Below are 57671 nucleotides of genomic sequence, written 5' to 3'. Positions count from 1 at the left end.
TTTATGAAATTTTAAAAGATGAATATAAAAGCATTTTACCTTATCTTTCACCTATGCCCACTTATCCTGGAGGACTCTGGCTTTATCTTTTTGTTTTTAATAAAAAAATAAAAATGTTGAAACCAGTTAGAATTCCAAAGAATACAAGATACTATAACAAGGAAATACATTTTTCAGGATTTAAAATTCCTGAGTTTTTAAAAAGAATTTTTGGTATATAATTTTAAATATAAAAGGAGAAAAACTATGAATTTTATTTTTACTTTTTTTATTTTAACAAAATTGATTGAGGTTGAGGTTTTTGATTTAATACCTCAAAGGGAAGGTGGTTATACCCTTGTTCTTAAAGAAATTAACTCTAATTCCTTACTCTTGATTTCCATAGGAGAAAGTGAAGGAATATCAATTCTAAGAGAACTCAATAAAATGGAATCAAGAAGACCCCTAACCTATGAACTTGTTAATAACATAATAGAAAAACTTGGAGCTAAAATTGAAAAGGTCACCATAGATAAATTTGAAAATGAAACATATTTTGCAACCATACATTTAAAACAGGGAAAAAGAAAGATTCTAATTGACGCAAGACCTTCTGACGCAATTAACCTTGCTATAAGAAAAAAAGCTAAAATATACGTTGAGGAAAAAGTTTTTGAAAAAATGAAAATTGAACTTAAAGAGGAAAAAAAAGAAAAAAGGATTTAAAATTTAAATTTATTAAAATAAAAACCCCTGCAAAGGAGAAACTCCTTCACAGGGGGGGACTTAATTCAATTAATTTAATTACTTTTTATGTTCCCTTTTAAGTCTTTCTGCTTCGTCCTTAATTTTCTGTAAGGATTCCTTCATCTTTGCCCATCCGTACCAGTGCATATAGTCAGGATTAGCATGGAAGGCACCCTGAAATGTTCTCATTCTGTATTCAAGAAACATAACATAGAGTTCCTGTTCAATTGATGATTTTGCTTCATAAAACTGAAGCAAATCAGGTGCAAATTTCCAATTTTCAGGTTTCTTTAAAATTCCCTTATCATAGAGTTCCTTTACAGTTTTTATTGCTTCAGCCATAAGTTTATCTGCTTCTTTTAAAACCGCATCAGAAGCTTCAAGTTGCTCCCTTGCATATTTTTGTGAATGACAGTTAGAACAAACCTTTAACATTTTTTCTCTTTCCTTTTCCCAATCTTCCTTTGTCAATCTTGCAACTTTTGCTAATTTAACAGCTTCAAATCTTTCAGTAGGATTACCCTTATCATCAAGAACCCCAAGAGCCTTTAGTATATTTACTCTATTATCCCACCATTCCTTATCATCTTCAGGAACCCTTAAAGCGAGAAATCCCCAGGCAGTCATAACAGCATGGTTCCCATCAGGCATATGACAGGTTTGGCAAGTGGGCGCTCTTCCAGAATTCCCCTCAATTTCCCATATTGTCCCATGCTTTGAAGTTGACCACATCTCCCACTGAGGATGGTCAAATCCCATATGACATGTTCTACAGGCTCTTGGATCTTTCGCCTCTTCAACACTGAATTTGTGCCTTGTATGACAGGCATCACAGGAACCTGTTCCATAATAGAACTTTGCTTCCTTAAGTTCCTCTTCTGATTTTAATCCTATCTTGTGACACCCTGAACAACCTTTAAATCCCTTTTCTCCTGTAACCTGTATTGGTTGGTGCATTACCATTGGCATAGCCTTCATTGCTATCCACCCTAAGGCGTGCTTTCCTTCCTTAAATTCCTTAACCCTTTGCTCATGACAGTTAGCACAGGTTTCAGGGGTAGGCATTTTAAGTTTATCTATATCCTTTGCTCCTGTATGCTCACCATGACAGACTGAGCAATCCACATCATTTTTAGAGTGCTTACTTTCTTTCCACTGTTTTACAAGAAGAGGAGTAACTTTTTCATGACAGGTTACACATTTACTTGCTTTGAGACCAAGCGGGAACAAAATTCCCGCTATTATTACAGAAAAGATTGTTTTTTTAACCATATTACCCTCCTTTTTAATTTGGACTTCTAATTATATAATAGAATTAAAAAAAAAATCAAATAGAAAAAGTTTAATTATTCCTTTATTTTGTTATGTAGATAAAGGAGGTAAAATATTAACCCTATCCATACCACTAAATAGGAAAAATATAAATATTTCATAAAGTTTCCTCCAATTTTTTTAATTCTCTTTTAGCAATCTTGTATCTAAGCAAAAATATTAATACAAAGAGAAAAACATAGGGAATAACATTCAAAAATAAAGCATATCTCATTGATGATGTTATCAATACATCACCAGGTGTAAAAGCAGAAGGATGAACTGATCTCCATAGTTTCACAGAAAAATAAACAAGAGGAACATCAATATAAATTATTATTCCAAGAACTGAAGCAAATCTTGCCCTTTTGTCAGGTGTTTCAATAAATCCCCTGAAAATCATATAAGCAGTGTAAAGAAAAAATAAAATCAAGGTTGTAGTTAATCTTGGATCCCACACCCAGAAATGACCCCAAACAGATTTTGCCCATAACATTCCTGTAATGAGTGTCAGGATTATAAACAAAACACCAATTTCACCTGATGTTTCAGCAAGTATATCCCACTTTAATTCTCTTTTTAGAAGATATAAAATACTGAAAATGAATACCAAAGTGAAGCAAAGAAAAGAAATCCATGCTTGTGGAACATGAATATACATTATTCTTACAAGATCTCCCATTTTTCTTTCAGCAGGTGTTGCTAAGAGTGAAAGGTAAAAAGTAAAAAAACCTGTTAAAAGGGCTAAAAATGCTAAAATGTATTCCTTTTTTATTTTCATAATTTACCAAGAAATTCCTTTATTAAATCTTCAAGGGTTGGTTCGCCTATTTCCTGTAGCTCATACCTAACCCTTGCCCATGGTTTTCCTATATCAAAAAGACTCGCTAAATTAATCGGAGTTCCAATAACAACAGCTTCACAGGGGGTTCTATAAATAGTCTCTTTAAGTTCTTCTATCTGCTTTTCACCATAACCCATTGCAGGAAGAACTTTTTGAGTCTGTGGATACTTTTCAAAGGTTTCCTTTATTGAACCAACAGCATAGGGCAAAGGAGATATAATCTCTTTTGCACCAAATTTTTTCGCTGCAATATAGGCAGCACCTATATCCATTTCACCATGGGTAAGAGTTGGACCATCCTCAATACATAAAACTCTTTTACCTTTTATAACTTCTTTATTTTCAACAAAAATAGGAGAGGCTGCCTCAATAATTATTGCTTTTCTGTTAAGTTTTTCTATATTCATCCTGAGTTTATAAATATTTTCAAAAGGAGCTGAATCAACTTTATTTATTACTATAACATCTGCCATTCTTAAATTTGTTTCTCCAGGATGGTATGTTTCCTCATGACCTAACCTAAGAGGATCCGCAACAACTATATGTAAATCAGGTTTATAAAAAGGAAAATCATTATTACCACCATCCCATAAAATAATATCGGCTTCCTTTTCCGCCTCCTTTAAAATTTCGACATAATCAACACCTGCATAAACAATAGAACCTCTTGTAATATGGGGTTCATACTCTTCCCTTTCTTCAATAGTAACCTTATACTTATCTAAATCCTCTAATGAAGCAAACCTCTGAACCTTCATTTTTTCAAGATCACCATAGGGCATAGGGTGTCTTATAACTGCTACTTTTTTTCCTAAATTTCTCAAAATTTGAGCAACTTTTCTTGAAGTCTGACTTTTTCCGCTTCCTGTTCTCACGGCACATACTGAAATAATAGGTTTATTTGATTTTATCATTGTGCTTTCAGGACCTAAAAGCCAGAAATCCGCACCCGCTGAAAGTGCCCTTGAAGCCCTATTCATAACATAAATATGGGAAACATCAGAGTAAGCAAATACAACAATATCAACTTTCTTTTCCTTTATAATTTTTTCCATATCATCCTCTAAATAAATGGGGATACCATCAGGGTAAAGTTTACCAGCAAGAGAAGGAGGATACTTTCTTCCCTCTATACCAGGTATCTGTGTTGCTGTAAATCCAACAACCTCGTAATCGGGATTATCTCTAAAAAAAACATTGAAATTATGAAAATCTCTCCCAGCAGCACCAAGGATTAAAACTCTTTTTGACATATTTAAGACCTCCTTAAATTTATCATATAATTTTAAAAGTGTTAAATTTTATTAAAAAAACAATTTTAAATGCTCAAGATAAGGATTTTCAAAAAGAACATTTCTTTTTTCTTATAAGCATATTTTTTTTAAGGGATTTGCTTGAAAGTGCCTTAGAAGGAGATTTTAAAATATTTAGAACACCTTCTCTTTATGATTCCCTTCTTTTTACAATTCATCACCTCTTTTTTTACTCCTCAATTTTTTTAATTCTTGTTATTTTTGTTTCATTAATTTTAAAAGAAAAAAAATTAAAAGTATTAACTCTTTTTACTCATTTTTCCTTTTTAATCCTTCTTGCACCTTTAATTGATTTTATTTTTGGTGGAGGAAAAATGCTTGCTTATCCCACTTCAATTAAAAATCTTTTAATAAGTCTTTTTAAGGGAGAATTTGAAAGAGAAAACATATCAAAAGGACAAGTCCTTGAGGTTTTTATAATTTGTTTTTTAATCTCTATTTATGTTTTCTTTAAAAGTGAAAATATTTTAAAATCTATCTTTTCTTTTGTTTTTTCTTTCTTTATTGTAATAACAGTTGGTGGTATTCCAGGTTACTTTTTAAATTATTTCAAGGAAGGTGGTTATATCTTTGATTACAATTCAAAACAAGGATTATTTTATGCTTTATTAACAATTTTTCTTATTCCTTTCTTTTTTAAAATAAAAATCAAATATAGCAAAATCTTAAGTTTTTCAATATGGGGCTATCTTTCAGCCTTTATAAAAATTTTCTTTTTAAAAAGCAAATATGATATCCCGTCCCCTAACTTTCCCTTTGATTACATATCAATAATAATACTTCCAATTTTTGTTTTAATTGAGAATAAGAAAAATATTTATTACATAACAATTTCACTTATGACAGTTTTTCTTCTTGGTGAACTTCCATTTATTTTTTTCACAATTTTTATTTTTTTTGACAATACCTTTTTAGATAAAAAAATTAAAAATTTTATAAAGGCAAATTTAATTTTTTTAGCAGGTTCTTCCATATTTTTTGGTAATTTTTCTCATCTTATTTATCCTTATCTATATCCCTTTTTGTTAACCTTTCTCCTATTTATCAAAAATAATAAGATAAGAGAAATTCTTTTAAATTCTACTTTTTTAATTTTAACATTTTTATTTTCAAATAGAAGCTTCTGGGTATCGAAAGAAAATTTAAAGGAAATTTTTGTCTTAAAAAGTTCTGAAAGGGATATATATCTTTTTGAAAAATACAAGGATATATCGAAAGGTGTAAAAATTTTAAATTTTTTAATTAAAACAAAAAACTATGAAAAAATTCCAGAACTTCTTACAAAATTTAAAAAAGAAAAATCTCCCGGAAACTATTATTTTTACAGAGCTCTTGCTGGTGCTATTTTTAATGAAGATATTTTAGAAGTGGAAAATCTTTCAAATATTTCTCTTATAACTGGAAATCCTCTTGCTTTACCTTTAATTGTTAAAATTTATGAACTAAAAGGAGATTATAAAAAAGCAGAAATTTTTCTAAAAAGAACTTTGAAACACAATATAAAGTATGAATATAATAGTTTTTAAGGTTCTAATCCTTAAAATTTTTTAAAAAATACATGTTTCTCTTATTGATATTATCCTATATAGCTTTAGGTGGATACAGATGGGATCCACCTTCAAATTTACCCAGGATACCAGAAGAGTTAACAAAAACATCATCAAATGTGTACATTATTCTGTTAAAATCACCGATATATGATTTTTACAAAAATGAAATTGAAAATAAAGGTGGAAAAATTCTCCATTATGTTCCTCAAAATGCCTTTGCTGTTAGAATAAAGGAACAATCAGTTATTGAAAATATTAAAAAACTTGAATTTGTTGAGGGAATTTATATATATCAACCTGCCTTTAAAATATCACCCAATATAGGGAAAAAGATAAAAGTGAAAGGGAAAAAATACGAAAACATATATAAAAACATATTTTATGTTCACTTTTTTGAAGATGTTGATTTTAGTAAAGCAGAAAATTCTCTAAAAAATTACGGGGCTCAGATTATTGAAGAAATTAAATCCTTAAAACATCCTGTTTTTGTAATAAAATATGAAGGTGATATTAAAAATTTAGCCTTTGATGATGATATATTCTGGATTGAGGAAAAAAGACCTTTCTTTAAAATGAATGATAGAACTTACTGGGTAATCCAGAATAATGTTCAAAATACATCACCTATCTGGAACAAAGGCATTCATGGAGAAAATCAGGTGATAAATATAATGGATACAGGTGTTGACACTGCCTCCTGCTTTTTTGGACCTGATAAAATAGTATGGAAGGAAAGTTATACTGGATTTTACACTGATGCCTGTGCTTTAGGACATGGAACACATGTAGCAGGTACTGCTGCAGGTTATGATCAGACAAATAATCTAAATCAATTTAAGGGAATGGCTTACAATGCTAAATTAACTGTCCAATATACAGGAGACAATTTCTTTACCTGCTGGTTAGGAGCTCTTCAGATTCCTGATGACTTATTTACAGCCTTTTCTAATGCTTATAATCACGGAGCAAGAATTTTCTCCAATTCCTGGGGAGGTGCCGATACAACAGTTTATACAACTTTTGATGAGCAGGTTGATAACTTTATGTATACTTATCAGGATGCAGTTTGTGTCTTTGCTGCAGGTAATTCAGGAGGAAGTATTAACCAAACCACAGGGCAGGTTCTTGATTCTGTTCATTACAGAACAGTTGGACCGCCTGGTGCTGCTAAAAATGTAATAACAGTAGGAGCAACACCTCCTCCTCCAAAACATGATATTTCTGCCTTTTATTCAAGTAAGGGACCTGCTTTTGATAACAGAATAAAACCTGATGTAATGGCACCAGGTGGAGATTGTGGGAATAATGCTTATAATACTGATCCTAACTTATATATAAGATCAGCAGACAATGATACTGTTTCAAATCCAACCTGTGATACAATAGCTTACCCCTTTATGGGAACAAGTATGGCAACTCCTGCTGTAGCAGGTGCAGTTGCCCTTGTAAGGCAATATTTTACTGAGGGATGGTATCCTTCAGGGATTAAAAATCCTTCTGATGCTTTTATTCCATCAGGTGCACTTTTAAAGGCAATGATAATAGCTTCTGCTGAACAGATGAATGGAACCGATCCAGACCAGATAGATTCAAGAGAAGTTCATCCTATACCAGATTCTTCACAGGGTTGGGGAAGAATAAAACTTGAAAACTCTTTATATTTCCAAGGTGACCAGGATAAACTTTATGTAGATGATAATTCTGAGCTTTCTACAGGAATTTCAAAATTTTACTATGTGAATGCAAGTGGAGGTAAATTAAAAATTGTTCTAGTATGGACAGATTATCCTGCAACTGCTGGATCCAATTTTGCACTTATAAATAATTTAAATTTAATTGTTCAGGGACCAGGCGGAACCTATTATGGAAACAGATTTTCAAATGGTGAATCTCAAACTGGTGGAACAAAGGATAATATAAATCCAGTTGAAGTATTTTATCTTTCAAATGCACCAGCAGGAACTTATATAGTTCAGGTGGAAGGTGAAAATATCCCACACGGACCGCAAAAGTTTGCACTTGTTATTACAGGAAGATTTTCAGCTGTTGGTGTTGAAGAAAAAATTAAGGATAAGGAAGGTTTAATTAAAAATTATTATCTAATGAAACCTGTATTTTCTCCAGCTTCAAATTCCTATATAATAAGATTTGGAATTCCCGAAAAAGAAAAATTAAAACTTTCTCTAATTGACATTTCAGGAAGAGAAATTGCTATCATTAAGGAAGGAATAATGGAAAAGGGTTCTTATAAGATACTATGGAATTCAAAAGAAATTAAAAAGGGAACTTACTTTATTTGTTTACAAACTGAAAGGAGAAAAATAAAGGAGAAATTGTTGAAACTTGATTAACTTTACTATTAAAATTATTTTTAAGGGAGGAATATATGGCTGGACACTCTAAATGGGCACAGATAAAACATAAAAAGGCAAAAGTTGATGCCCTAAGAGGAAAAATTTTTAATAAATTAATAAGAGAAATACAGGTTGCTGCAAAACTTGGAGGAGGAGATCCTGAAAATAATCCAAGGCTTAGACTTGCAATTGAAAAAGCAAGAGACCATAATATGCCCTGGGATAATATAGAAAAGGCAATAAAAAGAGGAACAGGTGAAATAGAAGGCGTAAAATATGAGGAAGTTTATTATGAAGGTTACGGTCCAGGTGGTGTTGCTATATTCATAAAAGCAACCACTGATAATAAAAATAGAACAACCTCAGAAATAAGGCACCTTTTTACAAAATACGGAGGAAACCTTGGAATAACAGGAAGTGTAAAGTGGCAATTTGAAGAAAAAGGAATTATACGCATCAAAAAGGAAAATATAGATGAGGAAAAACTTATTGAAATTGCCCTTGAAGCAGGAGCAGAGGATGTGAAAACAGAAGAAGAATATTTTGAAGTATACACATCACCTTCAGAATTTTTGAATGTAAAAAAAATTCTTAATGAAAAGGGAATAGAAACCGAAGGAGAAGTAAGGCTGATACCTAAAAACCAGGTAAAAGTTCAAGGAAAAGATGCAGAGAAACTTATGGGTCTTTTAAACTCCCTTGAAGAACACGATGATATTCAGGAGGTGGTTGCCAATTTTGAAATGTCTGAAGAAGAATTTTCAAAACTTGTAGGAACAGTATAAAGGGAAAAAGGAAAAAATATTTTTTAGGTATAGACCCGGGTCTTAAATATACTGGAATTGCTATAATTGATGAATATAAAAATATTATAGCTTCAAGCAAGATAAATTCTGAAGGAATTGTAAAACTGGGAAATAAAATTGAGAAAATTTTAAAAAAATATAAACCTGAATTAACTGCTATTGAAAAGGTATTTACAAAAAATAATCCAAGAGATGCAATAAAACTGGGAGAATATAAAGGTGTGATAATTTATTTACTCGAAAAAAATAAATTAAAATATATTGAAACCTTATCTTCAAACTGGAAAAAAGCAATAACAGGTTCTGGAAAAGCAAAAAATTATCAGGTTGAATTTATGCTAAAAAACCTTCTAAAGGGGAATTTTAAAGAAAAAATTTCAGAACATGAAATTGATGCCCTTTCCCTTGCTTATTTTGCTCTATCAAGATGTATTACAGAATAAAAGGTAAACTTACCCTTAAAAGAAGTTTTTTCTGTGCAATTGAAACAGGTGGTATTGAATATGGAATAACTATTCCCCTTAAAGTAATGGAAAAATTGCCTCAGGAAGGAAGTGAAGTTTCTCTTTATATTTTACCAATAATTTCAGAAGAAAAAATTGAACTCTTTGGATTTTTAGATGAAAAACAAAAAAATCTTTTTGAAAAACTTATATCAATAACAGGGATAGGTTCAAAAGTTGCTCTTCAAATTCTTTCCCATTATGATGTGGATGAATTTCTTGAAATAATAAAGAGGAATGAGGAAAAAATGATTTCTAAAATAAAGGGGGTTGGGAAAAAAAGGGCAAGTTTAATCTTACTTGAATTTAAAGACTATATCTTTGAAGGGATTAAAGAAGGAATTAATATAGAAGAGGCAATCTCTGCACTAACAAAACTCGGGCTAAAAAGAAGTGAAGCAAAGGAACTCGTATTGAAAAAATTAAAGGAGAAAAAATTTGAAAAAACAGAAGACTTAATCCAAGAAATTTTAAAGGGGGAATGATAAAGGAAAAATTCGAAAAACTTCTTCAAGAAGAAATAAAAAATAAAGAAAATTTAGAAAGCCTTTTGAAGGAATTCTACAAAATTACTGATGAAATATACTCCATAAGAAATAGAACTTATGTAAACTGGACAGGGAATACTAAAAATAAGGAATATGAAGAAAAATATAAAAATTTTATTGAAAAAATTGATCCTGAATTAAAAAAATACACATTTAATTTTTATAAAAAAATTTTTGATTCAGGTTTTATTGATGAAATCGAAAATCAGGTTTTTAAGAAAATTATTGAAGTTGAAATAAGACTCCATCGAGAAGAAAACATTGAATTAGAAAAAAAAGAAGAAGAACTAAAAATGGAATATGAAAAAATTATTTCTGAATTTTCTTTTGAACTTGAAGGAAAAAAATTAACCTTATCAGAAATAGAATCAAAACTTGAAAATAAAGAAAGAGAAATAAGGGAAAAAGCCTTCTTTGAAATGCACTTTAATATCTATAAAAAAAGAGAAAAATTTAATAAATTAATGGATGAACTTGTAAAATTAAGAAATAAAAAGGCAATAAATGCAGATTTTAAAAATTATAGAGATATGTGCTGGATTCAGCTTTTGAGATTTGATTACAGACCAGAAGATACAGATGAATATAGAGAAGGTGTAAGAAAATATATAAAACCTATTTATGAAAACTACCTTGAAATTTTAAAAGAAAAACTAAAGTTAAAGGAAATAAAACCCTGGGATATTTTTGCTTCAATTTTTCAAAGGGATGAGATAAAATTATTTAAGGATGAAGAAGAACTTATTAAATTGGCTCTTAATGTCGCAGAGAGAATAGATCCTTTTTTTAAGGAAGTTATTGAAATTCTATATAAAAATAAAAGACTTGATTTAATGGCAAGGGAAAATAAAAGTCAAGGTGGTTATATGGTTTATATTCATGAGGATAAATTACCCTATATTTTTATGAATGCCTCAGGTAAAATTGATGATTTTATGACTTTTATGCATGAACTTGGACACTGTGTTAATTATATGCTATCAAGGGATATAGAAAATCCTTACATAAGAATGCCAGTATCGGAATTTGCAGAACTTATTTCAATAGCAATGGAATTCTTTACTCTTGAGGAACTCAAAAATATTATAGATGAAAACTTGTATAAAGATATTTTTACAAAATATTATTCATTAATTTTAAAAAGATTAACCCATATTGGTAAAATTGATGGTTTCCAGCATTTCTTATATTTAAATCCAGACCACTCTTGGGAAAAAAGAGAATCTTACTTTATTGAACTTGATAAAAAACTTTCTCCCTCAAATGTAAACTGGGATTCCATTGAATATTTAAAAAATGTAACATGGTATAAACAACTTCACATATTTTTATACCCTTTTTATTATATAGATTATGGAATTGCTTTGCTAAGTGCAATCAGGTTATGGAAAATTTACAGAGAAAACAAGAAAGATGCAATTACAAGATATAAAAGGGGAATGTCTCTTGGTGGAACAAAAACTTTAAAAGAACTTTTTGAAAGCACAGGAATTGAATTCTCTTTAAATGAAAGAAATATTCTTGAAGTATCTGAATATTTAAAAGAATTAATAGAGGAAATATTATAATTTATCTTATTTCTCTTTTAAGGAGTTCCTCTAAACTTATACCCCCTTTTGAACCTTCTCCTCCAAATAATGTTCCTTTTACTCTGTTTTTAAATCTTTTTAAAACAAGTTCGTAAGCTTCGTCAGAAAGAGGAATATAGCCAACTTCAGATACAAGTTTCTTTGCATTTTTAATATAAAACTCAACAAACTTTTTAACCTCTTCCCTTTCAAGGGATTTTACATTTACATATATAAAAATTGGTCTTGAAAGGGGAAAGTATTTACCTCTTCTTATATTTTCAATTGTGGGATAAACAGGTCCTCTACCATCTTCAGGATCAATAGCCACAGCCTTTAGTTTATCTTTATTCTGCTCGTAATAAGCATAACCGAAGAACCCAAGAGCAAGTGGATCACTTGCAACACCCTGAACTAAAACATTATCATCCTCAGAAGCAACATAATCACCCCTTGAAGCACCTTCTTTTCCAACAACAGCCTCTGTAAAATAATCGTATGTTCCTGAATCCACACCCGGACCATAAAGGTGAATTTCCTTTTCAGGAAAACTCTCTCTTATTTGTGACCACATTTTTATTTTGTCCTGAGCAGCAGGTTCCCAGAGTTTCTTAAGTTCACTTACTTTAAGTTCATTGCAGAAATTGTTTGAAGGATTAACAACAACTGTAAGTCCATCGTAGGCAATTGGTAATTCAATAAACTCTATACCGTTTTTTTTTGCAATTTCATATTCAATTTCCTTTATTGGTCTTGAGGCATCATTTATATCTGTTTCATTCCTTAAAAATTTTTTAAAACCACCACCTGTTCCTGAAATTCCCACAACCACCTTTATATCCTTATAAACTTTCTGAAATTCCTCTGCTACAGCTTCTGTTATAGGGAATACTGTTGATGAACCATCTACACGAACTATCTTTTGAGAGAATAGAACTCCTGCACATAAAGCTATTATTACTGAGTTTTTTATATAGTGTTTCATATAAACTCCTTTTTGTTTTTAGGATTTGAACCTTATTTATAAAGATAAAAGGGGAATATTAAAAAATCATTAAATTTGGGTTAAAAAACTGTTAACTTAAAAAATTCATTCAACAAGACTTTCAATCCTATTTTCCCCAAATAGTTCATTAATTTCATCAAAAAACTCTTCCTTAAAAGAAACTTTAAAAACCATTGATTTATAAATTCTCCTTTTTTCTCCTGTATCAAGGGATAAATAAAGATCAAATTTTCCCTTAAATTTATTTACTATTTCCTTTAAACTTTTAATTTTTTCTTCATCAAGTTCTTTTAAATTTAATTTTATAAGTATTCCCTTCAATTTTTTAGAAATCGCTTCCTTTAAAGGCATAATTTCTCTTGCAAATATTTTTGAAGAACCCTGAAAAACATCTCCTTCAACATAAAAAGGAGCAAGTTTATCAAGGTATTTTTCAATTTTATTCTTCAATTCATCAAATATAACAACTTGAAAAGAACCTTCAAAATCCTCAAGATGCAGAATATAATAATTTCTTTTCCCATCATTATTAATTTTTGATTCCACTTTGCTCAAAACCCCACACATTCTTACATTTCTAAGTTCTATCTCCTCCTCTTCCTGTATATCAATTGATGAGTGGGTTGAAAGAATCTCTACAAATTCTGAATAGGGTTCAAGAGGGTGGTTTTTAAAATACATATTTAAAACCTCCTTTTCCCACTCCATAACTCTTAAAGCATCTTTTTCTTCCTGAATTTCCTCCACTTTATTTGTAAAAAGTGAGGGAACTGATTTTTTAACAAGTTTATTTTCAAAAATATTCATCAATTTTTCCCTATCTGGATCAAAAATATCAAAAGCCCCTGCTTTAATCAATGCTTCTATAACTTTCTTGGTAACTTTTTTGGACGAAGCCCTTCTAACAAAATCCTCAAAAGAGGTAAATGGTTTCTGTCGTCTCAATTCTATAATATGATCACAGGCATTTACTCCTACATTTTTAATCCCTAAAAGCCCATATCTTATTTTATTTTCCCCCTCAACTTTAAAGAATTTATCTGAATTTAAAATACAGGGAGGTAAAATTTCTATACCATCCCTCTTTGCAGTTTGAACAAAGTAAGAAACTTTCTCAATTTTATTTATTTCACTGTTTAAAACAGAGGCATAAAATTCTGTTTTATAATTTGCCTTGAGGTATGCTGTTATATAAGATAAAAGTGCATAACCTGTTGAATGAGACTTATTAAAAGCATACTTTGCAAAGGAATGTATCTTTAAAACCATATCCTTTGCCATATCTTCAGGAATACCTCTTTCTACCATACCACTTACAAATTCCCTCATTATACTTTCACTCATTAATTCTTCCTTTTTCTTACCCATAGCCTTTCTCAAAATATCAGCTTTAGCAAAGGAAAAACCTGCAAGCTCATGGGCTATAAGCATAACTTGCTCCTGATATACAATGAGACCAAAGGTCTCCTTTAAAATTTTCTCAAGTTTTTCATGGGGATAACTAAGAGGAACAAGTCCCTTTTTCCTCCTCACATATTCTTCAGTTGCTCCTGCCTCAATTGGTCCGGGTCTATAAAGGGAAAGAATTGCAATTAGATCCCTAAATTCATCCGGTTTTAATCTTTTAAGAAGTTCCCTCATCCCCCTTGATTCCAGCTGAAAAACTCCCTGAGTTTTACCCCTTGATAGAATTTCAAAAGTTTTTTTATCATCAAGAGGCAAATTGTAAGGATCTACCTCTATTCCCTTATTTTTTAACAATTTACATGTATCTTCAATTACAGTTAAAGTTCTTAGTCCTAATATATCTATTTTTAAAAGTCCAACAGCTTCAAGAGAATTCATCTCATACTGAGAACAGATGGTTCCTTTTGAATCCATATAAAGAGGCACATAATCAGTTATTTCAGATGGAGCAACAACAACTCCTGCTGCATGAACTGAGGCATGTCTTGCAAGTCCCTCTGCTTTTTTTGCATACTCGTATATCTTCCTGTAATCTTCATTCTCCTCAACAAGTCTCTTAAAAACCGGATTTTCCGAATATGATTCTTCTAAAGTTCCCTCAATACATTCTCTTGCAAGTTTATCAACAAAGGAATATTCATAACCCAATACTCTACCCATATCCCTTATTGCCTGCCTTGCCTTCATTCTCCCAAAAGTTATAATCTGGGATACATTTTTTTCTCCGTATTTTTTTCTTATATAGGATAAAATTTCATCTCTCCTTTCATCACCAAAATCTATATCCACATCAGGCGGAGATATTCTTTCAGGGTTTAAAAATCTTTCAAAAAGAAGATCATACTTCAAGGGGTCAATCCTCGTAACACCAAGTGAATAAAGAACAAGTGAAGAAACTGCTGAACCCCTGCCAGGACCAACAGGTATTCCTTCCCTTTTTGCGAAATCAACTATGTCCTTTATAATCAGGAAATAACCTTCAAAGTTTAATTTTTGTATTATTGAAAGCTCCTTTTCTAACCTTTCAATATACTTCTTTTTTATATCACCCTTAAAAATTTCTTCAAGCCCTTTATAACTTAAATATTTTAAATATTCAAAATTACTATCAAACTGATGTGGTATTTCAATTTTTGGCAAATAAAAATTTTCGTTGAGCTTCAAATCAATATCAATCATTTCTTCTACTTTTCTTGTATTTAAAACTGCCCTTTCATCATAACTGAAAATTTGCTTCATTTCCTTTTCACTTTTAAAATAAACTTCCTTTGTTTTAAATCTGAATCTTTCCTTATCCTTCAATGTCTTACCTGTTTGAAGAGCAAGAATTGCTTCATGAAATTCATAATCCTCTTTATCAAGATAATGAACATCATTTGTGGCAACATACACAAGATCATACTTTTTGGCAAATTCATAAAGGACTTTATTTACAATTATGTTTTCCTCCATATTTAGATCCATAAGCTCAATAATACAATTTTCTTTTCCGAATATTTCCATGTATATTTTTAAAAGATCCTCTGCTTCTTTTATCTTACCCTGTAATATTAGCTGTGGTATCTCTCCTTTAATACAACCTGTCAGAAAGAAAAGTCCTTCAGAATAATTTTTAAGAACCTCCCTATCAATTCTTGGCTTATAATAAAATCCTTCAAGATATCCTATTGAAGATAGTTTCATTAAATTCTTATATCCCTTTAAATTTTTGGCAATTAAGGTTATGTGATTATAAGGATCATAACCTGGGGAAACCACCTTTTCCTTTCTTGATCTTGTTATATAAAGCTCAGCCCCTATTATTGGTTTTATACCCCTTTCTTTTGCTTTTTTATAAAACTCTATAACACCAAATAAAGCACCATGGTCAGTTATAGCACAGGCAGGCATTCTTTCTTCAACACACTTATCAAGAAGCTTATCAATAGGAATTATCCCGTCAAGAAGGGAATACTCCGTATGAAGATGTAAATGAACAAAATCGCTCATTATTTTTTAGTTATATTTATAATATTTTAACTCTTCTACCCTCTATCTTCAACCTTCCCTCTGCATAAAGCTTAATTGCTTCAGAATAAATCTTATGTTCCTCCTTAAGAATTCTTTCAGCAAGGGCTTCAGGTGTATCATCCTCAAGCACAGGAACACATCTCTGGAGTATAATCGGACCACCATCAACTGTCTCATCCACAAAATGGACAGTACAGCCTGCAACTTTAACACCGTATTCGAGAGCCTGTTTTTGCGCATTAAGACCTTTAAATGCAGGAAGAAGGGAAGGATGTATATTCATTATTCTATTTCTAAACTCCCTTAAAAGTGCCCCTTTTAAAATCCTCATAAATCCTGCAAGAATTAAAAGTTCTACACTTTCTTCTTTTAAAACCCTTGCATACTCTTCTTCCCTCTCTGGATCAAGGGTATGTTTTCTTTCACCAGGATAAATATATAAAGCCTTTACACCGTACTCCCTTGCAATTTTTAATACAGGTGCATCCGGATTATCAGAAATTACTATTTTCATCTCACAGGGAAGATAACCAGATTTAATATTTTTCAAAATAGCCTCAACATTGGAACCCCTACCTGAAGCAAGGGCTCCGATTTTTAAAATCTTCATTTTACCTCAAAAAGACTTGCTAAATCTGGCTCAGTAAAAATAAATCCTGAATTTTTTAAAATTCTTACAATTGTTAAATAACTTAAATCACTAACTTCTCCTGTTTTTTTATATCTTGGAAGTTTTAATTCATAGCTTTCTAAATCTTCTTTAAGGAAATCAGCATCAAGATATTGAACACAGTAAGCAATATATAAATTCTTTGCCTCATCAGGATTATTTTTTATGTAATCAACAGATTCATCCCATATTACTTTAAATCTCTCATATGCTCTCCTGTTATACGCAAGGGTTACCTTTGAACACAAAACACTTCCAATAACTGAACCCTCCCCAAAAAATTCCTTGAAAACATCATCAACTAAAACTTTTATATTTCTTTTCAGGAAAAATAACCTGTAAGGTTCGTAAACAAGAGCTGCACCCTCTATAATCTGAGGAAAAACTGTTTGATATTCAAAGATATTACTAATATTTAAACCAAAGTTTTCAGAAATTTTTTTCCCAATAAACTTTCCCTCCATTCTCTGTGAAGGATAATAAAATAAAGAATTCTTTATGTCCTTAATTTCTTTCAATTTTCCAAAACCAAAAAGGGAAGCATATACAAAATCTTCATTATCTTCAACATCCGCAATAATTTTATAGTTTTCAATCTCCTCCTTTTGCCTTATAAAGAAATCAATAGGCGGGTAACCTACAACTATATCCACCTTCCCCCTTTTTAATTCATCTATAACTTCCGGTAAAGAAGTCTTTATAATTTCAGCATCCACTTTTTCCTTTTCAAAAAATCCTTTTTCCTTTGCAACAAAAACCGGAAAACTAGCAGGAGAAGGGTAAAAAGCAATTTTTGCTTTTACTATTTTACCCTGCTGTATTTTAGGATACTGTATTATGTAAATCAGAATTAGAGCAAGAATAATGTTTAAAATGTAAAATAATTTTTTCATATCAGGGATTTTTTCAAAGGAATAGAACCTGTTTTTTTGATTTTAAATTATTTTGAAGTTAATTATCAAGTTCTTTATAATTATTTTTAAATGAAAAGAGAATTTTGCGTAATTGGTATTGGAAGGTTTGGAAAACTTCTTGTCCAAAACCTCTCAGAACTTGGTGCAAAGGTTGTGGCTGTTGATAAGGAAGAGGAAAAAATTCTTTCTGTTCAGGATTTTGCTTTTGAAACTTACATAATGGATACAACAAATGAAAAAGCACTTGCCACACTTGATATAAAAGATTTTGAAGCAATTATTGTTACAATTAATAATGAAATTGAAGCAAGCATTTTAACATGCCTCTTATTAAAGGAAAGGGGAGTAAAAAGAATAATAGCAAGAGCAAGGGATGAACTACATGCAAAAATTCTTGATAAATTAGGTGTTACAAGAATAATATTCCCTGAAAAGGAAATAGCTGAAAAACTTGCTAAAAACCTTTATTCGCCGGGTTTATTTGAAATTATAGAGGTTTCTGATAACTATGTTCTTGAAGAAAGAGCTTCACTTCCTGAATTTTCAGGAAAAAAACTCTCTGAGCTAGAATTTCGAACAAAATATGGCGTAAATATAGTGGCGATAAAAAGAAAAGTTCCAGAGGTTAATGAAAAAGGGAAAACTGTCTTGAAGGAAGAACTTATAATAGGCCCAGGAGGGGATGAGGAGTTAAAGGAAGGTGATGTGCTTTTTGTTTTAGGTGAAAGAAAAAAAGTTGAAGATTTATTTTCAAAATGAAAGAAGATCTTTTTGATCAAGCTAAGCTTTTAATGCTCTCGCAAAATTATAAAGAAGCAAGAGAAATTCTTGAAAAACTTTACAAAGAGAATCCATCTGATCCAGATATTATATACCATCTTGCTCTTTTAATGGAGATTCTCAATGAAAACGAAGAAGCTATAAACCTTTATAAAAAACTTTTAGAAATTATACCTGAGCATAAGGAAGCAAAGGAGAGACTTCAAAAATTGATGGAGGATTGAAATGGAATTAATTGATTTATTAAATGAATCAAAAGGTATAGCCGAAATAATTAAAAACATAAAAAATTTTCTCGAATTAAAAATTAATTCTGAAATAAATCTTATTGAACCAGAAAAAATAAAAGGTTTTCTTGAAGTAAAAGAATTGAAAAAATTATTGTTTGATAAAGAGGAAGTTATAAAAAATGGAAATATTTATATTCCTCTTCATGACAATGAGAAAATATACACAATAATTTCTTTTTCCTTAAAAGATGATTTAAAAATAGAAGAAATAAAAAAAATACTTTATACAACATCTATTTTTATAAAGAATTACAGACTTTTTGAAGATGCTAAAAATGAAATATTTAAATTGAACTTTCTCTTCAATTTCCATAGGTCCTTGGAAGCTCAAATAAGGGAGAATATTGAAAATTCTTTAAAAGAACTATCTTATCTTTTAAATTTAAATGGAATCTATTTTAAAACTAAAAATTTTAATATAAAAATTGGAACTTTAGAAAAATTAGATGAGGAGAAAATAAAGGAGATAATTCCTTATTTTGAAACTCAAGGAGAAAGTATTATTTATGAAGAAAAAAAATTATTTTCCTTTTCAAAAAGTAAAACAATACTTCTTGTAGATAAAGAATTTTTAAATGAAGAGGAAAAAGAATTTTTAAATTCAATCGTTAATCTATCAGAGGAGTGGTATGAAGAAAAACTCTTATTTTCATCAGAATTTTTTGAAAAAATTATTTCCTTAAACTTTAATGAATCCTTAAAATTTTTCAAAAGTTACCTTAGTGAAAGATTTAATGTTTATGAAACAGAAGTTTTTATAAAAGAGGAAGAAAAATTCAAGTCCCTTGAGGATAGGAGAGAATTTAAAGAAAAAAAAGATTTTAATATCTTTGAATTAAAAACCTCTCAAGCTGAATACCTTGTTTCTTTCAAAGGAGAAAAAAGTTATATAAATCCGGTATTTCTATCCCTTATATTAGATATTTTAAATTTAAAGAAAAAAATTGAAAATTTAAATAAACTTAACAGGGTATTGATGCGAATAATAGATATAGTGCCCCATCATCAAAATATTGAAGATCTCTTATACAATGTAGGTTATATAATAAAAGATGAATTAGACATTTTATATGTTGGTTTTCTTTTAAGGGAAGAAGAGGATTATTTAAGAATGAAAGTTGGAATTGGCTATGAAGATTTTGAGGAGCTCTCAAAGAGAAGACTAAAAATAGGTGTTGAGGGACTTTCAGGGCATGCTGTTCATAGAAAGGAGATTATTTACGCACCTGATGTTTCAAAAGATATAAGGTATATTCCAGCCTCACCCCTTGTTAAATCAGAGGTTGTTTTGCCCTTAATTGTTGATAAAGAAGCAATAGGAGTGATGGTAATTTCTTCACCTAAGATTGATGGTTTTTCAAAGGAAGATATTGAAATTTTTGAAAGAATATCAAAATTGATTTCGAGTTTTTTGGCTTATAGAAAGGCTATAGATGAATACAAAAAGGAATTATCTATTTTAAAAGGAGAAGAAGAATTTATAGATATAATCCTTAAAAATATTCCAGTTGGTATAATTTATGCAGATAGAGACCTTTATGTTAAAAGGGTGAATTTTGCTGCAATTTATACTTTAAAGTTAAAAGAGGAGGAAATAAAGGAAAGCTCTCTTTGCAGGATATTTGAGGAACACGAACCTGGGGACCCAAATTGTATTTTTAGAAGAAGTATTGAGGAGAGAATCCCCCTTATAAAGAAAAATGTAGAAATAAAAAGAGGTGAAGAAACAATTCCTCTCTCACTTTCTTCAACTTTCATTTATGAAAAAGAAAGAATTAAGGGTTTTATACTTATGATTGAAGATATAAAAGAAGTGGTCGCACTTGAAGAACAGTTAAGAAGAACTGAAAGACTCTCAGCAATTGGAAGGATTGCAGCTCACATGGCACATGAGATTAAAAATCCACTTGCAAGTATATCAGTTGGTATTGAGTATATATATTCCAGTTTACAGGATGATGATCCAAAGAAAAAACATCTTGGAGTTATATTAAAGGAAATTTCAAGACTTGATAGACTTATTAAAAATCTCCTTTCCTTTGCAAGGAGACCTCCTCTTAAAAGAAAAAGGGTAAATATAAAAGAGATGATTGAAGAAATAGTAATTTTTTACAGCCAGGAATTCAGAGAGAAAAAAGTTGATTTTTATCTCAGTTTACCAGAATATGAGCTTATAGCCTATATTGATGAAGACCAGATGAAGGAAGTTTTGGAAAATTTAATAAGAAACGGATTAGAAGCAATGCCAGAAGGAGGGAAACTTACCTTACAGGCAGGTGAGAAAACAGGAGGGATAATATTTATAAGTATAGAAGATACGGGTGTGGGAATTGAACCCTCTGAACTTGCCCATATATTTGAACCCTTTTATACAACAAAAAAGGGAGGATCCGGTTTGGGGCTTGCAATAGTCCACAGAATTATTGAGGATCACGGAGCAAAAATATATGTAGAGAGCGAAAAAGGAAAAGGAACCAAATTCTTAATTGAATTACCTAAATAAAAACTTTAAAATATATATTGATATGAAAGAAGAAAAATGGAGAATACTTGTGGTAGATGATGAAGAGACTCTGGCTAATTTTATTGTAAAAAACATTACACAGGATAATCTTGATTATGAGGTGAGAGTAGCCCATAATGGCTCTGATGCCCTAAAAATAATTGAGGGGTTTTTACCTCATCTCATATTGCAGGATATAAGACTACCTGATACAACGGGAATTGAAATTTTAAAGGCAGCAAAGGCTCTTGATCCTGATATTCAGGTAATCATGATGACGGCCTACGCATCTCTTGAAAGTTCAATTGAAGCCTTAAAGGCTGGTGCTTATGATTATTTAATAAAACCCTTTAAAGTTGAAACCCTGAAAAATGTTATTAAAAATGCACTGGGAAAAAGAAAATTACAGGAAGAAAATAAAAGACTTCTTAATGAATTAAGTAGGCTAAACAAGGAACTTTCAATTGCAAATGAAAAATTAAAAGCTCAAAAAGCTGAAGTTGATAAAAAACTGGAAGAAAAAATTAATAAGTTATCAATTCTGCACCACTTAAGTGATAAACTTCAATCCGAACTTTACCTTGAAAAACTTATACCCCTTATAATTGAAGGAGCAATGGAAATAGCAGGGAAAAAAGACTGTGCCTTCCTTTTAAAAGAAAATTCTCACTTTTCTGTTAAAGAAGTTTACGGTTTTGATAACTTAATTAAAAGGGATGATAAACTTAACCTTGAAACAGAAAAGGAAAGTTTCTTAATTAAATATACGGAAGGGGATATAAGAGAAATAATGATTATTCCCCTTGAAACAAATGAAGGGGTTATTGGTGCTTTAATGATCGGTAACAGAATGGAAGAGAGTTTACAAGAGTTAAAAGAAGAACTATCAATTTATGCGAATCACGCTTCAGTCTCAATTCAAAATGCCATTCTCTTTAAAAAACTTGAAAGAAGCTATATAGAATCCCTAATGGCTCTTGTTAAAGCAACAGAAGCAAAGGATCCTTCCTTAAGGGGTCATTCTCAGAGAGTATCTGAACTTGCTGTTAAATTCGCTAAAAAGTTAAATTTAAACGAAGAAGATATTAAAAATATAAGATATGCAGCGCTTCTTCATGATGTTGGTAAAATTGGAATAAGGGAATATTTACTTGATAAACCTGGCACTTTAACAAGAGAAGAAATGGAATTGATGAAGGAACACATTCAAATAGGTCTTGAGATATTAAAGCCTATTGCCTTTTTAAAACCTGTTCTTCCCCTTATAAAATATCACCATGAAAACTGGGATGGATCGGGTTATCCTGATGGGTTAAAGGGCGATGAGATTCCATTAGGTGCACAGATTATTTCCATATGTGATGTTTATGATGCAATCACTAATGAAAGAAGTTATGCAGATAAATTAGATAAAAAGGAGGCAATAAAACTTTTAAGAGAATTAAAGGGATACAAATTTAAACCTGAAATTGTTGAAAAATTTATAGAAATGATGGAGGAGATTTGATGAAAAAATTAAAAATTCTTGTGGTGGAGGATGAGGGTCCTTTATCTTTCTTTGTTTCCCAGACATTAAAAGAGGAGCACGATGTAACTCTCGCAAGAACAGGAGAAGAAGCCCTTGAGAAATTTGTTCCAGGGGAGTATGATCTTATTATCACTGACATAAAATTACCAGGAATTTCAGGCCTGGAACTTCTGGCAAAAATTCAGATGCAGGACCCTGATATAAGGTCAATAGTTGTTACAGCTTATGATTCTTTTGAAACAAGGGAAAAAGTTAAAAATTTAAACGCGGATGCCTTTTTACCTAAACCATTTACAGTACAGACTCTGAGAGAAGCAATTAAAAAAATATTTAAAGAATAACTTACTTGAAAAAAAATTTTTTTTTAATTATAATTTATAATTAAGGGCCCGTAGCTCAACAGGCAGAGCAGCGGACTCATAATCCGTTGGTTGTAGGTTCGAGTCCTACCGGGCCCATTTTTTATTTTTCTTGAATTTTTCATTTAAAGAAGGAGAAATAGATCTTTCAGAACCAAAAATAATGGGTATTTTGAATGTAACCCCTGATTCCTTTTATGATGGGGGAAAGTATTTTGATTTAGATAAAGCTCTCGAAAGGGGTAAAGAAATTTTTGAGCAAGGTGCAGATATAATTGATATAGGAGGTGAGTCTTCAAGACCTTTTTCGGAGCCTGTGCCTCTTGAAGAAGAATTAAAAAGAGTTATCCCAGTTATTGAAAGATTAAGAAAAAAAATAGATATTCCAATTTCAATAGATACAAGAAAGTCAAAGGTGGCAGAAGAAGCTTTAAAAAGAGGAGCAAATATAGTTAATGACATATCAGGATTAAGGGATGACCCGGAAATGATAAAGATTGTTAAAAAATTTGATGCAGGTATAATAATAATGCATATAAGGGGAACACCAAAAAATATGCAGGAAAACCCCTTCTATGAGGATACCATAAAGGAAATTAAAGAGGAACTTAAAGAGAAAGTAGACTTTGCTTTAAAAAATGGGATTAAAAAAGAAAAAATAGTTATAGACCCAGGTATAGGTTTTGGAAAAAGGGTAATTGATAACCTTTTAATTTTGAAAAATATAGATGAATTTAAAGAGTTCGGGTTTCCTATATTAGTAGGTCATTCAAGAAAGTCCTTTATAGGGAAAATACTTGAATTAGAAAAACCTGAGGATAGATTAATAGGTACCCTTGCAGTTGCTGCCTATTTATTTTTAAAAAAAGTAAACATAATAAGAGTACACGATGTACTTGAAACTAAACAAGTTTTTAGAATTTTAGAATCTATACTAAATCCTAATGGGCATTAAAAGATAAAAGTAATGATTAGCGCCTTCCCCCTTTATTAAACTTGCACTTTCACTTCCAGTAATACCTATTTCTACCACATCTTCATCTATATGTCTTAAAATATCAAGCAAATAATGAGAGTTAAAACCAATTTCAATTTTATCTCCTTCATAGAAACCTTTTAACTTTTCATATCCTTCTCCTACCTCACCTGAGACTGCCCTTATAATTAACGATTCTGGCGAAAGAGAAAATTGTACAGGATGATTAGGAGGTGTAGTAAAAACTGATAGTCTTCTTAAACTTTCTATTAAATCTTCCCTTACAATTTTTAATCTGTAAGGAGTATCTGAGGGGACAACAGCTCTGTAATCAGGAAATTTATCATCAACAAGATTTACTATTTCATATCCATTGCTGAAATTAAACTGAACTTTAGTCTCAGAGAAAAATATTTTAATTGTTTCATTTTTGTATTCTTTAAGAAAATCAAAGCTCTTTGGATCCAGTAAATATTCACCTTCTACACCTTTATTTTCAATTTCTATCTCATAAACACCGAGTTTATGTGAATCAGAGGAAACAAAAGAAAGCTTATTCTTCTTTAAGTCCAGCAAAATATTGTTTAAAAATTGTCTTGAATCATTCTTTGCTACACAGAAGGAAACTTTCTCAATACCTTCTAATATTAAATTTGATGGGACCTCAATCCCTTCCTTTAACTCTATCTCCTCAATTGAGGGAAACTCCTCAGGCGGCTGAATAAAAAAACTGTATTCACCAAGGGAAGTATGAATTAAAAGTTCCCTTTCATCTCTTTTCTCTATTAAAATTTTTTCATTTTTAATTCTTGAAGCTATTTCCTTTAATTCTTTTCCTTTTATACAAATTGCTCCTTCCTCCTCAACATCCGCCTTTCCCTTAACTTTTAAAGAAAAGTTTAAATTTGTGGAAAAAAGATTAACTTCGTTTCCCTTTGTCTCTAACTTTATGTTTTCAAGAATTGGTAATGCTGCCTTTGATGGAATAGCATGATATACACTCTCAATCATTTTCAAAAAGTCTTCTTTTAAAATTTTAAATCTCATAATTAGTTTTATATTTTAAGGATTTGAACCTTGTTAAATATATATTTATAATTATATTATTAAGTTTGTGGAAATTTAAAATCATTAGGTGTCTCTAAAAAAAATTCAATGTGGAAAAATATTGGAAAAATTAATAAAATACTTTTCCACATTTTTTCTACACTCTTTTTAACATTTTTTCAATTTCCATAATATCTTCTTTTAATTTTTCGTTTTTCTGAATCTGGGATTCAATTTTATTTATTGCATGTAAAACAGTTGTATGGTCTTTATCAAAGTATTTTGCAATTTCCACTACAGTCATATTGAAAACATTTTTCATTATAAACATGCTTACCTGTCTTGCTTGAACCAGCTCTTTTTTTTGTTTCTTTCCAGTTATTTCAGTTTTTGGAATATTGTAATATTCAGAAACCACTCTTACTACATCATCAGGCTCATTTATAGCTGCTGAAGAGAATATATCACTTAGATATTTTTGAGCCATTGGAAGAGTTATTTTTATTCTTTTAAGAGACTGTATTGCATATAATTTTGCTATACAACTCTCAAGAAGTCTTACATTCTTCTTTACATTTCTTGCTATTAATTCTAAAACATCCTCAGAAATTTCAAGCCCCCTCTCTTCAGCCTTAAGTTTTAAAATAGCGAGCCTTGTTTCATATTCAGGAGGCTTTATATCAGTTACAAGCCCCCAGGAGAATCTGTCCACAAGTCTTTCTGCTATGTTATCCATTTCCCAGGGTGCTCTATCTGCAGTGAGGACCACCTGTTTTTTTTCATTATAAAAAGAGTTAAATATATGGAATAAAGCTTCCTGAGAAAATTCAGCTCCAGAGAGAAAGTGAATATCATCAATCAAAAGCACATCAAAACTTCTTATTTTGCTTCTAAATTCATTCATTTTTCTTTTTTGAATTGCATCAACAATTTTAGATATGAGTTCCTCAGTTGTTAGTAATAAAATCTTGAAGTTCTTTTTTCTTTTTAAAATATCATTACCTATAGCATGAAGAAGATGTGTTTTTCCAAGACCAACCCCACCATAAATAAATAGGGGGTTGTACTCATGCCCCGGTGCATGAGCTACAGCCCTGGCAGTAGTGTAAGCCATTTCACTATTTTTCCCTGGAACAAAATTTTCAAAAGTATAAACAGGATTTAATCCATAATGAATTCCCTCCCTTTTAATTTCCTCATCTTTGACTTTTATATTCTTGATTTCCTCAGCTTTTCCATCCCCTTTAATTTCAAAAACTAACTCAATCATTGGATAATCAAGGTCAGAAAGTATTCTTTTTAACTTCGCCCCAAAAGCCTTTTCTATTATGTCCTTAGTATACTCATCAGGACAGAAAATCTTAAGCTTGTGATCTTCCTCAATATCTCCACCATTTACCTTTTCAAATAATCTGAATTCCTGTTCAGAAAGCTCCTTTTTCAATTTTTCAACCATTTTTTCCCACAAGGTTTTACCTTTCATTTATTTACTCCTTTTTATTCGAGGAATTGAACCTCTTTAAATTTTTTTAAATTTTTCCACAAAGATTTCCACATTATATTTTATAAAAATCTGACTCTATTACAATCAGATAATTAAAATGTTCAAAAAATTTCCACATAGATATTTTTTTTATTTTTTTAAAATCTTGTTGTTTTGCAGTTTTTTTATCATTTTTTTCTCTTAAAAAAAATTTTTTTTTATAAACATGGTTCATAAATAATTATTAATGTTTTTTAGTTTAATTTGTCAATCAGATATAGAGGAGATTGAATTTTCTATCTGAGATTTTTGCTCTTATTTCATTATCCTTAAGTTTAAAAACCTCTCCATCCAATTGAATGAATATTTTTTCTTTTAATTTTATATTTATATCTTCTCTTTTAAAATAAATACATTCTGGTAAAGAAAGGTGTGTTCCCTTAATTGCATGGGGCAATTTTTTAAAAACATTTATCTTATCCATATCTTTAATAATACATATAGAAAGTTTATTATCAAAGGGAGAAGCATCTGGAAATAAATAGAAACCACCACCCAAATATTTCCCTATACCTAAACCCAGAATCAAATATTTCCCTTTTAAAACTTTCTCCCTATCTTCTATTTCCATCTCATAGGAAATTTTTCCCCTTAACTCTATAAAAAGTGAAAGAAGATACCTCAATAAACCTCTTAGAGACCTTATTTTAAGAGCTCTTTTTGCAATTTTAGCGTCAAAACCAATGCCTGCTGCATTCACAAAAAAATATCTTTTATTTTTAGTTATTACTTCACCCGTATAGGTACTTTTAATAATTCCTCTTTTAAAAACTTCATAAAAAAATGAAAGATCCTTTTTATTTCGAAAAATTGTTTTTATAAAATCATTACCTGAACCAGAAGGAAAAAGAGAAAAAGGAATATTAAAATTTTTTGGTATATTATTTATAATGTGAAAAAGTGTTCCATCACCCCCTAAAACAATTATTTTGTTTACCTTTTTTTCCCATAATCTTAATAAATTTTCCCTAATATTTTTACCTTTTTCCAGAATTTCAATAAAATAACTATATCTATCAACTTTCAATTTTTCCTTTAACCATTTTAAAATTTTATTAGATTTTCCTGAACCTGAATAAGGGTTAAGAATTATTCCGACTCTAATCTTTTTTCTCTTCTTTTATATCCTTTTCAAAAAGTTCTTTTTTTAACTCTTTTTCAATTTCCTCAAATAGTTTTTTGTCTTCTTCAAGAATTTTTCTTACATTATCTTTTCCCTGACCAAGTTGTCTCCCTTTATAAGCATACCAGGCTCCTGATTTCTGAATAATTCCTTTTTCCACAGCAAGATCAATTAATTCACTTTCCTTTGATATTCCTTTTCCATATAAAATATCAAAAGTAGCCTCTTTGAAAGGTGGTGCGAGTTTATTTTTAACGACCTTTACCTTCACTCTATTTCCTATTACTTCCTCATCTGATTTAATTGTTTCAACTTTCTTTATTTCAAGCCTTAAAGAAGCATGGAACTTTAAAGCAAGGCCTCCTGGAGTTGTTTCAGGATTTCCATATAAAACCCCTATTCTATGTCTTATCTGGTTTATAAATATCGCACAGGTTTTTGATTTATTTAAAACTCCTGCCAGTTTTCTCATAGCCTGGGACATAAGCCTTGCCTGAAGTCCCACATGGGCTTCTCCCATTTCACCTGTTATTTCTGCTTTTGGAACAAGGGCAGCAACTGAATCAACAACTATTAAATCCACAGCTCCTGAACGAACAAGAGTTTCTGCAATTTCAAGAGCCTGCTCCCCTGTATCTGGTTGAGAAATCCATAATTCAGAAAGATTAACACCAAGTTTTTCAGCATAAACAGGGTCAAGAGCATGTTCAGCATCTATAAAGGCTGCAATCCCACCCTCTTTTTGAACCTCAGCAATTGCATGTAGTGCAAGGGTTGTTTTTCCAGAAGCCTCAGGTCCAAAAATTTCAATTATTCTTCCCCTTGGATAACCACCTATTCCAAGTGCAAGGTCAAGGGATATTGAACCTGTAGAAATTACCGGTACTTTTATTAATTCTCTCTCTCCTAATCTCATTATTGCTCCCTTACCATGAACCTTTTCTATTTGCTTTATAGCCATCTCAAGTGCTTTTTTTCTATCATCCTTCATAATTATTCCTCAAATTTTTTAAATAAAAGAGAACAGTTATGCCCCCCGAAACCAAAAGAATTTGAGAGAGCATACTTTATATCTACTTCTCTTGAACCCTCTTTAACATAATCAAGGTCACATTCAGGATCAGGAACTTCAAGGTTAATTGTTGGGTGGACCTTTTTATGATAAATTGAAAGGGCAGTAACAGCAGCTTCAAGTGCTCCGGCTCCACCTAATAAATGTCCTACCATACTTTTTGTTGAATTTATTGGCACCTTATATGCTCTTTCTCCCATAAGTTTCTTGATCGCAAGGGTCTCAGCTACATCACCCCTTGGTGTTGCTGTTCCATGAGCATTTATATAATCTATTTCCTCTGGATTTACTCCTGCGTCCTCACATGCCATCTTCATTGCTCTATAGGCTCCCTCTCCATCAGCACAGGGGGCTGTAATATGGAATGCATCCGCTGTTGCTCCATAGCCTATTAGTTCTGCATAAATTCTTGCTCCTCTTTTTATAGCACTTTCCTTTTCCTCAAGTATTAGAACAGCACATCCTTCACCCATAACAAAACCGTCTCTTAATTTATCAAATGGTCTTGAAGCTTTTTCTGGCTCATCGTTTCTTGTTGATAGAGCTTTCATATTTCCAAATCCAGCAATAGCTATTGGGGTTATAGGAGCTTCTGCACCCCCCACTACCATTGCTTTGGCATAACCCTTTTCTATTATTAACTTTGCTTCACCAAGAGCATGGGCACTTGAAGCACATGCGGAAACAACACAAAAATTAGGACCTTTAAAACCGTATTTTATTGAAATTACACCAGAAGCCATATCTGGTATCATCATAGGAACAAGAAAAGGAGAAACCCATTTTGCCCCCTTTTGCACCATTTTCTTGATTTCCTCCTCAAGGGTAATAATTCCACCAATCCCTGAAGAAATTATAACGCCAACTTCTTCACCTTTATAAGGAAATCCCTTATCCCATCCAGCATCTTTAAGTGCCTCTTCTACAACATAAAGGGAATAAATTACAAAAAGATCCTGTCTTTTTATTTCTTTTGGAGAAAGTCTATCTGTTGGATCAAAATTTTTTATTTCAGCTGCAATTTTTGATGGAAAATCAGAAACATCAAATTTTTCAATAACTTTTACTCCACTTTTCCCTTTCAGTAAATTATTGAAATTTTCATCTTTTGTTTTACCAAGGGAAGTAAGAATACCTATCCCTGTTACAACAGCCCTTTTCATGTTTTTAATTTACTTTCAATATACTCAACTGCATCCTTAACTGTTCTTATCTTTTCTGCATCTTCATCCGGTATCTCAATACCAAATTTTTCCTCTATCTTCATTACAAGTTCCACTACATCAAGAGAATCTGCTCCAAGATCCTCCTGAAATCTTGCTTCTAATGTTACCTGTTCTGGTGTTACATTCAGTTCTTCCACAATTATATCCCTTAGAGTGTTAAAAACATCCATTAAATAACCTCCTTTTAACAAAAGGAATTGAACCTGTTGAAAAAAAATTATAATTTTATTAAAATATAAAAAGCAAATTAAACTTTGCCGGGGTGACGGAACCGGTAGACGTAGGGGACTTAAAATCCCCTGGGGGAAACCCCGTGCGGGTTCGAGTCCCGCCCCCGGCATAAATTTTTTATGAGCGCAAGAAAAATATTTACACTTAGAAATATTATCGCTGTAATACTTGCAGGAGCACTCGGTGATATAATGGGAGTTATCTTAAAATATTTTTTACCCCCCTCTCCTGCAAGGGAAGCAATACTTTATAATGCTAAGGTTGGAATAGATGAGATAAAATTAAATTTAATGATAATTAATTTAAAATTTGGATTTATATTCACAATTAACTTATTAACCTTTGTTCTAATTTTCCTTATGATTTACTTACTCCAGAAAATTTGAGAGATACCTCTTTTATTTTACTCGGAGCAGGCAAAGGAAAAAGATTTGGAAAACCAAAAATATCTTTAAAACTCAATAATAAACCAATTTACCTTTCCCTTATAAATAAACTTTCTAATTTAAAATTCATAGGTGAAATTATCTTTGTGTGTCCCAAAAAATATGTAAAAGATATAAAGAAAGAAATTGATAAAGAAAATTATAAATTAAAAATTAAAGTGGTAGAAGGTGGTAAAACGAGGTGTTTAAGTATGGAAAAGGGTGTTAAAAATGCCTCTTATAATTATTTGTTTATACATGACCTTGCCCGTCCCTTTTTTTCTTTGAAACTTTTAAGTAAAATGAGGAAAAAACTTTCTGAAAAAGAAATTATTGTTCCCTTTTATACTCCATCTGACACTGTTTTTTATGAAGATGAAAAAATTGAAAGAGAGAAAATTAAATTAATTCACACCCCACAGGCAACAAGAAAAGATTTAATTTTAAAAGCTCTTCAAAAAACTAAAAGAAGAGATTTCCCTGATGAAAGCACTCTTTTAAAAGAAGTTTTAAATATAAATCCCTTTTTTATAAAAGATTCTTTTTTTAACTTTAAAATTACCTTTGAAGAAGATCTGAAAAATATGCAAGAATTCCTTAATTTATTTTCATTTAAAATAGGTCTCGGGTTTGACTCCCATAAATTGGTAAAAGGTAAAGGTTCCCTCTATATAGGTGGTTTAAGTGTTAAAAGGGGAATTTTTGCCCTTGGACACTCTGATGGTGATGCTGTTATACATTCCCTTTGTGATGCTTTACTTGGTGTTTTGGGGAGAGGAGATATAGGTGATTTTTTCCCTGATACAGATAAAAGATGGAAGAATAAAAGGTCAAAAATTTTTTTAAAAAAAATAATGAATCTTTTTAAAAAAGAGAGTTACGATATTATTAACATAGATATAACTATACTTCTTGATGAGCCCAAATTGGGTGAAAAAAAGAAAAAGATAAGGGAAAACCTTGCAAAAATTATGAATATAGAACCTGAGAGGATAAATATAAAAGCAAAAACATCTGAAGGTCTTTTTAAGGATTTTATCTTTTCTTACACAATTCTTACAGCAAAATCCTCTGTTTAGAGCTTTAAGGTTAAAATTCCCTCCTTGGTTGAATAAAAGATTTTTTCACCTACTTTAATATAAAAATTAATTCCGGTCTTACTAATTTTTTCTAATATTTCTCTTAATTCCTTAAATTCTTTCTCATCAAGTATAAGATCAGGTTCAGGGATAAAGTTCTTTAAATCACCTGATAATATTTTTATGTTCTTGATTAAAGGTTCAATATTTTCTTCTTTTATTCTAAATCCGCAGGCAAAGGGATGTCCACCAAATTCTTCAAATAAAAAAGATGTTTCCCTTAATAACTTTAAAACCGAAAGAGGTGGTTTTGATCTTGCTTCACCTATCCATTCATTATTTTTTCTTGTTATGCATATTGAAGGAAAATTATTTTCCTTCAAAAATCTTCCTGCTATCCATCCTGCGTATCTTGGATTTATATTTTTTGATATAATAAAGTTAATGTTATTTTCAGTATAAATTGAATTTTTTGAAATAAAAAGAGATTCTTCAAAATTTTTTTGCTCTTCAATATATGTTGAAATTATTTCTCTCATTATTTTCTTTTTCCCCAAAACCTCACTTTCTCTTAAAAAATCTAAAATTAAGTGAGTACCATTCCTTGCAGGAATAAGGGGAATAATCTTTGATATTTCCTTGAATTGAGGAGGCTTCATATTTACCTCGTTAAAAATTTTATAAATTTCAGTTTCCGGGAAAATAGATTCACTTTTATTTAAAACATACTGATTTACTGAGCAAATAGGAACTTTATCTGATAAAACAGAGAGTCCTGATAGATAAACAAAATCAAAAAATTTCTTTTCTTTCCATAAATTTTCTCCGAATTTTTTAAAAAGTAAAATAAAAATTAAAACACCATTAGACAAAAAGGGAAACCCTTTCCCTTTAAAAGGATGTATTAAATTTTCCTCTTCAAAATTACCTTCAAAATGATGGTCAATAACAAAAACATCAAAGCCGAGTTCTCTCAAATGTTTGATTTCCATTACATTTGAAAGACCACAATCCACTGTAATTAAAAAGTCAAAATTCTCATCCTTTAACCTTTCAATTACTTTATCAGATATTCCATAGGATTCATTCTCTCTTGAAGGAAGGTAAGTTTTAAAGTTAAGACCTATTTCTTTAATAAGAATTTCCATTCCAAAAAGAGAGGCTATGCCATCCACATCCTCGTGACCTATGATGAGAATTTTTTCCCCAATTTCTTTTTTTTCTTCTAAAATTTCAAAAAATCTTTCTATATTTTCATATTGGTAAAAGCTCGGCTCAAGGTCAGGTAATAGTAATTTAGGATTTTCTATTAACCTTTTTATAAGATCATTTCCTTCCATTTTTCTAATATTTTAAGAGCTGTTTTTTCCCAAGTAAAATTTTTTGCAATTTCGTAACCTTTAAGAACTTTGTTTTTAATATTCTCCTCACTTTCTTGAAGAAAATAAATTATACCCTCTTTTATGTCATTTTTATCAAATCCTTTTAAATAAAAAATACCATCTTGAGCAAACTCTTTAAAAACTGGAAGAGGTGTAGCTATTACAGGTTTTTTTGAAATCATTGCTTCAAGAACAGGAAGACCAAAACCTTCGCAGAAGCTCGGGTAAATAAAAGCAACACAATTTTTATATAGAAAAAATATTTCCTCCTGAGTTAAATTTCTTTTTAACCAGATTACATTACTACCTATTTCTCTTTCAATTTCTTCAAAACCAAATCCCCTTTCACCTGCTATTAAAAGGTAAAATTCTTTTAAACTCAATTCTTTAAAAGCTCTAACAAGATTAATGAGATTTTTTCTCTTTTGAACCGTTCCTACAAATAAAAAGAATTTTTCAGGAACATCAAAGGTTTTTGTTATATCTTCAGGAATTTTAACTCCAGGATAAACAACTTTAATTTTATCTTCAAATCCATAAAATTTTTTTATACTTTCCTTTGTAAATTCCGATGGAACAAAAATAACATCTGATTTTAAAAGGGCTCTTTTTACTTTTTTCCTTGCAAGTTTTATTGAATTAGAAGGAAATAAAGAAGGTTCTGTTTCAAAACATATATCATGAATTATCGTGCTTATAATCTTAAATCTTTTTAAAAAAGGTATTCTCCCATCTGGACCTAAATAAACATCTCCTTTAGAGAAAATTAATCTTATAAAAGGTTTTTCTATTTCAATTACCTCTTCTCCCATTTTTTTAAATTCCCTTATAAGATTCAAAGTAAAAACCTGAATTCCAGAAAAGGTGTATCTTAAAGGAGTTATATCTATAAAAATTTTCATTATTAATAAGGAAATTTTTTAAATTTTTTTCTAATTTTAACACAAAATTCAATGTATAAATTTTTAATTAAATTTTTGAATTTCAAAATTTTAAGAAAATCTTTAAGTACAAAGTATTTTCTGAAAGGTTTTTTAGTTTTTAAGTAATAAAAATCAAAATAACTTATTTTTCTTTCATTTTTTTCCTCCTTTATTTTTTCAAGAAAATTTTTTACCCTGTTAAAATAAGTGTGCTCTTTCAAAACTTTTTCCTTTCCCCTTTTTCTCTTTTCTTCCCATTCTTCTTTATTTTCTAAATAGAATTCTATTTTTCTAAAAATATCTTTTATGTTTTTGTAAATAACTATTTCCTCTTCCTTAAAAATTTCATCAAGGTGTTTTATATAGGGTGAAAAAAGAAGACAGCCACAGGCAGGAACTTCAAAGGTTCTCATATTTATATCCTTTCTAACAGGTAAGTTAAAACCCAGTTTGCCCTTACTTTGCATTTTTGCCATTTCTTCAAGATATATCTTTTCCATTACCTTTAACTTTATTCCCTTTAAATTTTTTTCAATTTCTTTAAAAAATTTTTCCCTTTCTTTATTTAGGTGTCCTATAAAAACAATATCATATTCCTTTTCATTAAACCATTCTTTATGTATTTCAGGATCACAGGCAAGGGGTAAAAAAAGAGGAGTTAATCCATATTTTTTAAACCATGGGATAAGAGATTTTTGTGCCACAAAAACATAATCAAAGAGTTTAGCAAAATTTTTATGCCAGATAAAATTTAAGTGGTTATCAATAAGCCAGCATGCCTTTTTAACCTTTACCTCATTTATATCCTCAATCCAGAAACCATTTCCAGGATCTGTTTCAACGTAAATAAATAGATCAGGTTCAAATATTTCTTTAAATATTTTTTTTAAGGTTATTTTTCTTGAATTTATAAAATAATCTGTCCCTTCGTTATATGATATAAAGATTGTATCAGGATTTATTCTTTTGAGATATTTATAAAAATAACTAACAGTAGCATAGGGTTTATACCCTGAATAAAGAATTATTTTCATCTTCACTAAGGGAAATTCCTATGAAATAAAAAAGGGGCAAAAAAATTTCCTCAGCAAAAATATTTATTTCAAAAAAGCCATGAATAAGAAAGGCTAAAAGGTTTGTAAATGTTAAAAAAGATAAAAGTGTTTTTTTTGAATATAAGGTTTTTAAAAGATAAAAATAAATGGAATATAAAATTAAAAAACCTATAATTCCAAAATAAAAGATTACCTGGAGGAAACTGTTATGAAAGTGGTTCATTTCTTTTAAAATTTTAATGCTTTCTTCCTTATATTTGTTTTTGTCAAGGGTTTTAATCCATTCTTCTGTGTAGACTCTTCCGTATCCAAAAATTGGTTTTTTAAAAAAGAATTCAGGAAAAGCTTTTATTAAAAGAGTTCTTTTTTCTATACTTTCCTTTCTTAAATCAATTTTTCTTATATTAAGAGGATTTTTTATTAAAAATAGAATCAGAAATAAAGTAAAAATTAAAAAAATTGGGAAAATTATTTTTTTCTTTAATTTAAAAATTAAAATTATTGTTGAAATAAAAAGAGAAAAAAGAGCTCCCCTTGAATCTGTTAATAAAAGAGCTGTTATAAGCACAAAAAAGGCAAATAGATAAAAAAATTTTTCTTTTTTCTTAGAGGTTAAGGCAAAGCCCACTGAAAAGGTAAGAGGAATAATTAAAAAGCCTGAATAGGTCAAAGGATGAAGAAAAAAACCGTGAGCCCTAATTTCATCACCTTTTCCCTTTAAAATTTGAAAGAAGGAATAGAAAGCACTTAAAAGGGAAAATAAAATAAAAATTTTTAAAATTCTTTTCCTTTTTTTATATCCCTGAAAAATAAATATAGTGGAAGGAATTGCAAGGTAAAATAAAAATTCCCGGATTTTTTTCAAGCTGTATAGGGGATTATAGGAAAAAATAGAAGAAAATATATAGGAAATAAAAAAAAGAAAAAGAAAAATATAAAAAAACCTGTATTTTTTTGAGAAGTTTAAAAATTCCTTAAATTTTAAAAGTGGAGATATTATAAGAAGAATAAACAAAACTGATGAAACTGAAACAGATAAGGGAAAAAAAATGGGAGGTATAATGGAAAAAAATTCTGCAAGGATTTTCATTTTGAAATTATAAAAATTTAGAATAATAAAATGCATTCTAAATTAATTTATTTGATTCTTTCCTACCTTTCAGGTTCTGTTCCATATGGGTTTATATTTGTGAAAATTTTTAAGGGTGAGGATATTAGAAAATTCGGAAGTGGTAATATAGGTGCTACAAATGTTTTCAGGTTTGATAAAAAGATCGGTATTTTAACTCTCATTTTTGATATAAGCAAAGCCTTTTTCCCAACTTTTTTTGCTTTAAGACTTTTTTCCTTTGATTTTGCAAGTTTAGTTGCCTTTTTAACTGTTTTGGGTCATATAACTTCTCCTTTTCTTTTATTTAAAGGTGGAAAGGGTGTTGCCACTTTATTTGGAGCCTTTTTAGCTTTAATTCCTTTTCCCATATTAATAGGTGCTATAGTTTTTTTTACAGTTATTCTTCTATTCAGAATGGTTTCCCTTGGCTCACTTTCTGCTTCTCTTACTGTTTTAATTGTAAGTATATTTATTGAAAACTACCCTCTTTACTTTGATATTTTACTTTTTATAACAGTAGTTTTTATTTTCTTTGCTCACAGGTCAAATATTAAAAGAATAATTGAGGGTAAGGAAAGAAAAATTAGTTTTAGGTGAATCCTTATAAGAATTTTATTATTGGAATTGAAGATTTTGAGGAAGGATTTGAAATTGTTAAAAACATAAAACCTTTTGCTATTTTTTTAAAGAGTTCTTTTAGGAATAAAGATTTAAAAGAAATTAAGGAATTTATAAGAGATTTAAAAAATTTTGCTCAATACGATTTAAAAATTGCCACAGACCAGGAAGGTGGATATGCTTCATGGATTCTTACTGGTTTCCCTTCACCTAAGGAATGGAGCAAAATGCCTTTTATAGAGTTCGAAAAAGATGTAAGAGAAATGGCAAGGAAAATGAAGGATCTGGGTATTGATATAAATTTTGCTCCCTGTGTTGATATTTGTTTTGATAGTGAAAATGAAATTATATGTAAAAAGGGAAGAAGTTTTGGAAATGATCCTAAAATTGTGTCAGAGTATTCCCTTAAATTTTTTAGAATAATGAAGGAAGAAGGAGTTTCTTGCTGTGCTAAGCATTTTATAAACCAGGCAAGAGCAAAGGAAGATCCTCACAGAGAGCTTCCTGTTTCATATTGTTTTCTTTTGGAACTTGAGAAAGATTTTTTCCCCTATAAAGTTTTAATAAAAAATGGTATTGAGTATGTAATGGCTGGATTTATTAAATATGAAAAGATATCAGAACATCCTGTTTTATTCTCTGAATTTTTTTTAAAGGAAATTTTAAGAAAAAAACTCTTATTTAAAGGTAAAATAATAACTGATGATTTATTAATGGGAGGTATAAAAAAATATTACTCTTTAAAGGAAAGTATTGAATTTTCTTTAAAAGCAGGTTGTGACCTTATTTTAATTTCTAAATTTTCAGAAATCTTTTGAAAATTCTATAAGTTTAATCATAAAATTTTTTCATATGAGAAAATTTCTTTTCATTTTTCCAAGTATTTTATTTTCTCTTTCCCTTTCACCAGGAGATTTTCCCTTTGCAAAGAATCTTTCAAGAGGTGAGTTTAAATTTGACATAAGGTTTCAAAAAAAAGGTGGCCTATTATTTTCCCTTGATGCTAGTATCCTTGATAAATTTTCTTTTGGTGTGAGGTACGGAGGACTTGGTATTGTGGGAGATCAAGAAGTAGAGTTTTATCCATTACCAGGTATTAATGTATCTTATCTTCTTATTGAGGAATCTATTTATTTACCTTCTGTTTTATTTGGTATTGAAACACAGGGTTTTGATGAATACTTTGAGTTAACAGAAAGATACTTTGTTAAATCAAGGGGTATTTTTCTTGCTATGAGTAAGGATTTAAATATTTTAAGTGGATTTATTTTAAATGGAGGAATAAATAGAACCTTTGAAACCAAGGATGAAAAAAATGGAATGGATGTTTTTTCTTCCCTTATTTTAAATTTTTCCCCTGAATTTTCAATATTTTCAGAATATTCCTTTGGTTTTAATGATCCAATTCACGAAAACGGGATTTTTAATGCTGGGTTCTTTTTTAATCTTCAGGATCAATTTTTCTTTTCTTTTTCTTTCAGAGATCTTTTATCAGATAACCATATAAGAACCTTTTCTGTTGGTTATAAAGGGTACCTTTGAGAAAGCTTAAAGTCGGGGTAATTGGTGTTGGTTATCTCGGCTCAATTCATGCTAAGTTATTAAAGGAAATTGAAGAAGCAGAACTTATCGGAGTTTATGATATAAGGGAGGAAAGGACAAAGGAGGTTGCAAGAGAGCTTTCAGTTTATCCTGCTAAAACTCCCTATGATCTTATGGAAAAAGTTGAGGCTATAACCTGTGCTGTTCCCACACTTAATCATTATGAAGTTGGTTTAATGGTTTTAAAGAATAATAGGCATTTATTTATGGAAAAACCTTTAACAACTAAAATAAGTGAAGCAAAAAGACTTATAAAGGAAGCGGAAAGTAGAAATCTAATTTTGCAGGTTGGATTTGTTGAAAGGTTAAACCCTGGTATTTTGAGTGTAAGGGATATAATAAAAAATCCAATGTTTATTGAGGCAGAGAGACTATCTACCTTTGTGGGAAGGGGAACAGATGTGGATGTAATTCTTGATCTTATGATTCACGATATAGATCTTCTCTTTATTTTTAAAGAATCAATAATTAAGAAAGTAGATGCAGTTGGTGTGCCTGTTATAACTGATAAGATTGATATTGCAAATGTGAGGATAGAATTTGAGGATGGCTCTGTTTGTAATTTAACAGCTTCAAGGATTTCAAGGGAGCCTTTCAGAAAAATCAGGTTTTTCCAGAAGGATACATATATATCAGTTGATTTAAAGGAAAAGGATGCACAGGTATATATAAAGAGAAATTCTCAGATTTTGCCCTATCCTGTTGATGTTATAAATATCAATCCACTTAAAGAAGAATTAAAAAGTTTTGTAAGAGCTTGCTTATATAAGGAAAAAGTTCTGGTTGATGGCAGAGAAGCTTTAAAAAGTTTAAAGCTTGCACTCAGAATAAAGAAAATAATTGAAAATAACTTAAAGAGGATAAAATTTTGAAAAAGATTGGTAAATTTCTTTACAAAAATAGGGATAAAACAGGAATACCCTTTTTTATAATAATTTTATTTTTTGTAAATCCTAATGTAAAAAATTTTTTTCTTTCACTTCCTCTTTTAATTTTAGGTGAGCTTTTGAGAATTTACAGTTTAATGTATGCAGGTGAAGCTACAAGAGCAAAAGATCTTAAAGCTAGCTTTCTTGTCACAGGTGGTCCTTATGCTTTTTTAAGAAACCCAATATATCTTGGAAATTTTTTCATATCCCTTTCTATTATGATTTTTTATAACCCCCCCATATATTTCTTTTTACTTTTTATCTTTCTCTTTTTCCTTCAGTATTTTCTTATAGTTCTTGAGGAAGAAAATTTTCTTGAAAAGGAATTTGGAGAAGAATACAGAATTTATAAAAAAAATACATACAGATTTTTTCCAAAATTAAAACCTTATTCAAAAAGGACAAGAAAGTTATATAATTTTTTTGAAGTTTTTAAATTTGAAAAATCAACTATTTTTTTAATTCTTTTTCTTATTCTTTTAGGTTTTTTGATAATTTATTTAAAATGAAAATACTTTTTGTAGCCGGTGAAATTTCTGGTGATAAGAATGCTTCTTATTTAATTGAAAAGATTTTAGAAAAAAGAAAAGATATTGAGATTTTTGCCTATGGCGGTAAAGAAATGGAGAAAAAAGGTGCTGTTCTTATAAAAGATATAACAGAAAAAGCAGTTGTTGGATTTACAGAAGCAATAGGTATAGTAGGCTTTTTTAAAAATTTACTAAAAGAAATTATATACTTTGTTATAAAAAATGATATAAAAAAAATAATTCTTGTTGATTTTCCTGGTTTCAATTTGATTCTTGCAAAACATTTAAAGAAAATAAAAAGGGAAGTTTTTTACTATATTCCCCCTCAGGTCTGGGCCTGGGGCTCTTGGAGAATAAGGGATTTAAGAAGATATACTGACAGGGTTTTATCAACCTTTCCTTTTGAAGCAGACTTTTTAAGAAAAAAGGGGGTTCCCGCTTTTTTTGTAGGCACTCCTATTGCAGAAAGAATTAATTGGAATTTAAATAAAGAAAAATGGATTATCTTCCTTCCAGGCTCAAGAAAAAAAGAAATAAAAAGACATATTATTGATATGATAAAAATAAGGGATTATATAGAAGAAGATTTTAAAGACTATAAATTTTTAATATCCATTATTTATCCTGAAAAAGAGATTTTAGAGAAGATAAAAAATAAGTTTGAAGTTATAGATAAGGATCCAACCCCTTATATAGAAAAATCTAAATTTGCTATAACAGTTAGTGGTACAGCTTCTCTTGAATGTGCCCTTGCAGGGACTCCTATGGTTGTAATTTATAAGGTATCAGAACTCACATATTACCTTGCCAGAATTTTAACAAAAGTTCCCTATGTGTCTCTTGTTAACATAATAAGTGGAAAGAAAATAATACCTGAATATATTCAACATATAAAACTTAAAGATATAAGAGATTTTTTAGTTTCACTTTCTCAGGATGAAAAAAAATTAGAAAGAATTTTGTGTGAACTTGAAACGATAAGAAAAATACTCTCTAACAATGAAAAATTTAATCCAGTTTATTTAATACTAAATAGTATAAATGGAAAATAGTATTTATAATGGTTTTAAAAAATAATTTTTGAAAATGTGTTCTTTCAACATTAAGACTTGACAAATCTTTTCTTTTATGTTATAATTAAATATGAACCCGGGGGACGGAAAATCTTTAAAATCAAAAAAAAAACAAAAAGGAGGTAAAATATGAATAAAGCTGAACTTATCGACCATGTTGCCAGTAAGGCAAAAATAGCAAAAAAAGCCGCAGCAGCGGCTGTTGATGCTTTTATTGATGCAGTAAAACAAACCCTTAAAAAGGGAGATGAGTTAAGACTTGTTGGATTTGGAACTTTTGGAGTTAAAAAGAGAAAACAGAGAAAAGGAAGAAATCCAAGAACAGGGGCAGAAATAACAATTCCTGCCCAGAAGGTTCCTTTCTTCAGACCTTCTTCAGAGCTTAAAAACCTTGTAAAGAAGTAATATAATTAGAAAACCGTCCCCCGGTTCTAAAATCTTCTACTTTATTATATTTTTCCTATTTCCTTATTTAATTTCCTTATTTTTGCCTCTTTATTTAAGAGAAATAAGATTTTTTTCTCTTTTTGTTTCATTTTTTTTGTTTTTTTATTCCCTTCTATTTTTAGAAAATTTTCCCTTATATAGGTTTTATAAAAAAATTATTAATGAGGAGAAGTTTTTATATATAATAAAATTTTCAACTCTTTCTCTTTCTGCTGTTATTTTTAACATTTCTTTTAAAAATTTTTATATTTCTCTTTTTTTCCTTGTTATTTCTTTTTATTATATTAAGAAGTGAAAAAAATTCCCTTTTTTGTAATTATAGGAAGGGTTAATGTAGGAAAGAGCACCCTTTTTAATTCAATAGTTGGCAAAAATATAGCTGTAACCCACAGGTTACCTGGAATTACAAGGGATATTTTAAGAAAGAGAGTTGTATATGATGACAATATTTTTGAGGTTTGTGATACAGGTGGTCTTTTTGGTCCTGAGGATGAGTTAAAAGAAGAGGTAAAATCAAAGGTTTTCAAAATAATAGATGAGGCTGACCTTTTTCTCTTTGTAGTTGACGCTAAGGAAGGTTTAACAGAGGGAGATAAAGAGATCATGAATTTGCTGAGAACTAAAAATAAACCAATCTATCTTATCATAAATAAAATAGATGCTAAAGATAAAAATCTTCTTGATTTTTATGAACTTTCAATACCTCAAGAGAAAATTTTTAAAATATCAGCTACTCAAAAGTGGGGTATTTCAGAGTTAATTGAAAGTCTAATTAAAGAGTTCCCCTGTAAGGAAAGTGAAGAGAAAAAAATTCCTGTAACAATAATCGGAAGACCAAATGTGGGGAAGTCCTCACTCTTAAATTCCCTTATAGGAGAAGATTATGCTATTGTATCACCTGTTCCAGGAACAACAAGGGACCCTGTTGAAGCTTTTAAAGATGAATTTATATTTATTGATACTGCAGGAATTAGAAAAAAATTTAATAATGATCTTGAATATTTTTCCTATGTAAAAACATCTCACTCTATTGATTACTCATTAATTGTCATATTTGTAATAGATATCCGTGAACCCTTTACAAAAATTGAAAGAAAAATTTTTTCATTAATTGAGGAAAAGGGTAAAGGTATAATTATTGCTTTGAATAAGATTGATCTTTTAAAAGAAAAAGAAATTGAAAAAATTTATAAGGATTTAAAGGAAATCTATCCCTATATTTCTTATGTTCCCATAATCCTCGTTTCTGCAAAAGAAAAGCTCGGAATTGATACTCTTTATTTAACTATAAGAAATGTCTGGAAAGAGATGAATAGAGTAATTAAAAAATCGTTTCTTAAAAAATTTTTGTCAAAAGTTGTGAAGGAAAATCCACCTCCTTTTTTTATTAAGGATATAAGAGAGAAAAGCAAAATTCCCAGAGTTTATGAAGTTATTTCAGAGGATTATTTGCCAACTTATTATATAAGATATATAAAAAATCAGTTGAGGAAAGATTTTGGTTTAATGGGGGTACCTTTAAAAATTTTGAATACTCTATATTGAAAATTAATAATTTTTAATAATAAAATTAAAGATTAATGGAATCTAATCTGGCTGAAATTGCCTTCCATCTTGTGGCTCAGATCTCTGTAATAATATTTTTTGCTAAAATAGGTGGTGAAATTTTTGAAAGATTTTTTAAGCAACCTGCTGTTCTCGGTGAACTTTTAGCAGGAGTCTTAATAAGTCCATTTTTTCTTGGTAAGCACATAAATTTACCTCATGCATCCCCCCTCTTTCCCTTGGTTAATTCAAATATACTTGGTATATCACCTGAACTTTACTCTCTTGCCCAGGTTTCTGTAATAATACTCCTTTTTATTTCAGGGGTTGAAACAGAACTTTCCCTTTTCTTAAGGTATTCTTTACCTGCCTTTATAGTAGCAGCAGGAGGAGTTATTTTCCCTTTTTTCCTTGGTAACCTTTTTACAATCTGGTTTGGTTTTGCTGATTCCTTCATGAGTCCGGAGAGTCTTTTTATGGGTGCCATTTTAACAGCCACATCCGTTGGAATAACAGCAAGAATTTTATCTGATCTCGGGAAGATTAATACTCCTGAGGGTGTTACAATACTTGCAGCTGCTGTTGTAGATGATGTTCTGGGGATTTTGGTTCTTACCATTGTAATCAGCATAATAGATATGGGTCATGTTTCAATAAATAAAGCAATCTTTATTACCTTTAAAGCAATATCCATCTGGCTTATAATTCTTATTGTTGGGATATTGATAGCAAAACCTCTCACAAAAATTTTAAAAAAACTTAAATCAGAGGGAGCTTGGCTTTCTATAATTCTTGCTCTTACTTATTTTGCCTCTTATCTTGCTGAATCCTTTGGACTTGCTATGATAATTGGAGCTTATGCAATTGGTCTTGCCTTTTCAACTACAGAATTGAAGGAAGAAATTATTGAAGATTTAAAAGGTGTTTACCACTTTCTTGTTCCTATATTCTTTGTTGTTATGGGTATGCTTGTTGATTTAAATTCAATGGGGAAATCAATTTTATTTGGTATTGTAATTACATTTATTGCAATTATAACAAAGATTTTTGGTTGTGGAATCCCTGCTCTATTAATAAGATTCAATTTTATTGGAGCATTAAGGGTTGGAACAGGTATGATACCAAGGGGTGAAGTTGCACTCATTGTGGCTGGAGTTGCTCTTTCAAGGGGTGCTATAACTCATGATATTTACGGAGTTAGTGTAATGGTAACAGCAGTTACAACTTTTCTTGCCCCAATTTTGCTTGTTCCTATTTTAAAAATAAGAAAAGAAGGAATAAGATGAAAGAATTAAAATTTAAAGGAAAAGATAATTTTATATCAGGTTTTTTTGAAGTTTTTAAGAATAATTTGGAAAAAAGAGGATTTAAAAAAATTCTTGATACACATACTGAAAAAGAAAAGATAATTGAATATGAGAAGAAAAAAGATAAGATTGTTGTGGAAATAAAAGATATAGAACCTTTTGAATCAGAATTAAAAATTTCTGGGGAAAATATTGATTTTATTATTTATGAATCCCTTAAAGTTTATATTAAAGAAAATATTTTGCCAATTATAAGGTATATCAGTTTTGAAAAAGCAAAAAAATTTGAGGATTTTTTGGAAAGTCTATGATTTGTTTTATTATATTTAGAAAAGGAAAGCAAGGAGAAGAAATTAATAAAATATCAATTTTAAAGTGCATTTTAAGGAGGGGTTTTAATGTTTTTTTTAAAAAATATAGCGGGTTAAATTCCCTATAAACAATTTTTTAAAAAATGGCTGGATTAAAGGAAGCAAAATATATATGGATGAATGGTGAATTTGTGCCATGGAAAGATGCAAAGATACATGTATTAACACATGCTCTTCATTATGCCTCTTCTGTCTTTGAAGGAATAAGGTGTTATAAAACAAAAAAAGGCTCATTTATTTTCAGATTAAAAGAACATATTAGGAGACTTTTTGATTCTGCTAAAATATACAGAATGGAAATACCTTACTCCATGGAAGAAATCATGAATGCCTGTAAAGAGACAGTTATTAAAAATGATTTATCTGAATGTTATATAAGACCAATTGTTTATAGGGGGTATCATTCTCTGGGTGTTAACCCTCTTGATTGTCCTGTTGAAGTTGCCATTGCAGTGTGGGAATGGGGTAAATATTTAGGTCCCGAGGCTCTTGAAAAAGGTGTTGATGTGATGGTTTCTTCCTGGACAAGAATAGCACCAAATACTGTTCCACCTCTTGCTAAAGCTTCTGGAAATTATGCAAATGGACAGCTTATTAAAATGGAAGCAGTTTTATATGGATTTTCAGAAGGGATTGCTCTTGATGCAATGGGATTTGTTTCAGAAGGTTCTGGAGAAAACATATTTGCTGTAAGGGACGGAATAATTTATACTCCTTTTCTTGATGCTTGCATTTTACCTGGTATAACAAGGGATACAGTAATAAGACTTGCTCGTGATGCTGGTTATGAAGTTAGAGAAGTTATGTTACCAAGAGAATTTCTTTATATAGCTGATGAAGTTTTCTTTACAGGAACTGCTGCAGAGATTACACCCATAAGAAGTATTGATAAAATGATAATAGGTAAAGGTGAAAGAGGTCCTGTAACAAAGCATCTTCAGGAACTATTTTTCAGTTATGTAAATGGCGAGGTAGAGGATAAATACGGATGGCTGACGCCTCTAAAATAAAAATTGCTATTGGTGCTGATCACAGGGGTTTCAAAATAAAAGAAATTATAAAAAAACTTTTAAAGGAAAAAGACTTTGAAGTAATTGATCTCGGAAGTTTTTCAGAAGAATCATCTGATTATCCTGACTTCGCAATAAGAGTCGGAGAAGAAATAAAGGAAGGTAAAGCTCATTTTGGAATCCTTGTATGTATGACAGGAATCGGAATGATGATTGCTGCTAATAAGGTGAAGGGAATAAGAGCTGCTTTATGCAGGGATGAAGAAGATGCTTATCTTGCAAGAGCTCATAATGATGCAAATGTTTTAGCTCTCGGCTCAAAGAATTTTAAAGATGAGGAGGAATTAAAAAGGATTGTCCTTAAATTTGTTGAAACTCCTTTTGAAGGTGGAAGACACGAGAGAAGGGTTAAAAAAATTTTGGATTATGAAAATTGTCCCACTGGGAGCAGATAGTCTTGGAACAAGATCTTTTTCTCTTTTCATTGAAACTGGTGATTTAAAAATTATAGTTGACCCATCCTGTGCCCTTGCACCGAGAAGAAATAATTATCCTCCTTCTCCCCTTGAAATTAAAAAGTTAAATGAAACTTACAGAAAAATAAGGGAGCATGTTAAGGAGAGTGATATTGTGATAATTACCCATTATCATAATGACCATTTTCCTTTTTTTGATACAGATATTTTTATAAATAAAAGACTTCTTATAAAGGATTATAAAAGAGATATGAATCATATGCAGATTATCCGTGCAAAAAGATTTATAGAAGATTTAGAAAAAAGAGGTATTAAATACTTTTTTGCTGATTCAAAGGATTTTATTTTTGGAAAGACAAAAATAACTTTTTCTAATGGACTTTGGCATGGTAAAGAAAAAAAACAAGGTAAAGTTATAGGATTTTTTTTAGAGGAAGAGGAAAAAGTTTTTTATTCCTCGGACACACAGGGTTTATGGGATTTAAACTTAAAAGATTTTTTAAGGGGTAAAAGAATTGATTATTTTTTTCTTGATGGTCCCTCCCTATATCAAAGTAAAAAAAAGGATATAGAAGAATTTATAAATGATCTATCGGATTTTTTAAAGGAAAATGAAAAGAGCAAAGTAATAATTGACCATCATTTTATAAGAGATTTGGGTTATAAGGATTACATTAAAAAATTAAAAGAAATTTTTGGTGAAAGAATTTTAACCTGTGCTATGTTTTCAGGGGAAGAGGATTCCCCTTTGGAAAGCTTAAGGAGGGAATATTATGAAGGAAAAAATTTGTAAATTAATCAAAGAGCATTTAGTTGACCTTACACCTTATGAGCCAGGAAAACCAATAGAAGAGGTTAAAAGGGAACTTGGTCTTTCTGAAGTTATAAAATTAGCATCAAATGAAAATCTTTATGGAGTTTCTCCAATTGCTTTAAAAGCTATGAGAAAATTTTTAAGGGAAATGAATTATTATCCTGATGATACCTCATACTATTTAAGAAAAAAAATTGCAGAAAAACACAATGTTAGTGAAGATGAAGTGCTTATAGGTAATGGTTCAGTTGAACTTCTTTACTATATTGGTATGGCTTTTATTGATAATAAAGTTTCAGTCATTTTTAATACTGGTTCTTTTCCAATGTATAAAATAGTTTCAAAAATTTTCAATGCTAAAATTATTGAAGTTCCTTTAAAAGAAGAAAATTTGGCCTGTGACCCTGTTAAAATTGCAGAAAATTTAAAAGATGATACGAAAGTTATATTTTTAGCAAATCCAAATAACCCTACTGGAACAAGTTTTTCCCATGAAGAAGCTTTATATCTTTTAAAAAAGGTGAAAGAAGATACTCTTGTTATATTTGATGAAGCTTACAATCATTTTGTAGAAAGTAAAGATTTCCCCGATAGTATGAAGCTTTACAGAGAATATGAAAATCTTATAATTATAAGGACACTTTCAAAGGCTTATGGACTAGCAGGTTTAAGAATTGGATATTTACTTGCAAGACCAGAAATAATAAATGCCCTTTTAAAAGTTAAAATTCCTTTTAATGTGAATAGATTAGCTCAAATTGTAGCTCTTTATGCTCTTGATGATGAAAAATTTTTAGAAAAATCAAGAAAAAGGATTAAAAAGGAAAAGGAATTTTTATACAGGAATTTTGATAAAATGAACCTATTTTATTTAAAATCAGATACCAATTTTATTTTTGTAAGGTTTAATATGGATGAAAGAAAAATTTATGAGGAACTTCTTAAAAGAGGCATAATAACAAGACCTTTACCAAGGAGTATTTTTCCAAATTCTTTAAGAATTACGGTTGGAAGAAGAAAGGATAACATAAAACTTATTAAAGCCCTTCATGAAATCCTTAAGAATTAGATTCAAGAAAAAAACTAAGGCAAGACTTTTGGCTATAAATTTACTTTATAGATTTGAGCTTTTAGGAGATAACCCCCTTGAATTGATTGAGAAAGAAAAAGGTGAAGAGAGTTCTCTTGCACGGGAATATTTAGAAAAAATTTTAAAAAATTTAAATGTTATAGATGATTTAATAAAAAAAAATTTAAAAAACTGGGATTTTGAGAGGATTTTACCCTATGAAAAATCAATATTGAGGTTTGGAGTGGGTGAAATACTTTTTTATCCAGATACTCCTTTAAATGTTATAATTGAAGAACTTTTAAAAATTGCCAATAGATTTATAGATGAAAATGCGGTTAAATTTATAAACGGTGTCCTTGATAGTATTGGGAAATCTATAAGAAAATGAGGTATCTTGTAATTTCTGATATACATTCTAATTATGAAGCCTTAAGCAAAGTAATTGAAGTGGCTAAAAAAGAAGGTTACGATGAGATTTTATGCCTGGGTGATATAATAGGTTACGGAGCTGATCCAAATTTATGTACCGATTTTATAAGGGAAAATTCAAAACTTACTGTTTGTGGTAACCATGATTACTCTTTGATAAATTATGAAGAAAGAAATAACCTTAATGAGTATGCGTTAAAAGCAATTGAGTGGACTGAAAAAGTTTTAACATATGAGAACAGAAAATTCATAGAAAAATTGAATTTTAAGGAAGAAGTTAATGAGGAAATTGATATTGTTCATACAGCCCCTTCAGAGCCAGAGTCCTTTATATATATCTTTTCTCTTGAAGAGGCAATTTTTGAATTTCAAAGTATAGATAAGAGAATTACCTTTTTTGGTCACTCCCACATACCAGTGATTTTTAAAAGAAAAAAGGAAGGAGAATATCAAAAATTTGGGTTTCAGGATATTTTTTATGAAAATAAAAAGGATTTTTTTATTTTTAAATTTTCTTTGGAAAAGGATACAGATTATCTTATTAATCCAGGCAGTGTTGGTCAACCGAGAGATGGTGATCCAAGAGCTTCTTTTTTAATTTTTGATTTAGAAAAAAAAGAGATTATGTTTTACAGGGTTTTATATGATGTTGAAAAAGCAAGAAAAAAGATAATTGAAGCTGGTTTGCCACAATTTTTAGGTGATAGGCTTCTTTACGGAAGATGATTCTTTTAATTTTTTTAATTTTTGATAATTCCTTTGATAGAAGTGTAAGGGATATCTTTCAGAGGAACAGAACCCCTTTTCTTGATAAAACTTTTTTAGTTATAACGGAAAGTGCTGATAAGGATTTTTTCCTTTTAACTCATGTTTTACTTTCCACTCTTTTTTCAGAACATGAAAGGGATGACGCAAAGCTCTCTTTTATTGGAGTAAGCTCTGTTTCTTTTTTTACACTTTTGATTAAATATATTACAAGAAGGGAAAGACCTTCGGGTGGAAATGGAAACCCTTTCAATTCTTCCTTTCCCTCAGGCCATGCATCCGGTTCTTTTGCTTTTTCCTATATTTTATCTAAAAGGCATAAAAATTTAACTATTCCACTTTTTTTATGGTCAAGTCTTGTTGGAGTTTCACGAATATACTTGGATAGACACTGGGCAACAGATGTTTTAGCAGGTTCACTTCTTGGTATTTCTTTTGGTATAATTATAATGAAATACGAAAGTAATTTATTAAAATTTAAAATTAAATAATGGATACAGGAATTCTCCTTTCTTTTTTAAAAGAGATTTCAGCAGAGACTGATCTTGAAAGGGTTAGGAGATTCCTTGATGCTTTTTTAAGGAATTTTTTTAAAGGTTATTTATCCTTTGATGTATTTATTGGTGAAAAAGAAGAAGAGATAAAGCCTTTATTCAGAAAGTATGAGAATGAAAATAAAATTAAGGATTTTCTTTTCGGTTTAAAGGAGGCTACCCTTTATCCAGTGGGGAGTACTCCTTTTAATGAAATTACAGGTCCAGAGTGTAATTACCTTTTTTATTTTCCTTTTTATCACTTTGGAAAACTTTTTGGTTTTATATTGATTGATTTCAGGGATAATCTTTCAGAGGAGGTTTTTAATGACCTTAAACTCCTTTCCTCCTTTATAGGTCCTTTATTTTTTTCTTCTTACTTACATAAAAAGAGGAAAGAATCAATAGAAAGGCTTGAATTGAGTTATGACCTTGTTCTATTTTCAACAAGGGTTTTAGATGAAGATAGGCTTCTTGAATATGTTATAAAAAATATTTACGAAAATATTCAAGATATTGAATCTGTGTGTTTTTACAGGGTTAAGGGTAATGTTTTAATTCCGGTTATGTTCAGGGGTAAAAGGGAGTTTGAGATATTAAATATAGAGTTTTCTTTTCCAGGCGAAGCAATTAAGAAAATGAAAACAGTTTTAAAAGAAAGGGAACTTGCAATACTTGTCCCTACAAAGGATTTTGTTCATGGTGTTCTTTATATAAAAAGGAAAAGGGGAATTTTTGATGAAGAAGAAATTAAAACCTTTGAGATGATTTCAAATACTTTATCTATTGCAATTGAAAATATAAATTTTATAAAGGAAATAAGGGAAAGAAAGGAAACGCTTGAAGAGGAAATCAAATATCTTGTTGAAAGAAGATCTCAGGAAGAGAAGATGGCTTTTATAGGAAAAGTAACAGCAGGATTAATTCATGAACTTAAGAATTTAATTTCAGGAGTTTTGGGGGTTAGTGAAATAATAGAGTTAAAGGTTAAGGATGAAAAAATTAAAGAACTTATAAAAGCATTAAAGGAAGAAGGAGAGATAATGAACTATATTTTAATATCTCTACTTGAAATATCAAAACCTTTCAAACTCAATATAACTTTAAACTTTTTAAATGAAATTGTTCAAAAAATAGTCTCAATTTCCCATTTTTTTGTTAAAGGTAAAAATATAGAGTTTTTTATAGATATACCTGATGATATAAAATTACTTTGTGATGAGATAAAGTTTGAACTTACCCTTTTAAATCTTATTAAGAATTCAATTGAAGCAATTGAAAAGGAGGGTAAAATTTTTATTAATTTTAAAAAGAATAAGGATTTTGTTCTTGAAATTGAAGATACTGGTAAAGGAATAGAGAGTAAATATTTAGATAAAATTTTTGAACCCTTTTTTACTACAAAGGAAAAAGGAGCAGGACTTGGACTTTCTTTTGTAAAAAAAGTAATAGAAGCTCATGGATTTACTATTGATGTTTCAAGTATAATAGGAAAAGGAACAAAATTTATGATTCATATTCCGGAAAAATTTATAAAAGGTTCAAACCCTATTATTAATAAAAAATATGAAACCTGAAAAAAGAATTTTAATTGTAGAAGATGAAAAAGTGCTCGGGATGACTCTTTATGATATACTCTTTTCAGCAACAGGAACTTTTGAAGTTGTTCTATGTGAAACTGCTGAAGAGGGTTTAGAAAAGATTAAGGAAAAAAAGTTTGACCTTATAGTTTCGGATTTAAAACTTCCCGGGCATATGAACGGAATGGATCTTTTGAAGGCTGCAAAGGAAATAAGCCCTGATACTCACCTAATTTTAATGACTGCTTATGGTTCAGATGCTGTAAGAAAGGAAGCTGAAAATATTGGTGTTGAGGCATACTTTGAAAAACCCTTTAAACTGAAAGAGTTTCTCTCAAGAGTTCTTAAAATTCTCGGGGTTGAAATAAAAAAGGAGTAAAAAATGGCACTTGTAGGTGATCTTAGGGATGTAAAAATTGAAGATATTTTGAAATTTATAAAAAGGCTCTCAAAATCCGGAAAGCTAATTATAGATGGTGCCACAAGAAAAGGTGAGATATATTTTACAAAGGGAATGATTGTTGCTGTTAAGAAACAGGGAGAAAGCATAAAAAAGGAACATCTTGAACAGGAAGTTCTTGAACTTTTAAGACAGGAAGAAGGAACTTTTACCCTTGAGCCAACAGAAGAACAGATGGATACTGTCTCTTTTATTGACCCAGATGAGGTAATTTTGAAATTGTAAAGGAAATTTTTACAATTGGACATTCAAACAGAAAGATAGATGAGTTCATTGACATACTTTTATTTTATAAGATTAAAAATCTCGTTGATATTAGAAGATTTCCTTCATCTAAAAAATTTTTTTGGTTTAACAAAGAAAACCTTGAAAAAGAGCTTAAAAAACATAATATACTATATTTCTGGCTTGGAGAAGAGCTGGGTGGATTCAGAGGAGAAGGTTATGAAAATTATATGAATACTCAAAATTATAAGTCAGGAATTGAAAAACTTATTGATATATCGAAGGAAAGGTCCTGTATTATGTGTGCTGAAAAATTATTTTTTAGGTGTCACAGAAAATTTTTATCTAAAACCCTTAAAGAATTAAATTATAAAGTTATACATATATTGGATAAGAATAAATTTTTTGAATTTAAATGAAAATTTTTACAAGTGGCGGTGAACTCATTGCTAAGGGAGCAATTGATGCAGGTGTAAGATTTTTTGCAGGGTATCCAATAACACCTGCATCTGTTATATATGAACCAATGATGAGAGAACTTCCAAAAGTGGAAGGTATTGCAGTGGGTGCCTCTGATGAAATTTCTGCAATATCTTATTGTATAGGTGCCTCTTTAAGAGGTATAAAATCAATGACTGCAACCTCAGGACCTGGATTTTCCCTTATGATAGAATCCCTTTCCTATGCTATTATGTCTGAAATTCCTATTACAATTGTTCTTGCACAGAGACTCGGTCCTGCAACAGGTGGTGCTACAACTTCTTCACAGGGAGACCTTTTATTTTCAGCTTTTTCAAATTCTGGTAGTTATCCATTGCCTATCATTTCTCCTTCAAGTATAGAAGAGTGTTATGAATTAATAATTCATTCTGTAAATGTTTCTGAATTTCTAAGAACACCTGTTATTTTTTTAACAGAAAAGGAAATAACGATGACAAAAAAGAGTATAGATTTAAACTTCTTAAAAAAACCAGAGGTTTTAGAACGTAAATATTTTTCCGGGAATGGACAATTTAAAACTTATAATTTTAAAGATTTAAAGGATGTTCCTGATTTTTCACCAGTTGGGGGTGAATTCCTTACCAGGTATACAGGTAGTGCCCATGATAAAAAAGGTGATTTAAAGAAGGATGACCCTGAGGTAATTGAAGTTCTCTATCATCTTAAAGAAAAAATATTAAAAAATATAGATAAATTTTTATTTTATGAATATTTTGAGAGAAATTCTGATATTTTAATTGTTTCTTATGGTGTAACATCTGAATCTGTAAGAGAGATAGCAGAATTAAAAAAGGTAAGTTATTTAATTTTAAAAACTCTTTATCCCTTGAAAGAAGAATTTTTAAAATCAATTTTTGAGAAATATAAGAAAATTATTGTTGTTGAAGAGAATATAATGGGTAACCTTTACATTTTGATAAGGCATCTTTTGGGAACAAAGGCTTATTCTTTAACAAAAATAGGTTCTTTAATATCACCGGGAGAAATAAAAAATTTTCTTGAGTCAATATGAAAGATCTTTTTGAAATTATAGAAAAACCGCAGAATTTTCCCTATTGCCCTGGTTGCGGGCATACATCAATTGATATGGCTCTTGCAAGGGCAATTTTTGAACTCAATCTTGAAAAGAAAGATGTTCTAATTGTTTCTGATATAGGTTGTGTTGGTCTTGTTGATAAACTTTTTAATGTTCATACATTACATACATTGCATGGAAGGTCAACAGCTATCGCATCTGGTGTAAAGATGGTTGATGAAGTTCTTTTTGATAACCAATTAAAAACAATAGTTATGATAGGTGATGGAGGAGCAACTATAGGACTTCTTCATCTCGTTGAGTCTGCAAAGTTAAATGTTGATATTACAGTTCTTGTTCACAATAATTTTCTTTATGGAATGACAGGTGGTCAGCATTCTGGTTTAACTCCAAAAGAATTCAAGACCTCAACCACAATAAGAGGAAATCCTTTTGAGGCTTTAAGAATTATTGATATTCTTAAAAATTCAGGTGCTTCCTTTTATGCAAGAACCTTTTCTCAGGATCCTGATTTAAAAGATATAATAAAAGAAGCTATATCCCATAGAGGTTTTTCTGTTATTGAAATACTTGAACTCTGTACCGGATATGCAACAAGATATAATGATATAAAAGGTAATGACTTGAAAATTATTCTTGAAAATAGTGGTGGAAAAATTAAGGAAAAAATTGAAAGGGAAAGTTTTGGGTTATTATATAAAAGTAAATTTTTTGATAAAAAGAGTGAATTTGAATTTACAGAGATTGAAGCGGAAAGGAAAATAAATTTAAAAAATCCAATAAAAATAGTTATAGCAGGTTCAGCAGGTGAAGGTGTTCAGCTTGCTTCTTCTCTTTTATGCATTTCTGCAATTTTAGGAGGATTAAATTCCACTCAGAAAAATGATAATCCTGTTACAGTTGGAAGCGGTTTTTCTGTTTCGGAAATTATAATAAAGGATGGAGATATAAAATACACTGGCATTGAAGAACCTGATTATCTTATTATTACCAGTATGGACGGTTTAAAAAGGGTGAAAGGTTTTATAGAGAGGTCTAAAAATATAATTATAGATGAATCTTTAACTGATAATAAAAATTTTATAAGAGTTCCAGCAAGGAAATATATAAAATTAAGAGGTGGACCCACTTACTTTTCTCTTGGTGTTCTTTTTGGAAAATTTAATCCTTTTGATTTTGAACTTTATGAGAAAGCCATTTTAAAATATGGAAAGGCTAAAGATGAGACTTTAACCTGTTTTAGAGAAGGATTAAATTTTGGAAGAAAATTATAGGGTTCTAATCCCAATAAAAAAGGGAGTTTTTATGTTTAATTTACTTTTAGTTTTACTAACATTTTTTACTCCCTCATGGGAGAAAGTCCCCCTTGATCTTCAGGAAAAACTCAGAATAGCCTCAGAGGATGAAGTTCTAACTGTAATAGTTCTTATGAATCCTTTTCCTGATTATGAGTTTTTGAAAACTATACCTGATATAAAGACAAGAGCAGATTATCTTAAACTTCTTGCATCTGAGTCTCAGAGAGAAATTCTTAATTTTCTTTCGAAGAAATCAACTTCAGATGTAGTTTTATATGAGAGTTACTGGGTATATAATGGAATAAGGCTTAAAGCAAAACCAAAAGTTATAAAAGAAATTTTGCAGAGAGATGATGTATTAAGAGTTGAACTGGAACCTGAGGTTTTTCTTATAAGACCTGAGAAAGTGGATAATACCGATTATCCAGAACCTTTAGCTGCTCCCTGGAATATGCAGATGGTTGGAGCTGATTCAGCCTGGGCTAATGGTTTCAGGGGTGAGGGAGTTATTATAGGTAGTATGGATTCAGGAGTTGATAAGAACCATCCTGCTTTTGCTGGTGTTACTTTTAAAGGAAGAGATTTTACATCAGATGGAAATCCCTTTTCTGATGGTTGTCAGCATGGAACACATACAACAGGAACAGCAATAGGAGGGACAGGTAATTTTGGAGCAAATGATATAGGTGTTGCCCCGAACGTTCCTACTTTTGTTATGGCAAAGATATTTAATAATGGTTGTCAGGCCGGTAATATATCAGGTGGATTTCAGTGGATTGCTTCTTTAAAGGCAGATTCAGGATTAAATATCAGGGCTGTGAATAATTCATGGGGTTCCTGTACACAAACTTCACTTGCTTACTGGTCAGCAGTTCAGACCTGGAGAAGTCTTGAAATATTCCCTGTTTTTGCCATTGGAAATAATGCTAATTGTGGAACTTCCTGTGCTTCCACAGGAACAGCAGGAACACCTGGAAACTATCCAATTGTTATAGGTGTTGGCACAGTGGGTTCAGGAGCCTGCCATGATTGTGTTGGTCAGAGGGGACCTGCTCCTAATCAATCCCCCTGGAATAATCCTCAATACTGGTTTTATCCAACATGGAATTTATTAAAGCCTGATATAGCAGCACCTGGTTCAGGGGTTAGGTCATCTGTTCCTGGTGGTGGTTATGCTACCTGGAATGGTTCATCAATGGCAACTCCTCATGTTACAGGAGCCCTTGCACTTATATTCCAGGCTAATCCTACACTTACTGTTGATAGTGCTTATTCTCTTCTGATAAATACAACTTCAAAACCTAATAACTGTGGATACAGTTATCCAAATGATAGGGTTGGATGGGGTATTGTTAATGTATGGCACGCAATAAAGACACAACTTAATTTGCCTTATGTTACAATAGTTTCATGGGATACATCAGGAACTGGTTCTGTTTGGGATCCTGGTGAAACTGTTATTATTGATTTTGTTGCCAAGAATGTTGGTAAGGATACAGCTCTTACACTAACAGGAAAATTAAAAGCTATGAGTCCATATGTTACAGTTGTGGATTCACTTGGAGCATGGCCTGATTTGGTTCCCAATCAGAGTTCACCTAATACTGATAATTTTTCTGCCTATGCTGATCCTGGGGCACCTGTTGGAACGAATGTGAATTTTGTTCTTTATATTTATGGGTATGATGATAATGGTAATCCTAAAACCTGGACATACTATTTTTCCCTTCAAATTGGCCAGCTTGGTCCTACCACTTTTGATATTCCTGCAGGAAATGCTATTTTAACAGTTTCAAATAAAGGTGGATTTCCTTCACTAGATGAAGGGGGGAGTATAGGTCCAGGGACAGGTTTTAAGTGGCCAAAAAATGGTGCTAATCATCTTTTTTATGGTTCTTTTGCAATTGGGAATAGTTCCAGTTATGTTGTTGATGCCTTTTACAATGCAGGTGAATCATTTGATAGTGATTTTGCGCCAAGGGATGGTTTATGGTGGGTGAATCCATTTAAAGGTGATACTATGGCAAGGTCAGGTTATGATGATGCTAATCACACAAGTCCAAAAAATATTTATTTAACACAATATGCTTTTGCTTTTTCTCAGACAGGGAATCCTGGGTGTGGTAATGGTATTCTTGTTGAACTTGATTTAATTAACAAGGGATCAAATCCGGTATCAGGGGTTTATGCTGGATTATTTATGGATTTTGATATTGGGGGTTCAACTGGTTATAATCAGAATCAGGGGAATAAAGATTTAACAAGGAACCTTATTTATATGTATTATGGGAGCACTTATGTTGGTGTTTCACTTATTGAATCTCAGGCTAATTTTATAGGTAAGTTTTTACATAATCCCACATATGTTTATCCTACTGGAAGACCGACGGAGACTGATAAGTATCAATTTCTTGCAGGGCAGATTGGGAATGATCAGACTTCTGCACCTGACGACTGGACGATTGTTGCATCAACAGGACCTTTTACACTTAATCCTAATGATACCCAGAGGGTTGTTTTTGCAATAGTGGGGGGAAATAGTCTTACAAATTTACAGCAGAATGTTGATGCAATCATAAACTGTTATACCCTTATTAAGGAAGCAAGGTATAATAACATAAAAAGCCTTTATTTAAAAGCAGAAAGAAATCCTAAAGGTGTAAATATAATTTACAGTTTACCATACAACTCAAAAATTACCCTTGATCTTGTTGATGTGGCTGGTAGAATAATTAAAAATATCGAGAAGGGGGAAAGGAATACAGGTTTATACTTTGTTACTTTGAAGAAAGAAGAAGTTGGAAAGG

General features: G+C 30.4%; 57 protein-coding genes and 2 tRNA genes (2 of these 59 cut by a window edge). 42 read left to right on the top strand and 17 right to left on the bottom strand.

Annotated features, from left to right (window positions below):
• Positions 1 to 221, top strand: the 3' end of a protein-coding gene (speE, locus tag ABIN73_01735; GenBank protein ID MEO0268449.1) for a polyamine aminopropyltransferase. The gene continues 595 nt to the left of window position 1, outside the view; only the last 221 of its 816 coding nucleotides appear in the window; its start codon lies beyond the left edge, outside the window; it ends in the stop codon at positions 219 to 221.
• A 25-nt stretch (positions 222 to 246) separates the two neighbouring features.
• Positions 247 to 705: a bifunctional nuclease family protein gene (locus ABIN73_01730; GenBank protein MEO0268448.1), complete on the top strand. Its 459-nt coding sequence runs from the start codon at positions 247 to 249 to the stop codon at positions 703 to 705.
• A 78-nt stretch (positions 706 to 783) separates the two neighbouring features.
• Here ABIN73_01730 and ABIN73_01725 read toward each other — a convergent pair whose 3' ends face one another.
• The 3 genes from ABIN73_01725 to ABIN73_01715 all read right to left on the bottom strand — a co-directional run bounded on the left by ABIN73_01725 (position 784) and on the right by ABIN73_01715 (position 4134).
• The gene (locus tag ABIN73_01725; GenBank protein ID MEO0268447.1) at positions 784 to 1998 is read right to left on the bottom strand and encodes a multiheme c-type cytochrome; all 1215 of its coding nucleotides are present in this window, start codon (positions 1996 to 1998) and stop codon (positions 784 to 786) included.
• Between the two features lie 157 nt (positions 1999 to 2155).
• Entirely contained in the window at positions 2156 to 2818 is a 663-nt protein-coding gene (locus ABIN73_01720; protein ID MEO0268446.1) for a cytochrome c biogenesis protein, read from the bottom strand.
• Complete coding sequence (locus ABIN73_01715; protein MEO0268445.1) at positions 2815 to 4134, bottom strand: cyclic 2,3-diphosphoglycerate synthase; 1320 nt, start codon at positions 4132 to 4134, stop codon at positions 2815 to 2817. Before ABIN73_01715 ends, ABIN73_01720 begins: the two co-directional genes overlap by 4 nt.
• Before the next feature lie 38 nt (positions 4135 to 4172).
• Here ABIN73_01715 and ABIN73_01710 point away from each other — a divergent pair, with 38 nt between their 5' ends.
• From ABIN73_01710 to ABIN73_01685, 6 genes are read left to right on the top strand one after another with little or no spacing between them, the layout of a single operon-like run.
• Complete coding sequence (locus ABIN73_01710; GenBank protein MEO0268444.1) at positions 4173 to 5720, top strand: hypothetical protein; 1548 nt, start codon at positions 4173 to 4175, stop codon at positions 5718 to 5720.
• A gap of 32 nt (positions 5721 to 5752) precedes the next feature.
• Entirely contained in the window at positions 5753 to 8095 is a 2343-nt protein-coding gene (locus ABIN73_01705; GenBank protein ID MEO0268443.1) for a S8 family serine peptidase, read from the top strand.
• Positions 8096 to 8130: 35 nt separating this feature from the next.
• Positions 8131 to 8883 (top strand): YebC/PmpR family DNA-binding transcriptional regulator, encoded by a 753-nt coding sequence (locus tag ABIN73_01700; GenBank protein MEO0268442.1) that lies wholly within the window; start codon positions 8131 to 8133, stop codon positions 8881 to 8883.
• A complete protein-coding gene (locus ABIN73_01695; GenBank protein ID MEO0268441.1) occupies positions 8856 to 9347 on the top strand; it encodes a crossover junction endodeoxyribonuclease RuvC in 492 nt (163 codons plus the stop codon). Before ABIN73_01700 ends, ABIN73_01695 begins: the two co-directional genes overlap by 28 nt.
• Entirely contained in the window at positions 9332 to 9892 is a 561-nt protein-coding gene (ruvA, locus tag ABIN73_01690) for a Holliday junction branch migration protein RuvA (GenBank protein ID MEO0268440.1), read from the top strand. Before ABIN73_01695 ends, ruvA begins: the two co-directional genes overlap by 16 nt.
• Positions 9889 to 11523: a M3 family metallopeptidase gene (locus ABIN73_01685; GenBank protein ID MEO0268439.1), complete on the top strand. Its 1635-nt coding sequence runs from the start codon at positions 9889 to 9891 to the stop codon at positions 11521 to 11523. The genes ruvA and ABIN73_01685 overlap by 4 nt, the downstream gene beginning before the upstream one ends.
• A gap of 1 nt (position 11524) precedes the next feature.
• On the opposite strand, the gene ABIN73_01680 is transcribed toward ABIN73_01685, so the two are convergent.
• The 4 genes from ABIN73_01680 to ABIN73_01665 form a co-directional block, all read right to left on the bottom strand.
• On the bottom strand, positions 11525 to 12508 hold the full coding sequence (locus tag ABIN73_01680) for a PstS family phosphate ABC transporter substrate-binding protein (GenBank protein ID MEO0268438.1): 984 nt from the start codon (positions 12506 to 12508) through the stop codon (positions 11525 to 11527).
• Between the two features lie 105 nt (positions 12509 to 12613).
• On the bottom strand, positions 12614 to 15985 hold the full coding sequence (gene dnaE / locus ABIN73_01675) for a DNA polymerase III subunit alpha (GenBank protein MEO0268437.1): 3372 nt from the start codon (positions 15983 to 15985) through the stop codon (positions 12614 to 12616).
• A gap of 16 nt (positions 15986 to 16001) precedes the next feature.
• Positions 16002 to 16616, bottom strand: coding sequence for a phosphoribosylglycinamide formyltransferase (gene purN / locus ABIN73_01670; GenBank protein MEO0268436.1), 615 nt, complete (start codon positions 16614 to 16616; stop codon positions 16002 to 16004).
• Positions 16613 to 17569 carry an ABC transporter substrate-binding protein gene (locus ABIN73_01665; protein MEO0268435.1) on the bottom strand — a complete coding sequence of 319 codons (957 nt, stop codon included), beginning with the start codon at positions 17567 to 17569 and terminating at the stop codon, positions 16613 to 16615. The genes purN and ABIN73_01665 overlap by 4 nt, the downstream gene beginning before the upstream one ends.
• Before the next feature lie 90 nt (positions 17570 to 17659).
• Here ABIN73_01665 and ABIN73_01660 point away from each other — a divergent pair, with 90 nt between their 5' ends.
• The 7 genes from ABIN73_01660 to folP all read left to right on the top strand — a co-directional run bounded on the left by ABIN73_01660 (position 17660) and on the right by folP (position 24005).
• Complete coding sequence (locus ABIN73_01660) at positions 17660 to 18349, top strand: TrkA family potassium uptake protein (GenBank protein ID MEO0268434.1); 690 nt, start codon at positions 17660 to 17662, stop codon at positions 18347 to 18349.
• Positions 18346 to 18594, top strand: a complete 249-nt coding sequence (locus tag ABIN73_01655) for a tetratricopeptide repeat protein (protein ID MEO0268433.1) — start codon at positions 18346 to 18348, stop codon at positions 18592 to 18594. Before ABIN73_01660 ends, ABIN73_01655 begins: the two co-directional genes overlap by 4 nt.
• 1 nt (position 18595) lies before the next feature.
• Entirely contained in the window at positions 18596 to 21163 is a 2568-nt protein-coding gene (locus ABIN73_01650; protein MEO0268432.1) for an ATP-binding protein, read from the top strand.
• 22 nt (positions 21164 to 21185) lie between these two features.
• The gene (locus ABIN73_01645) at positions 21186 to 22670 is read left to right on the top strand and encodes an HD domain-containing phosphohydrolase (GenBank protein MEO0268431.1); all 1485 of its coding nucleotides are present in this window, start codon (positions 21186 to 21188) and stop codon (positions 22668 to 22670) included.
• Positions 22670 to 23032 (top strand): response regulator, encoded by a 363-nt coding sequence (locus tag ABIN73_01640; GenBank protein MEO0268430.1) that lies wholly within the window; start codon positions 22670 to 22672, stop codon positions 23030 to 23032. The genes ABIN73_01645 and ABIN73_01640 overlap by 1 nt, the downstream gene beginning before the upstream one ends.
• 44 nt (positions 23033 to 23076) lie before the next feature.
• Positions 23077 to 23149 (top strand) — tRNA-Ile (locus ABIN73_01635).
• Between the two features lie 13 nt (positions 23150 to 23162).
• Positions 23163 to 24005 (top strand): dihydropteroate synthase, encoded by an 843-nt coding sequence (folP, locus tag ABIN73_01630; GenBank protein MEO0268429.1) that lies wholly within the window; start codon positions 23163 to 23165, stop codon positions 24003 to 24005.
• Here the strand turns inward: folP and dnaN are convergent.
• The 6 genes from dnaN to acpP form a co-directional block, all read right to left on the bottom strand.
• Complete coding sequence (gene dnaN / locus ABIN73_01625) at positions 23985 to 25073, bottom strand: DNA polymerase III subunit beta (GenBank protein MEO0268428.1); 1089 nt, start codon at positions 25071 to 25073, stop codon at positions 23985 to 23987. The genes folP and dnaN overlap by 21 nt on opposite strands.
• A gap of 157 nt (positions 25074 to 25230) precedes the next feature.
• Positions 25231 to 26556, bottom strand: a complete 1326-nt coding sequence (gene dnaA / locus ABIN73_01620) for a chromosomal replication initiator protein DnaA (GenBank protein MEO0268427.1) — start codon at positions 26554 to 26556, stop codon at positions 25231 to 25233.
• A 271-nt stretch (positions 26557 to 26827) separates the two neighbouring features.
• Positions 26828 to 27706 carry a YegS/Rv2252/BmrU family lipid kinase gene (locus tag ABIN73_01615; protein ID MEO0268426.1) on the bottom strand — a complete coding sequence of 293 codons (879 nt, stop codon included), beginning with the start codon at positions 27704 to 27706 and terminating at the stop codon, positions 26828 to 26830.
• Between the two features lie 10 nt (positions 27707 to 27716).
• Positions 27717 to 28730, bottom strand: coding sequence for a recombinase RecA (recA, locus tag ABIN73_01610; protein ID MEO0268425.1), 1014 nt, complete (start codon positions 28728 to 28730; stop codon positions 27717 to 27719).
• Between the two features lie 2 nt (positions 28731 to 28732).
• Entirely contained in the window at positions 28733 to 29974 is a 1242-nt protein-coding gene (gene fabF, locus ABIN73_01605) for a beta-ketoacyl-ACP synthase II (protein MEO0268424.1), read from the bottom strand.
• The gene (gene acpP, locus ABIN73_01600; protein ID MEO0268423.1) at positions 29971 to 30207 is read right to left on the bottom strand and encodes an acyl carrier protein; all 237 of its coding nucleotides are present in this window, start codon (positions 30205 to 30207) and stop codon (positions 29971 to 29973) included. The genes fabF and acpP overlap by 4 nt, the downstream gene beginning before the upstream one ends.
• A gap of 86 nt (positions 30208 to 30293) precedes the next feature.
• On the opposite strand from acpP, the gene ABIN73_01595 reads away from it, so the two are divergent.
• From ABIN73_01595 to ispF, 3 genes are all read left to right on the top strand, one after another.
• Positions 30294 to 30377: transfer RNA gene (locus tag ABIN73_01595), tRNA-Leu, on the top strand.
• A 10-nt stretch (positions 30378 to 30387) separates the two neighbouring features.
• Positions 30388 to 30654 carry a hypothetical protein gene (locus tag ABIN73_01590; GenBank protein ID MEO0268422.1) on the top strand — a complete coding sequence of 89 codons (267 nt, stop codon included), beginning with the start codon at positions 30388 to 30390 and terminating at the stop codon, positions 30652 to 30654.
• On the top strand, positions 30651 to 31772 hold the full coding sequence (gene ispF / locus ABIN73_01585; protein ID MEO0268421.1) for a 2-C-methyl-D-erythritol 2,4-cyclodiphosphate synthase: 1122 nt from the start codon (positions 30651 to 30653) through the stop codon (positions 31770 to 31772). Before ABIN73_01590 ends, ispF begins: the two co-directional genes overlap by 4 nt.
• On the opposite strand, the gene ABIN73_01580 is transcribed toward ispF, so the two are convergent.
• From ABIN73_01580 to ABIN73_01565, 4 genes are read right to left on the bottom strand one after another with little or no spacing between them, the layout of a single operon-like run.
• Positions 31769 to 33112, bottom strand: coding sequence for a DHH family phosphoesterase (locus tag ABIN73_01580; protein MEO0268420.1), 1344 nt, complete (start codon positions 33110 to 33112; stop codon positions 31769 to 31771). The two genes, ispF and ABIN73_01580, sit on opposite strands and share 4 nt — an antisense overlap.
• Positions 33091 to 34056 carry a glycosyltransferase family 1 protein gene (locus ABIN73_01575; protein MEO0268419.1) on the bottom strand — a complete coding sequence of 322 codons (966 nt, stop codon included), beginning with the start codon at positions 34054 to 34056 and terminating at the stop codon, positions 33091 to 33093. The genes ABIN73_01580 and ABIN73_01575 overlap by 22 nt, the downstream gene beginning before the upstream one ends.
• A 2-nt stretch (positions 34057 to 34058) precedes the next feature.
• Positions 34059 to 35111 carry a glycosyltransferase gene (locus ABIN73_01570; protein ID MEO0268418.1) on the bottom strand — a complete coding sequence of 351 codons (1053 nt, stop codon included), beginning with the start codon at positions 35109 to 35111 and terminating at the stop codon, positions 34059 to 34061.
• The gene (locus ABIN73_01565; protein ID MEO0268417.1) at positions 35083 to 35997 is read right to left on the bottom strand and encodes an O-antigen ligase family protein; all 915 of its coding nucleotides are present in this window, start codon (positions 35995 to 35997) and stop codon (positions 35083 to 35085) included. The genes ABIN73_01570 and ABIN73_01565 overlap by 29 nt, the downstream gene beginning before the upstream one ends.
• A gap of 255 nt (positions 35998 to 36252) precedes the next feature.
• On the opposite strand from ABIN73_01565, the gene plsY reads away from it, so the two are divergent.
• The 24 genes from plsY to ABIN73_01445 all read left to right on the top strand — a co-directional run.
• Positions 36253 to 36840 carry a glycerol-3-phosphate 1-O-acyltransferase PlsY gene (gene plsY / locus ABIN73_01560; GenBank protein MEO0268416.1) on the top strand — a complete coding sequence of 196 codons (588 nt, stop codon included), beginning with the start codon at positions 36253 to 36255 and terminating at the stop codon, positions 36838 to 36840.
• Positions 36837 to 37679, top strand: coding sequence for a glycoside hydrolase family 3 N-terminal domain-containing protein (locus ABIN73_01555; protein MEO0268415.1), 843 nt, complete (start codon positions 36837 to 36839; stop codon positions 37677 to 37679). The genes plsY and ABIN73_01555 overlap by 4 nt, the downstream gene beginning before the upstream one ends.
• Before the next feature lie 34 nt (positions 37680 to 37713).
• Positions 37714 to 38403, top strand: coding sequence for a hypothetical protein (locus ABIN73_01550; GenBank protein ID MEO0268414.1), 690 nt, complete (start codon positions 37714 to 37716; stop codon positions 38401 to 38403).
• On the top strand, positions 38400 to 39335 hold the full coding sequence (locus ABIN73_01545) for a Gfo/Idh/MocA family oxidoreductase (GenBank protein MEO0268413.1): 936 nt from the start codon (positions 38400 to 38402) through the stop codon (positions 39333 to 39335). The genes ABIN73_01550 and ABIN73_01545 overlap by 4 nt, the downstream gene beginning before the upstream one ends.
• Entirely contained in the window at positions 39332 to 39901 is a 570-nt protein-coding gene (locus ABIN73_01540; GenBank protein ID MEO0268412.1) for a methyltransferase, read from the top strand. Before ABIN73_01545 ends, ABIN73_01540 begins: the two co-directional genes overlap by 4 nt.
• Entirely contained in the window at positions 39898 to 40974 is a 1077-nt protein-coding gene (lpxB, locus tag ABIN73_01535) for a lipid-A-disaccharide synthase (protein ID MEO0268411.1), read from the top strand. The genes ABIN73_01540 and lpxB overlap by 4 nt, the downstream gene beginning before the upstream one ends.
• A 150-nt stretch (positions 40975 to 41124) precedes the next feature.
• Complete coding sequence (locus ABIN73_01530) at positions 41125 to 41400, top strand: HU family DNA-binding protein (GenBank protein ID MEO0268410.1); 276 nt, start codon at positions 41125 to 41127, stop codon at positions 41398 to 41400.
• A gap of 333 nt (positions 41401 to 41733) precedes the next feature.
• Positions 41734 to 42987, top strand: coding sequence for a ribosome biogenesis GTPase Der (gene der, locus ABIN73_01525; GenBank protein MEO0268409.1), 1254 nt, complete (start codon positions 41734 to 41736; stop codon positions 42985 to 42987).
• Between the two features lie 35 nt (positions 42988 to 43022).
• Positions 43023 to 44273: a cation:proton antiporter gene (locus ABIN73_01520; GenBank protein MEO0268408.1), complete on the top strand. Its 1251-nt coding sequence runs from the start codon at positions 43023 to 43025 to the stop codon at positions 44271 to 44273.
• Entirely contained in the window at positions 44270 to 44605 is a 336-nt protein-coding gene (locus ABIN73_01515) for a hypothetical protein (protein ID MEO0268407.1), read from the top strand. The genes ABIN73_01520 and ABIN73_01515 overlap by 4 nt, the downstream gene beginning before the upstream one ends.
• A gap of 143 nt (positions 44606 to 44748) precedes the next feature.
• Complete coding sequence (locus ABIN73_01510; protein ID MEO0268406.1) at positions 44749 to 45675, top strand: branched-chain amino acid transaminase; 927 nt, start codon at positions 44749 to 44751, stop codon at positions 45673 to 45675.
• A complete protein-coding gene (gene rpiB, locus ABIN73_01505) occupies positions 45654 to 46130 on the top strand; it encodes a ribose 5-phosphate isomerase B (protein ID MEO0268405.1) in 477 nt (158 codons plus the stop codon). Before ABIN73_01510 ends, rpiB begins: the two co-directional genes overlap by 22 nt.
• The gene (locus ABIN73_01500) at positions 46102 to 46944 is read left to right on the top strand and encodes an MBL fold metallo-hydrolase (protein MEO0268404.1); all 843 of its coding nucleotides are present in this window, start codon (positions 46102 to 46104) and stop codon (positions 46942 to 46944) included. The genes rpiB and ABIN73_01500 overlap by 29 nt, the downstream gene beginning before the upstream one ends.
• On the top strand, positions 46925 to 48034 hold the full coding sequence (gene hisC, locus ABIN73_01495) for a histidinol-phosphate transaminase (GenBank protein ID MEO0268403.1): 1110 nt from the start codon (positions 46925 to 46927) through the stop codon (positions 48032 to 48034). The genes ABIN73_01500 and hisC overlap by 20 nt, the downstream gene beginning before the upstream one ends.
• The gene (gene nusB / locus ABIN73_01490) at positions 48015 to 48425 is read left to right on the top strand and encodes a transcription antitermination factor NusB (protein ID MEO0268402.1); all 411 of its coding nucleotides are present in this window, start codon (positions 48015 to 48017) and stop codon (positions 48423 to 48425) included. Before hisC ends, nusB begins: the two co-directional genes overlap by 20 nt.
• Positions 48422 to 49192, top strand: a complete 771-nt coding sequence (locus tag ABIN73_01485) for a metallophosphoesterase family protein (GenBank protein MEO0268401.1) — start codon at positions 48422 to 48424, stop codon at positions 49190 to 49192. Before nusB ends, ABIN73_01485 begins: the two co-directional genes overlap by 4 nt.
• Positions 49189 to 49722, top strand: a complete 534-nt coding sequence (locus ABIN73_01480; GenBank protein ID MEO0268400.1) for a phosphatase PAP2 family protein — start codon at positions 49189 to 49191, stop codon at positions 49720 to 49722. Before ABIN73_01485 ends, ABIN73_01480 begins: the two co-directional genes overlap by 4 nt.
• On the top strand, positions 49722 to 51341 hold the full coding sequence (locus tag ABIN73_01475) for a HAMP domain-containing sensor histidine kinase (protein ID MEO0268399.1): 1620 nt from the start codon (positions 49722 to 49724) through the stop codon (positions 51339 to 51341). The genes ABIN73_01480 and ABIN73_01475 overlap by 1 nt, the downstream gene beginning before the upstream one ends.
• A complete protein-coding gene (locus ABIN73_01470) occupies positions 51331 to 51723 on the top strand; it encodes a response regulator (GenBank protein ID MEO0268398.1) in 393 nt (130 codons plus the stop codon). The genes ABIN73_01475 and ABIN73_01470 overlap by 11 nt, the downstream gene beginning before the upstream one ends.
• 3 nt (positions 51724 to 51726) lie before the next feature.
• Entirely contained in the window at positions 51727 to 52029 is a 303-nt protein-coding gene (locus ABIN73_01465; GenBank protein ID MEO0268397.1) for a DUF4388 domain-containing protein, read from the top strand.
• Positions 52023 to 52448: a DUF488 domain-containing protein gene (locus ABIN73_01460; protein ID MEO0268396.1), complete on the top strand. Its 426-nt coding sequence runs from the start codon at positions 52023 to 52025 to the stop codon at positions 52446 to 52448. Before ABIN73_01465 ends, ABIN73_01460 begins: the two co-directional genes overlap by 7 nt.
• Positions 52445 to 53542: a pyruvate flavodoxin/ferredoxin oxidoreductase gene (locus ABIN73_01455; protein MEO0268395.1), complete on the top strand. Its 1098-nt coding sequence runs from the start codon at positions 52445 to 52447 to the stop codon at positions 53540 to 53542. Before ABIN73_01460 ends, ABIN73_01455 begins: the two co-directional genes overlap by 4 nt.
• Positions 53539 to 54840: a thiamine pyrophosphate-dependent enzyme gene (locus ABIN73_01450; GenBank protein ID MEO0268394.1), complete on the top strand. Its 1302-nt coding sequence runs from the start codon at positions 53539 to 53541 to the stop codon at positions 54838 to 54840. Before ABIN73_01455 ends, ABIN73_01450 begins: the two co-directional genes overlap by 4 nt.
• Before the next feature lie 31 nt (positions 54841 to 54871).
• On the top strand, positions 54872 to 57671 hold the 5' portion of the coding sequence (locus ABIN73_01445; GenBank protein MEO0268393.1) for a S8 family peptidase. It continues 65 nt past the right edge of the window; only the first 2800 of its 2865 coding nucleotides appear in the window; its start codon is at positions 54872 to 54874; its stop codon lies off the right edge, out of view.

Source organism: candidate division WOR-3 bacterium, from assembly GCA_039804025.1.
In the GTDB taxonomy this organism is placed as follows: Bacteria; Hydrothermota; Hydrothermia; order Hydrothermales; family JAJRUZ01; genus JBCNVI01.
Note: the sequence above shows the minus strand (reverse complement) of the source record. Positions and strands in the feature narration are given on the sequence as shown.

Bases quoted from the DNA above. Each gene is read 5' to 3' on its own strand.
- ABIN73_01730 (MEO0268448.1), top strand. From the start codon at position 247: ATGAATTTTATTTTTACTTTTTTTATTTTAACAAAATTGATTGAGGTT.
- ABIN73_01725 (MEO0268447.1), bottom strand. From the start codon at position 1,998: ATGGTTAAAAAAACAATCTTTTCTGTAATAATAGCGGGAATTTTGTTC.
- ABIN73_01720 (MEO0268446.1), bottom strand. From the start codon at position 2,818: ATGAAAATAAAAAAGGAATACATTTTAGCATTTTTAGCCCTTTTAACA.
- ABIN73_01715 (MEO0268445.1), bottom strand. From the start codon at position 4,134: ATGTCAAAAAGAGTTTTAATCCTTGGTGCTGCTGGGAGAGATTTTCAT.
- ABIN73_01705 (MEO0268443.1), top strand. From the start codon at position 5,753: ATGTTTCTCTTATTGATATTATCCTATATAGCTTTAGGTGGATACAGA.
- ABIN73_01700 (MEO0268442.1), top strand. From the start codon at position 8,131: ATGGCTGGACACTCTAAATGGGCACAGATAAAACATAAAAAGGCAAAA.
- ruvA (MEO0268440.1), top strand. From the start codon at position 9,332: ATGTATTACAGAATAAAAGGTAAACTTACCCTTAAAAGAAGTTTTTTC.
- ABIN73_01685 (MEO0268439.1), top strand. From the start codon at position 9,889: ATGATAAAGGAAAAATTCGAAAAACTTCTTCAAGAAGAAATAAAAAAT.
- ABIN73_01680 (MEO0268438.1), bottom strand. From the start codon at position 12,508: ATGAAACACTATATAAAAAACTCAGTAATAATAGCTTTATGTGCAGGA.
- dnaE (MEO0268437.1), bottom strand. From the start codon at position 15,985: ATGAGCGATTTTGTTCATTTACATCTTCATACGGAGTATTCCCTTCTT.
- purN (MEO0268436.1), bottom strand. From the start codon at position 16,616: ATGAAGATTTTAAAAATCGGAGCCCTTGCTTCAGGTAGGGGTTCCAAT.
- ABIN73_01665 (MEO0268435.1), bottom strand. From the start codon at position 17,569: ATGAAAAAATTATTTTACATTTTAAACATTATTCTTGCTCTAATTCTG.
- ABIN73_01660 (MEO0268434.1), top strand. From the start codon at position 17,660: ATGAAAAGAGAATTTTGCGTAATTGGTATTGGAAGGTTTGGAAAACTT.
- ABIN73_01655 (MEO0268433.1), top strand. From the start codon at position 18,346: ATGAAAGAAGATCTTTTTGATCAAGCTAAGCTTTTAATGCTCTCGCAA.
- ABIN73_01650 (MEO0268432.1), top strand. From the start codon at position 18,596: ATGGAATTAATTGATTTATTAAATGAATCAAAAGGTATAGCCGAAATA.
- ABIN73_01645 (MEO0268431.1), top strand. From the start codon at position 21,186: ATGAAAGAAGAAAAATGGAGAATACTTGTGGTAGATGATGAAGAGACT.
- ABIN73_01640 (MEO0268430.1), top strand. From the start codon at position 22,670: ATGAAAAAATTAAAAATTCTTGTGGTGGAGGATGAGGGTCCTTTATCT.
- dnaN (MEO0268428.1), bottom strand. From the start codon at position 25,073: ATGAGATTTAAAATTTTAAAAGAAGACTTTTTGAAAATGATTGAGAGT.
- dnaA (MEO0268427.1), bottom strand. From the start codon at position 26,556: ATGAAAGGTAAAACCTTGTGGGAAAAAATGGTTGAAAAATTGAAAAAG.
- recA (MEO0268425.1), bottom strand. From the start codon at position 28,730: ATGAAGGATGATAGAAAAAAAGCACTTGAGATGGCTATAAAGCAAATA.
- fabF (MEO0268424.1), bottom strand. From the start codon at position 29,974: ATGAAAAGGGCTGTTGTAACAGGGATAGGTATTCTTACTTCCCTTGGT.
- acpP (MEO0268423.1), bottom strand. From the start codon at position 30,207: ATGGATGTTTTTAACACTCTAAGGGATATAATTGTGGAAGAACTGAAT.
- ABIN73_01590 (MEO0268422.1), top strand. From the start codon at position 30,388: ATGAGCGCAAGAAAAATATTTACACTTAGAAATATTATCGCTGTAATA.
- ABIN73_01580 (MEO0268420.1), bottom strand. From the start codon at position 33,112: ATGGAAGGAAATGATCTTATAAAAAGGTTAATAGAAAATCCTAAATTA.
- ABIN73_01575 (MEO0268419.1), bottom strand. From the start codon at position 34,056: ATGAAAATTTTTATAGATATAACTCCTTTAAGATACACCTTTTCTGGA.
- ABIN73_01570 (MEO0268418.1), bottom strand. From the start codon at position 35,111: ATGAAAATAATTCTTTATTCAGGGTATAAACCCTATGCTACTGTTAGT.
- plsY (MEO0268416.1), top strand. From the start codon at position 36,253: ATGCATTCTAAATTAATTTATTTGATTCTTTCCTACCTTTCAGGTTCT.
- ABIN73_01550 (MEO0268414.1), top strand. From the start codon at position 37,714: ATGAGAAAATTTCTTTTCATTTTTCCAAGTATTTTATTTTCTCTTTCC.
- lpxB (MEO0268411.1), top strand. From the start codon at position 39,898: ATGAAAATACTTTTTGTAGCCGGTGAAATTTCTGGTGATAAGAATGCT.
- ABIN73_01530 (MEO0268410.1), top strand. From the start codon at position 41,125: ATGAATAAAGCTGAACTTATCGACCATGTTGCCAGTAAGGCAAAAATA.
- ABIN73_01520 (MEO0268408.1), top strand. From the start codon at position 43,023: ATGGAATCTAATCTGGCTGAAATTGCCTTCCATCTTGTGGCTCAGATC.
- ABIN73_01515 (MEO0268407.1), top strand. From the start codon at position 44,270: ATGAAAGAATTAAAATTTAAAGGAAAAGATAATTTTATATCAGGTTTT.
- ABIN73_01510 (MEO0268406.1), top strand. From the start codon at position 44,749: ATGGCTGGATTAAAGGAAGCAAAATATATATGGATGAATGGTGAATTT.
- rpiB (MEO0268405.1), top strand. From the start codon at position 45,654: ATGGCTGACGCCTCTAAAATAAAAATTGCTATTGGTGCTGATCACAGG.
- ABIN73_01500 (MEO0268404.1), top strand. From the start codon at position 46,102: ATGAAAATTGTCCCACTGGGAGCAGATAGTCTTGGAACAAGATCTTTT.
- hisC (MEO0268403.1), top strand. From the start codon at position 46,925: ATGAAGGAAAAAATTTGTAAATTAATCAAAGAGCATTTAGTTGACCTT.
- nusB (MEO0268402.1), top strand. From the start codon at position 48,015: ATGAAATCCTTAAGAATTAGATTCAAGAAAAAAACTAAGGCAAGACTT.
- ABIN73_01485 (MEO0268401.1), top strand. From the start codon at position 48,422: ATGAGGTATCTTGTAATTTCTGATATACATTCTAATTATGAAGCCTTA.
- ABIN73_01480 (MEO0268400.1), top strand. From the start codon at position 49,189: ATGATTCTTTTAATTTTTTTAATTTTTGATAATTCCTTTGATAGAAGT.
- ABIN73_01475 (MEO0268399.1), top strand. From the start codon at position 49,722: ATGGATACAGGAATTCTCCTTTCTTTTTTAAAAGAGATTTCAGCAGAG.
- ABIN73_01470 (MEO0268398.1), top strand. From the start codon at position 51,331: ATGAAACCTGAAAAAAGAATTTTAATTGTAGAAGATGAAAAAGTGCTC.
- ABIN73_01465 (MEO0268397.1), top strand. From the start codon at position 51,727: ATGGCACTTGTAGGTGATCTTAGGGATGTAAAAATTGAAGATATTTTG.
- ABIN73_01455 (MEO0268395.1), top strand. From the start codon at position 52,445: ATGAAAATTTTTACAAGTGGCGGTGAACTCATTGCTAAGGGAGCAATT.
- ABIN73_01450 (MEO0268394.1), top strand. From the start codon at position 53,539: ATGAAAGATCTTTTTGAAATTATAGAAAAACCGCAGAATTTTCCCTAT.